At 62.1% G+C, this 54160-nt stretch carries 62 protein-coding genes and 1 tRNA gene (1 of these 63 cut by a window edge); 37 read left to right on the forward strand and 26 right to left on the reverse strand.

What is annotated here, in order from left to right; all coding sequences use genetic code 11:
- Window positions 1–277: 277 nt before the first annotated feature.
- Window positions 278–934, reverse strand: a complete 657-nt coding sequence (locus NKJ55_RS18510; RefSeq protein WP_352451125.1) for a glutathione S-transferase family protein — start codon at window positions 932–934, stop codon at window positions 278–280.
- Window positions 935–994: 60 nt separating this feature from the next.
- A complete protein-coding gene (locus tag NKJ55_RS18515) occupies window positions 995–1846 on the reverse strand; it encodes an alpha/beta fold hydrolase (RefSeq protein WP_352451126.1) in 852 nt (283 codons plus the stop codon).
- 97 nt (window positions 1847–1943) lie between these two features.
- Here NKJ55_RS18515 and NKJ55_RS18520 point away from each other — a divergent pair, with 97 nt between their 5' ends.
- The 3 genes from NKJ55_RS18520 to NKJ55_RS18530 all read left to right on the forward strand — a co-directional run bounded on the left by NKJ55_RS18520 (window position 1944) and on the right by NKJ55_RS18530 (window position 3303).
- Window positions 1944–2468, forward strand: a complete 525-nt coding sequence (locus tag NKJ55_RS18520; protein ID WP_352451127.1) for a winged helix-turn-helix transcriptional regulator — start codon at window positions 1944–1946, stop codon at window positions 2466–2468.
- 75 nt (window positions 2469–2543) lie between these two features.
- Entirely contained in the window at window positions 2544–2774 is a 231-nt protein-coding gene (locus NKJ55_RS18525; protein ID WP_023678501.1) for a hypothetical protein, read from the forward strand.
- Between the two features lie 97 nt (window positions 2775–2871).
- Window positions 2872–3303 carry a GlcG/HbpS family heme-binding protein gene (locus tag NKJ55_RS18530; protein ID WP_352451128.1) on the forward strand — a complete coding sequence of 144 codons (432 nt, stop codon included), beginning with the start codon at window positions 2872–2874 and terminating at the stop codon, window positions 3301–3303.
- Window positions 3304–3313: 10 nt separating this feature from the next.
- On the opposite strand, the gene NKJ55_RS18535 is transcribed toward NKJ55_RS18530, so the two are convergent.
- The 3 genes from NKJ55_RS18535 to NKJ55_RS18545 all read right to left on the reverse strand — a co-directional run bounded on the left by NKJ55_RS18535 (window position 3314) and on the right by NKJ55_RS18545 (window position 4995).
- A complete protein-coding gene (locus NKJ55_RS18535; RefSeq protein WP_023678503.1) occupies window positions 3314–3715 on the reverse strand; it encodes a hypothetical protein in 402 nt (133 codons plus the stop codon).
- 199 nt (window positions 3716–3914) lie between these two features.
- On the reverse strand, window positions 3915–4097 hold the full coding sequence (gene rpmF / locus NKJ55_RS18540) for a 50S ribosomal protein L32 (RefSeq protein WP_006203806.1): 183 nt from the start codon (window positions 4095–4097) through the stop codon (window positions 3915–3917).
- Window positions 4098–4236: 139 nt separating this feature from the next.
- A complete protein-coding gene (locus tag NKJ55_RS18545; RefSeq protein WP_031212144.1) occupies window positions 4237–4995 on the reverse strand; it encodes a biosynthetic peptidoglycan transglycosylase in 759 nt (252 codons plus the stop codon).
- 79 nt (window positions 4996–5074) lie between these two features.
- Between NKJ55_RS18545 and NKJ55_RS18550 the strand changes: the two genes are divergently transcribed.
- Complete coding sequence (locus NKJ55_RS18550; RefSeq protein WP_352451129.1) at window positions 5075–5992, forward strand: polyprenyl synthetase family protein; 918 nt, start codon at window positions 5075–5077, stop codon at window positions 5990–5992.
- 170 nt (window positions 5993–6162) lie between these two features.
- Here NKJ55_RS18550 and NKJ55_RS18555 read toward each other — a convergent pair whose 3' ends face one another.
- The 3 genes from NKJ55_RS18555 to tkt all read right to left on the reverse strand — a co-directional run bounded on the left by NKJ55_RS18555 (window position 6163) and on the right by tkt (window position 11430).
- On the reverse strand, window positions 6163–8052 hold the full coding sequence (locus tag NKJ55_RS18555) for a potassium/proton antiporter (RefSeq protein WP_352451130.1): 1890 nt from the start codon (window positions 8050–8052) through the stop codon (window positions 6163–6165).
- 217 nt (window positions 8053–8269) lie between these two features.
- A complete protein-coding gene (gap, locus tag NKJ55_RS18560) occupies window positions 8270–9280 on the reverse strand; it encodes a type I glyceraldehyde-3-phosphate dehydrogenase (RefSeq protein ID WP_023678507.1) in 1011 nt (336 codons plus the stop codon).
- Window positions 9281–9438: 158 nt separating this feature from the next.
- On the reverse strand, window positions 9439–11430 hold the full coding sequence (gene tkt, locus NKJ55_RS18565; RefSeq protein ID WP_352451131.1) for a transketolase: 1992 nt from the start codon (window positions 11428–11430) through the stop codon (window positions 9439–9441).
- Window positions 11431–11690: 260 nt separating this feature from the next.
- Here tkt and NKJ55_RS18570 point away from each other — a divergent pair, with 260 nt between their 5' ends.
- The 4 genes from NKJ55_RS18570 to NKJ55_RS18585 all read left to right on the forward strand — a co-directional run bounded on the left by NKJ55_RS18570 (window position 11691) and on the right by NKJ55_RS18585 (window position 14191).
- Entirely contained in the window at window positions 11691–11963 is a 273-nt protein-coding gene (locus NKJ55_RS18570) for a DUF4164 domain-containing protein (RefSeq protein ID WP_006200774.1), read from the forward strand.
- Between the two features lie 4 nt (window positions 11964–11967).
- A complete protein-coding gene (locus NKJ55_RS18575; protein WP_023678510.1) occupies window positions 11968–12333 on the forward strand; it encodes a cell division protein ZapA in 366 nt (121 codons plus the stop codon).
- Window positions 12334–12507: 174 nt separating this feature from the next.
- Window positions 12508–13167 (forward strand): peroxiredoxin, encoded by a 660-nt coding sequence (locus tag NKJ55_RS18580; RefSeq protein WP_023678511.1) that lies wholly within the window; start codon window positions 12508–12510, stop codon window positions 13165–13167.
- A 151-nt stretch (window positions 13168–13318) separates the two neighbouring features.
- A complete protein-coding gene (locus NKJ55_RS18585) occupies window positions 13319–14191 on the forward strand; it encodes an MBL fold metallo-hydrolase (RefSeq protein ID WP_352451132.1) in 873 nt (290 codons plus the stop codon).
- Between the two features lie 179 nt (window positions 14192–14370).
- Here NKJ55_RS18585 and NKJ55_RS18590 read toward each other — a convergent pair whose 3' ends face one another.
- The 3 genes from NKJ55_RS18590 to NKJ55_RS18600 form a co-directional block, all read right to left on the reverse strand.
- Window positions 14371–14880 carry a hypothetical protein gene (locus tag NKJ55_RS18590; RefSeq protein WP_031212145.1) on the reverse strand — a complete coding sequence of 170 codons (510 nt, stop codon included), beginning with the start codon at window positions 14878–14880 and terminating at the stop codon, window positions 14371–14373.
- 434 nt (window positions 14881–15314) lie between these two features.
- A complete protein-coding gene (gene rpoH / locus NKJ55_RS18595) occupies window positions 15315–16226 on the reverse strand; it encodes an RNA polymerase sigma factor RpoH (protein ID WP_023678514.1) in 912 nt (303 codons plus the stop codon).
- A gap of 187 nt (window positions 16227–16413) precedes the next feature.
- Entirely contained in the window at window positions 16414–17454 is a 1041-nt protein-coding gene (locus NKJ55_RS18600) for an RluA family pseudouridine synthase (protein ID WP_352451133.1), read from the reverse strand.
- 26 nt (window positions 17455–17480) lie between these two features.
- Between NKJ55_RS18600 and NKJ55_RS18605 the strand changes: the two genes are divergently transcribed.
- The 3 genes from NKJ55_RS18605 (at window position 17481) to NKJ55_RS18615 (ending at window position 18433) form a co-directional block, all read left to right on the forward strand.
- Complete coding sequence (locus NKJ55_RS18605; protein WP_023678516.1) at window positions 17481–17864, forward strand: hypothetical protein; 384 nt, start codon at window positions 17481–17483, stop codon at window positions 17862–17864.
- Window positions 17861–18268, forward strand: coding sequence for a VOC family protein (locus NKJ55_RS18610; protein ID WP_023678517.1), 408 nt, complete (start codon window positions 17861–17863; stop codon window positions 18266–18268). Before NKJ55_RS18605 ends, NKJ55_RS18610 begins: the two co-directional genes overlap by 4 nt.
- A 90-nt stretch (window positions 18269–18358) precedes the next feature.
- Window positions 18359–18433: transfer RNA gene (locus NKJ55_RS18615), tRNA-Glu, on the forward strand.
- 514 nt (window positions 18434–18947) lie between these two features.
- Here NKJ55_RS18615 and NKJ55_RS18620 read toward each other — a convergent pair.
- Window positions 18948–20015, reverse strand: a complete 1068-nt coding sequence (locus NKJ55_RS18620) for an adenylate/guanylate cyclase domain-containing protein (protein WP_031212146.1) — start codon at window positions 20013–20015, stop codon at window positions 18948–18950.
- Between the two features lie 116 nt (window positions 20016–20131).
- Here NKJ55_RS18620 and NKJ55_RS18625 point away from each other — a divergent pair, with 116 nt between their 5' ends.
- From NKJ55_RS18625 to tolA, 4 genes are all read left to right on the forward strand, one after another.
- A complete protein-coding gene (locus NKJ55_RS18625; RefSeq protein WP_023678521.1) occupies window positions 20132–20572 on the forward strand; it encodes an SRPBCC family protein in 441 nt (146 codons plus the stop codon).
- 418 nt (window positions 20573–20990) lie between these two features.
- Window positions 20991–21572 (forward strand): VOC family protein, encoded by a 582-nt coding sequence (locus tag NKJ55_RS18630; protein ID WP_352451134.1) that lies wholly within the window; start codon window positions 20991–20993, stop codon window positions 21570–21572.
- Between the two features lie 27 nt (window positions 21573–21599).
- Window positions 21600–22463, forward strand: a complete 864-nt coding sequence (locus NKJ55_RS18635) for a glutathione S-transferase family protein (protein ID WP_352451135.1) — start codon at window positions 21600–21602, stop codon at window positions 22461–22463.
- A gap of 398 nt (window positions 22464–22861) precedes the next feature.
- Window positions 22862–23227: a cell envelope integrity protein TolA gene (tolA, locus tag NKJ55_RS18640; RefSeq protein ID WP_352451136.1), complete on the forward strand. Its 366-nt coding sequence runs from the start codon at window positions 22862–22864 to the stop codon at window positions 23225–23227.
- A 137-nt stretch (window positions 23228–23364) separates the two neighbouring features.
- Here the strand turns inward: tolA and NKJ55_RS18645 are convergent, their stop codons facing one another.
- Entirely contained in the window at window positions 23365–23580 is a 216-nt protein-coding gene (locus NKJ55_RS18645) for a hypothetical protein (RefSeq protein WP_352451137.1), read from the reverse strand.
- Between the two features lie 333 nt (window positions 23581–23913).
- On the opposite strand from NKJ55_RS18645, the gene NKJ55_RS18650 reads away from it, so the two are divergent.
- Window positions 23914–24885, forward strand: a complete 972-nt coding sequence (locus NKJ55_RS18650) for a DUF2865 domain-containing protein (protein ID WP_352451138.1) — start codon at window positions 23914–23916, stop codon at window positions 24883–24885.
- An 83-nt stretch (window positions 24886–24968) separates the two neighbouring features.
- Here NKJ55_RS18650 and NKJ55_RS18655 read toward each other — a convergent pair whose 3' ends face one another.
- Complete coding sequence (locus NKJ55_RS18655; protein WP_352451139.1) at window positions 24969–25322, reverse strand: hypothetical protein; 354 nt, start codon at window positions 25320–25322, stop codon at window positions 24969–24971.
- A 652-nt stretch (window positions 25323–25974) separates the two neighbouring features.
- Here NKJ55_RS18655 and pstS point away from each other — a divergent pair.
- Genes pstS through phoB form a run of 6 tightly spaced genes read left to right on the forward strand, consistent with a single transcriptional unit; the run spans window position 25975 to window position 31186 of the window.
- Entirely contained in the window at window positions 25975–27036 is a 1062-nt protein-coding gene (gene pstS, locus NKJ55_RS18660) for a phosphate ABC transporter substrate-binding protein PstS (protein WP_352451140.1), read from the forward strand.
- A 59-nt stretch (window positions 27037–27095) separates the two neighbouring features.
- Window positions 27096–28085: a phosphate ABC transporter permease subunit PstC gene (gene pstC / locus NKJ55_RS18665; RefSeq protein WP_352451142.1), complete on the forward strand. Its 990-nt coding sequence runs from the start codon at window positions 27096–27098 to the stop codon at window positions 28083–28085.
- Window positions 28086–28088: 3 nt separating this feature from the next.
- Window positions 28089–28940: a phosphate ABC transporter permease PstA gene (gene pstA, locus NKJ55_RS18670; protein ID WP_352451143.1), complete on the forward strand. Its 852-nt coding sequence runs from the start codon at window positions 28089–28091 to the stop codon at window positions 28938–28940.
- Window positions 28937–29740, forward strand: a complete 804-nt coding sequence (pstB, locus tag NKJ55_RS18675) for a phosphate ABC transporter ATP-binding protein PstB (protein WP_352451144.1) — start codon at window positions 28937–28939, stop codon at window positions 29738–29740. Before pstA ends, pstB begins: the two co-directional genes overlap by 4 nt.
- Window positions 29741–29772: 32 nt before the next feature.
- Window positions 29773–30480 carry a phosphate signaling complex protein PhoU gene (gene phoU / locus NKJ55_RS18680; protein WP_352451145.1) on the forward strand — a complete coding sequence of 236 codons (708 nt, stop codon included), beginning with the start codon at window positions 29773–29775 and terminating at the stop codon, window positions 30478–30480.
- A gap of 16 nt (window positions 30481–30496) precedes the next feature.
- Window positions 30497–31186, forward strand: coding sequence for a phosphate regulon transcriptional regulator PhoB (gene phoB / locus NKJ55_RS18685; RefSeq protein WP_031212149.1), 690 nt, complete (start codon window positions 30497–30499; stop codon window positions 31184–31186).
- Window positions 31187–31195: 9 nt separating this feature from the next.
- On the opposite strand, the gene NKJ55_RS18690 is transcribed toward phoB, so the two are convergent.
- Window positions 31196–32440, reverse strand: coding sequence for an ROK family protein (locus NKJ55_RS18690; protein WP_352451146.1), 1245 nt, complete (start codon window positions 32438–32440; stop codon window positions 31196–31198).
- A gap of 286 nt (window positions 32441–32726) precedes the next feature.
- On the opposite strand from NKJ55_RS18690, the gene xylF reads away from it, so the two are divergent.
- The 4 genes from xylF (at window position 32727) to NKJ55_RS18710 (ending at window position 37898) form a co-directional block, all read left to right on the forward strand.
- Window positions 32727–33767, forward strand: a complete 1041-nt coding sequence (gene xylF / locus NKJ55_RS18695) for a D-xylose ABC transporter substrate-binding protein (protein ID WP_352451147.1) — start codon at window positions 32727–32729, stop codon at window positions 33765–33767.
- A gap of 142 nt (window positions 33768–33909) precedes the next feature.
- Entirely contained in the window at window positions 33910–35274 is a 1365-nt protein-coding gene (locus tag NKJ55_RS18700; protein WP_352451148.1) for a sugar ABC transporter permease, read from the forward strand.
- A 77-nt stretch (window positions 35275–35351) separates the two neighbouring features.
- The gene (locus NKJ55_RS18705; RefSeq protein WP_292655543.1) at window positions 35352–36146 is read left to right on the forward strand and encodes an ATP-binding cassette domain-containing protein; all 795 of its coding nucleotides are present in this window, start codon (window positions 35352–35354) and stop codon (window positions 36144–36146) included.
- A 129-nt stretch (window positions 36147–36275) separates the two neighbouring features.
- Entirely contained in the window at window positions 36276–37898 is a 1623-nt protein-coding gene (locus NKJ55_RS18710) for a CHASE domain-containing protein (RefSeq protein WP_352451149.1), read from the forward strand.
- Between the two features lie 98 nt (window positions 37899–37996).
- On the opposite strand, the gene NKJ55_RS18715 is transcribed toward NKJ55_RS18710, so the two are convergent.
- The 5 genes from NKJ55_RS18715 to NKJ55_RS18735 form a co-directional block, all read right to left on the reverse strand.
- On the reverse strand, window positions 37997–38242 hold the full coding sequence (locus NKJ55_RS18715; RefSeq protein ID WP_006328050.1) for a YMGG-like glycine zipper-containing protein: 246 nt from the start codon (window positions 38240–38242) through the stop codon (window positions 37997–37999).
- A gap of 345 nt (window positions 38243–38587) precedes the next feature.
- Window positions 38588–38758 (reverse strand): hypothetical protein, encoded by a 171-nt coding sequence (locus tag NKJ55_RS18720; RefSeq protein ID WP_023678539.1) that lies wholly within the window; start codon window positions 38756–38758, stop codon window positions 38588–38590.
- A gap of 139 nt (window positions 38759–38897) precedes the next feature.
- A complete protein-coding gene (locus NKJ55_RS18725) occupies window positions 38898–39932 on the reverse strand; it encodes a sensor histidine kinase (protein ID WP_352451150.1) in 1035 nt (344 codons plus the stop codon).
- Between the two features lie 191 nt (window positions 39933–40123).
- Window positions 40124–40288 (reverse strand): DUF1328 domain-containing protein, encoded by a 165-nt coding sequence (locus tag NKJ55_RS18730; RefSeq protein WP_023678541.1) that lies wholly within the window; start codon window positions 40286–40288, stop codon window positions 40124–40126.
- Window positions 40289–40514: 226 nt separating this feature from the next.
- Window positions 40515–41309 carry a response regulator gene (locus NKJ55_RS18735; RefSeq protein ID WP_352451151.1) on the reverse strand — a complete coding sequence of 265 codons (795 nt, stop codon included), beginning with the start codon at window positions 41307–41309 and terminating at the stop codon, window positions 40515–40517.
- Window positions 41310–41525: 216 nt separating this feature from the next.
- Between NKJ55_RS18735 and NKJ55_RS18740 the strand changes: the two genes are divergently transcribed.
- Both NKJ55_RS18740 and NKJ55_RS18745 read left to right on the forward strand, forming a co-directional pair.
- Window positions 41526–41729 (forward strand): NepR family anti-sigma factor, encoded by a 204-nt coding sequence (locus tag NKJ55_RS18740; protein ID WP_023720919.1) that lies wholly within the window; start codon window positions 41526–41528, stop codon window positions 41727–41729.
- A 3-nt stretch (window positions 41730–41732) separates the two neighbouring features.
- The gene (locus tag NKJ55_RS18745) at window positions 41733–42284 is read left to right on the forward strand and encodes a sigma-70 family RNA polymerase sigma factor (protein ID WP_023678544.1); all 552 of its coding nucleotides are present in this window, start codon (window positions 41733–41735) and stop codon (window positions 42282–42284) included.
- A gap of 30 nt (window positions 42285–42314) precedes the next feature.
- Here NKJ55_RS18745 and NKJ55_RS18750 read toward each other — a convergent pair whose 3' ends face one another.
- Window positions 42315–42695, reverse strand: a complete 381-nt coding sequence (locus NKJ55_RS18750; RefSeq protein ID WP_352451152.1) for a response regulator — start codon at window positions 42693–42695, stop codon at window positions 42315–42317.
- 227 nt (window positions 42696–42922) lie between these two features.
- Between NKJ55_RS18750 and NKJ55_RS18755 the strand changes: the two genes are divergently transcribed.
- Window positions 42923–43249 (forward strand): ElaB/YgaM/YqjD family protein, encoded by a 327-nt coding sequence (locus NKJ55_RS18755; RefSeq protein WP_023678546.1) that lies wholly within the window; start codon window positions 42923–42925, stop codon window positions 43247–43249.
- A gap of 10 nt (window positions 43250–43259) precedes the next feature.
- Entirely contained in the window at window positions 43260–43739 is a 480-nt protein-coding gene (locus NKJ55_RS18760; protein ID WP_352451153.1) for a hypothetical protein, read from the forward strand.
- 55 nt (window positions 43740–43794) lie between these two features.
- Here NKJ55_RS18760 and NKJ55_RS18765 read toward each other — a convergent pair whose 3' ends face one another.
- Entirely contained in the window at window positions 43795–45321 is a 1527-nt protein-coding gene (locus NKJ55_RS18765) for a sensor histidine kinase (protein WP_352451154.1), read from the reverse strand.
- Between the two features lie 146 nt (window positions 45322–45467).
- Between NKJ55_RS18765 and NKJ55_RS18770 the strand changes: the two genes are divergently transcribed.
- Window positions 45468–45641: a hypothetical protein gene (locus NKJ55_RS18770; RefSeq protein WP_292659198.1), complete on the forward strand. Its 174-nt coding sequence runs from the start codon at window positions 45468–45470 to the stop codon at window positions 45639–45641.
- A 58-nt stretch (window positions 45642–45699) separates the two neighbouring features.
- On the opposite strand, the gene NKJ55_RS18775 is transcribed toward NKJ55_RS18770, so the two are convergent.
- Window positions 45700–46620 (reverse strand): diacylglycerol/lipid kinase family protein, encoded by a 921-nt coding sequence (locus tag NKJ55_RS18775; RefSeq protein WP_352451155.1) that lies wholly within the window; start codon window positions 46618–46620, stop codon window positions 45700–45702.
- A 252-nt stretch (window positions 46621–46872) separates the two neighbouring features.
- Here NKJ55_RS18775 and NKJ55_RS18780 point away from each other — a divergent pair, with 252 nt between their 5' ends.
- Window positions 46873–48249, forward strand: a complete 1377-nt coding sequence (locus NKJ55_RS18780; RefSeq protein WP_352451156.1) for a PRC-barrel domain-containing protein — start codon at window positions 46873–46875, stop codon at window positions 48247–48249.
- A gap of 52 nt (window positions 48250–48301) precedes the next feature.
- On the opposite strand, the gene NKJ55_RS18785 is transcribed toward NKJ55_RS18780, so the two are convergent.
- Window positions 48302–49879, reverse strand: coding sequence for an alkaline phosphatase family protein (locus tag NKJ55_RS18785; protein ID WP_352451157.1), 1578 nt, complete (start codon window positions 49877–49879; stop codon window positions 48302–48304).
- A gap of 224 nt (window positions 49880–50103) precedes the next feature.
- On the opposite strand from NKJ55_RS18785, the gene NKJ55_RS18790 reads away from it, so the two are divergent.
- The 4 genes from NKJ55_RS18790 to NKJ55_RS18805 all read left to right on the forward strand — a co-directional run bounded on the left by NKJ55_RS18790 (window position 50104) and on the right by NKJ55_RS18805 (window position 53221).
- Window positions 50104–51036 carry a VOC family protein gene (locus NKJ55_RS18790; RefSeq protein ID WP_352451158.1) on the forward strand — a complete coding sequence of 311 codons (933 nt, stop codon included), beginning with the start codon at window positions 50104–50106 and terminating at the stop codon, window positions 51034–51036.
- A gap of 10 nt (window positions 51037–51046) precedes the next feature.
- Window positions 51047–51682 (forward strand): alpha/beta hydrolase, encoded by a 636-nt coding sequence (locus NKJ55_RS18795; protein WP_352451159.1) that lies wholly within the window; start codon window positions 51047–51049, stop codon window positions 51680–51682.
- Window positions 51675–51974: a GNAT family N-acetyltransferase gene (locus tag NKJ55_RS18800; RefSeq protein WP_352451160.1), complete on the forward strand. Its 300-nt coding sequence runs from the start codon at window positions 51675–51677 to the stop codon at window positions 51972–51974. The genes NKJ55_RS18795 and NKJ55_RS18800 overlap by 8 nt, the downstream gene beginning before the upstream one ends.
- Before the next feature lie 188 nt (window positions 51975–52162).
- Entirely contained in the window at window positions 52163–53221 is a 1059-nt protein-coding gene (locus NKJ55_RS18805) for a dipeptidase (RefSeq protein WP_352451161.1), read from the forward strand.
- A gap of 42 nt (window positions 53222–53263) precedes the next feature.
- Here NKJ55_RS18805 and NKJ55_RS18810 read toward each other — a convergent pair whose 3' ends face one another.
- Window positions 53264–53524, reverse strand: coding sequence for a hypothetical protein (locus NKJ55_RS18810; RefSeq protein ID WP_352451162.1), 261 nt, complete (start codon window positions 53522–53524; stop codon window positions 53264–53266).
- 2 nt (window positions 53525–53526) lie between these two features.
- Window positions 53527–53745 (reverse strand): hypothetical protein, encoded by a 219-nt coding sequence (locus NKJ55_RS18815; protein ID WP_352451221.1) that lies wholly within the window; start codon window positions 53743–53745, stop codon window positions 53527–53529.
- 113 nt (window positions 53746–53858) lie between these two features.
- Between NKJ55_RS18815 and betI the strand changes: the two genes are divergently transcribed.
- Window positions 53859–54160, forward strand: the 5' end (the start) of a protein-coding gene (gene betI / locus NKJ55_RS18820; RefSeq protein WP_502895733.1) for a transcriptional regulator BetI. The gene runs 415 nt beyond the window's last position; the window shows 302 of its 717 coding nt (coding positions 1–302); the start codon lies at window positions 53859–53861; its stop codon lies beyond the right edge, outside the window.

The raw sequence follows: 54160 nt of genomic DNA on the forward strand, positions 1-54160 counted from the left end.
TCGGAGCCGAACTCCGGGTATCCGTTCAGGCCTCAAGGGAAAGACGAGGGCGATCCGACTCTAGCTCGACCCGTCAAACGGTCAGCAATTCCACCGATCCGACCCTCGCCGCTGAGGGAGGGCGGCTACCCTCTCTCAGCGTTCCTTTCTGACCCATTCGGCAGCGAAAGTCATAAGACAAGCAATTCCAGGAAAAGTGTGAAACGGTTTTCCGTACGGAATTGCGCAAAAACAAAGAGATAGAGCGGTTCGGCGTTTCCGTGAACGATGAACCACTCTAGCCATTGTTGTAGGGGAAGAGCTTGAAATACGGCTGCGCTTCCTCGATCACACGGGCAACCGAGGGGCGTTGCAGCAACCGGTCGTGATAGCGCCTGACCGCAGGATATTCGTCTCCGAACGGCTCGACCTTGTTGGCGTAGAACAGCGCGGGGGCGGCAGCGCAGTCGGCCATGGTGAAGCTCGCACCCACCGCCCATGTCGTCGACTGCATGTCCTGTTCAATGATGGCGTAGGAGCTGCGCAGCTGGGCGCGGGCCTGCTCGACGCCGAACGGATCGGTCTTGCCCTCCGGCCGCAGCCGGTCACCAACGATCTTCTGCATCGGTTCCTGGACGTAGAAGTCATAGATGCGGTCGGCAAGCCGGGTCTGACGGGCGAGATCGAGATCGCCGGGGATCAGCTCGACCGGTCCGGGATAATACGCGTTGAGATATTCGACGACGATCGTCGATTCCGGCACGGTCCGGTCCAGCGCCTCATCGCGCAGCACCGGCATCTTGCCGGCCGGCCACAATTTCAGGAACGCCGCGCGCGACTGTTCATTGCCGAGATCGACGACGACCGATGTGAATGGCGTGCCGTTCTCATAGAGCGCGATCAGCGGTTTCCAGCAGAAGGAGGCCAGCGGGTGAAGATGCATCGTCAGGGACATTTTGCTCCTATCTTTGGTGCTTCGTCTCGCGGGCATCCGGTGTCAAGGTTCGGCCCGCTGCTACGTGGCCCGGCTGTGGGCGACGATCGCATCGATGATCGCGGCCCAATCGTCGGGATGCAGCTCGTGGCCGCCGCCCTCGATCCGGACCAGTCTTGCACCGGCGACCGCGTCGGCAAGAGCGGCGCCATGCTCGGCTGGAAAGATCGGATCGTCGGTGCCGTGGACAACGAGGAGCGGAATCTTCATCTCGTGCAGCCGCCCCGTCCAGTCCTCGCCGCTCCGATCTTCGCCGCCCTTGAGCATGAAGTGATTGGTCGCGCTGAGAAAGCCGCCGGACCGGTCGTAGTCCTGTTCCACGAACGCTCTCGTCCGCGCCTCATCGAACGGATGCGCGGTGCCGGCGAGCGCACGCGCGTTTTTGACCATGAAATCGACCGCTTGGCCACGGTCAGACCAGTCGACCTTCGCGCCTTCGGCCGAATGTTTCCTATAGGCCTCGGTGGTTCCGGGCAAATGCGACGTATCGATGCCCAAGGGCGAGCTGCTGATCACCGTCAGCGAAGTGACACGCGACGGGTATTTCAACGCAACGAGCTGCGCGATCATGCCGCCCATCGACATGCCGACCACGTGCGCCTTTCGGATTCCCTGGTCGTCAAGGACGCGGACGGCATCGTCCACCATGTCGTCGAATGTATAAGGCGGCTCGCCCGGCGCGTATTTGGTCGAACGGCCGGTATCGCGATTGTCATAGCGGATCACGAAGCGACCCTCGCCGGCCAGCTTCCGGCAAAACGCTTCGGGCCACCAAAGCATGGAAGCCATCGCGCCCATGATCAACAACACCGCCGGATGGGCCGGATCGCCGAACGTCTGGGATGCGATTTCGGGGTCTTCGGCGTTTTTCATGGCTTTCCTCCTTGGGCTTCCAATCCGATTGCATTTTGCAATCAGTTGCACGATATTAAAACCGGTACGATAATGCAACCGGTTTTTGGAGATTCGCATGAACATCGATCGTCGGTCCGGATGCCCCATCAACCTGTCGCTCGAAGTGTTCGGTGACCGGTGGAGCCTGATCATCCTTCGCGACATCATCTTCGGCGGCAGACGCCACTTTCGCGAACTGCTCAACGGCTCGATGGAGGGCATCGCCTCCAACATCCTCGCCGACCGGCTGAAGCGGCTGATGGAGCTCGGCATGCTGACCAAGGCAGACGATCCCTCCCACAAGCAAAAGGCGATCTACAGCCTGACCGAAATGGCGATTACGCTGGTGCCAATCCTGGCGCATCTCGGCGCCTGGGGCCGCGTCTGGCTGCCGGTCAGCGAAGAGCTCTCTATCCGTGCCGAGCTTCTGGAAAAAGGCGGCCCGCCGATGTGGGATAAGTTCATGAACGAGTTGCGCCACGAGCATCTGGGTGCGTCTCCCGCCCCATCTGGACCCACCGTCCGCGCGACTTTGCAGGCCGGATACGATGCGGTAGTCGCCCGCAAGGCTGAGCGAGTTGGCTGCGATCCGGCGCCATGACCAACTTATTTTCCCAATTGCGGGCTGGCTCTGCTATCAAGGGACTGAAGATAATTTACGGATTGGATAACGCTCTTGGTCGAGAACTCTAAGGACACTGCCCGTGCGCGGGCCGATTTGCGTTTCAAGAAACAGGAAGAGGCAGCCACGGTTCGCCAGAAGGCGATGGCGGAATATGTCGCCGAGAGCGACGCTCGCCAAGCCAAGACCAACAAGCTGCGGGCGCTGCGCCTCGCCAAGGAAGCGGAAGACCTGGCCAATGCGCCTCCGGCCCCGGTGAAGAAGCCTCGCGCCAAGAAGAAATAGGCCGGCGCTTCCAGAATGCATGCTTCCTTTCGCACGCGAAACAGTTCACTCGGAGTCTGTTCTGCCGGTTGATAACTGGCGCGTTTAGGAGACGGCCATGACCGCACTGACGCTCGACAAAGCCCTTGAAATCATCGCCGCCGCCTTTGCCAAGGGTGCCGAGCTCAAGCTCAGGCCGCTTGGCGTCTCGGTGCTCGACGCCGGCGCCCATCTGGTCGCGTTCCAGCGTCAGGACGGCGCCTCGTTCCTGCGTCCGCAAATGTCGGCCGGCAAGGCCTATGGCGCGCTCGCTATCGGAATGGGCTCGCGCCGGGTGGAAGCTTTCGCCAAGGAGCGCCCGCATCTGATCGCCGGCGTCTCCGACGTGTCGGGCGGGCGCGTCCTGCCGGTCGTCGGCGGCGTGCTGATCCGTGACAACGCCGGCACGATCATCGGCGCCATCGGTATTTCCGGCGACACGTCCGACAATGATGAAACGGCAGCCATCGCCGGTGTCGAGGCGGCTGGCTTCTCCGCTGACCCGGGCTGAGTCGGGATCCTTAACTCATATTGATGTCGCGGGTGGCCGACCGCATCGACACCGAAAAGCCGGCCAGCACGTCGATCAGCGCTATGACCATCAGTGTGAAGAAAACGGAATGGGCGGCGCCCTTCACCAGCAGGAACTCGACCAGATAGGCCACAAAGACGAAGGTCGACAAAAGATGGTCCATGATCGAGGCATTTGTCGTGCGCGTCGACTTCACCACTTCGACGAACAAGAAGATCAGTGCGATCAGCACGATGAGGTCGCCGAGGGTCATCGAGAACACGCCACCCGACATCATCCGGACCGAAAACATTTCGGTGGCCCACGGATCGTCGCCGCTGCCGAATATTCCCAGAAGCCCGAGATTGTAGAGGATGAAAGGCACGATCAGCAGCGGGATGGCACCGAACATGTGGCGGCTCCGGTTGGACTGATCTTTGTAGAGTGCGCCCGGCGTTCGCCGTCAAGAATTTTCGTGCGGCCGATAAACACGGACAAAGACGGCGTGAAACAACAATGTCAGGCCCGGCTGATACGATCAGTTGTCGCCAACGCAAAAAGACCGGCCAATGGCCGGTCGTTTCGCAACCCATAAACCGTCGAAAGCTCTCTCAGCTTTCCTTCGGCTCCAGAACCTGGCGACCGCGATACATGCCGGTCTTCAGGTCGATATGGTGCGGACGGCGCATCTCGCCGGAGTTCTTGTCCTCGACATAGGTCGGGGCCTTCAGTGCGTCGGCAGAACGGCGCATGCCGCGCTTCGACGGAGAGGTTTTTCGTTTCGGAACGGCCATGGATATGCTCCACTACATGGTCAAAACGCCCCGGCGGCCCTCGTGAAAGGGCCACATCAGGGGCCGGAATCTGAGAAAGTCGGGTGCCTATACACGCCCGACGGCGTTTTGGCCAGCGTCGCCGTGTTTTTTTTTGACACTATCGCAGGCAACCGACATAGGCGCCGGCGCGGCCGGCGCGCCGTTCGATCAACGCGGCAAGCCGCCTCAGTCCCGGCCCGGGCTTCGCCGGATTGCGCACGATCGGATTCGGCAAGGTGACGGCAAGCAGCGCTGCCTGCCGGCGCGACAGCTGTTTTGCCGAGACGCCGAAATGATGCTGGGCGGCGGCCTCGATACCGTAGATGCCCGGTCCCCATTCGGCGATGTTGAGGTAGATCTCCATGATCCGCCGTTTCGACAGCACCGCATCGAAATAGACGGCCAGCGGCAGTTCCACGACCTTACGGACCGAGCCCAACGGCCGCGACCATAGATAAAGATTCTTTACCGTCTGCATGGTGATGGTCGAGGCGCCACGTGTCATCTCGCCGGCGAGCGCATCGTCGACGACGCCGCGCAACTCGCCCAGATCGACGCCGCGATGGAAACAGAACTGCCCGTCCTCCGACATGATGACCGAATATGCCAGCACCGGCGCCACATCGTCGATGGAAACCCAGCGCCGATCGTAGCCAGAAAACGTCGCCAGGTCCTTCAGCATCAATGTCGACACCGGATGCACGAATGTCGGCAGGTACAGGAAGGTCAGCACCACCGGCACCAGCGCCAGCACGACGGCGACGGCGATGCCGCGCCGGACCCAGCGTTGAAGACCGATGCGGCTGCCGCGTCTCGGTCTCGCCATGTCCAACCCTTCGGTTTCGTGATCGACGATCGGTTCCGCCAAGCCACCCAGTCCGCGCTACTCCCTGCCCCCGGCATAATGGCGCTTGGCTTCTTGCGCAACGTCTGAGTGTCGGCTACCGCTCCCGACCATGACGAAAGACGATCAAATGGCGTTCGAAGCTGCACTTATTGCCCGGGCAGTTCCGCTCGAGGCGCTGCTGAGGCGGTTGCTCGACGGACGGACGCTTTCGGGCGAGGTCGCGCGGCCCGAACGCCTGATGGCGGCAATGCGACATGGCGTGCTGAACGGCGGCAAACGACTGCGTCCCTTCCTGGTCATGGAAAGTGCTGCACTGTTTTCAGCCGACGGCGAGGCGGCGCTGCGCGTCGCGGCGGCGCTCGAATGCGTGCACTGCTATTCGCTCATCCATGACGATCTGCCGGCCATGGACGACGACGATTTGCGCCGCGGCCAGCCGACCGTGCACAGGGCTTTCGATGAGGCGACCGCCATTCTTGCGGGCGACGCCTTGCTGACACTTGCCTTCGACATCCTTGCCGACGAGGCGACAATGCTGCCGGCCGAGCGCAGGGCAACGCTGGTGCTGGCACTGGCCCGCGCCGCCGGGGCGGGAAGCATGGTCGGCGGCCAGATGCTCGATCTCGAAGCCGAACAAAGCCGGCCGGACGAGGCCGGCATCATCCGGCTTCAGGCGATGAAAACCGGTGCGCTGATCCGCTTTGCCTGCGAAGCGGGCGCTATCCTTGCCGGCGCGCCGTCGGGCGACCGCGAAAGGCTGGCCGAGTTCGGCTCGGCGATCGGGCTTGCCTTTCAGCTTGCCGACGATCTGCTCGACCTGACCGCCGACGCGCATCAGATGGGCAAGGCGACCGGCAAGGATGCCGCGGCCGGCAAGGCGACGCTGGTCGCGCTGCACGGACCGGGCTGGGCGCGGGGCCAGCTCCATGGCCTCGTTGACCAGGCTCATGCGCTGCTCGAGCCTTTTGGCGCACAAGCCGCGCTTCTGAAACAAGCGGCGCAGTTCGTAGCGGCCCGCAACAATTAAAAGCGCTCCCTATGGCGCGCCGGAGAATTGGCGACTGATCGGCCGGACGCCCTCGCAACCGGCCGATCGGGATCATTTCCGGCGATGTCGGACCACATGGACCCGCCATACCAGTTGCCGAGCCATTCTTCAGCCTCGCGGCAGGGTTCCGCGGCTCGGGTGGACAGCGGTCAGCCTTCGCCAGTTGTCTTTTCCACCACTGGCTGCGGAACCGGTTCCATCTCGGCCGCCGCCTCGACCGCCTGCGCCTCGGCCGGCTTGCGCCGGTTGCGGATGAAGGCGGCGATGCGGTCGCGGATTTCGCCGGCGCTGAGGAACACCGGAACGCGCGCCACCGGCGCGGTCGGCTCAAAGGACAGGCCAAGGCCGGTGATCCTGCCCTTGTCGTCGACGTCGCGGACGATCAGCTCGATCGGACCGAGCAGCACGCGGTCGGCGTATTCGGCGTGGCCGCCGAGCCGGGTAGTGACCAGGTCGCCAATGCTGAGCTTGCGTTCCGCTTCGGTCAGGCCCGGCGCGTAGGCGGTCTCCAGTTCCTCGGCGGGGCGTGACGGATCGACGGCGAAGGCCCCGAAGAAATCCGCGTCCTCGGGATCGACCACGGCACGGCTGGCGAACAGCTTGTCGAGCAGGCGCGGATAGCGGTCCGGCACGAAGATGTAGACATGGTCGCCGGCCGCGAGCCGGCCCATATCCTGGAAGCGCATCGAGCGTCCGTCGCGCAGCACCAGCGACGGCCGCGCCCAGCGCGGAATGCGTTCGCCGCGCGCCACCGGGCTGCCAGGTGCCACGCGGTAGGCGAGAAGCTCATGATGGGCGGAGCCCGGCAGTTCCAATTCGACCTTGTCGAGCGGTCCCAGGCGGGCCGGCACGATAAGGCCGAGACGGCGCGCCAGCGGCCCGACGGTCCATCCCTGGATGATCAGCGAGACCAGCACGATGATGAAGGCAGTGTTGAAGATGAGGCGGCCGTTCTCAAGACCGCCGAGCAGCGGCGTGATGGCAAGCAGGATCGACACGGCACCACGCAGGCCAACCCACGAGACGAAGGCGACTTCCGGGCGTGGCAGACGGAACGGCACCAGGCAGAGCCAGACGGCGATTGGCCGTGCCACAAATACCAGGAACAGGCCGAGCAGCACTGCCGGCACCAGGATCGCCGGAAATTGCGAAGGCGTCGCGAACAGGCCGAGGATCAGGAACATGATGATCTGCGCCAGCCACGACATGCCGTCCTGGAAGCGCTTGAGGATGGTGACGGCCCGGATATCGGAATTGCCGGCAATCAGGCCTGCGAGATAGACCGCCAGGAAGCCGGAGCCGCCGACGGCACCGGCGGCAGCGAACACCATAAGCGACAGCGTCAGCACGAAGATCGGCAGCAGGCCGTGATCGAGATTGAGGCGATCGACAAGGCGCACGATGGCCATGCCGCCGAGAATGCCGATGACCGCGCCGAGCCCCATGTTGACAAGGAAGCCGACGGCAAGATCGGTGACCAGCACCTTGGCCTCGGGGTGGGTATTGGCGGCGATGACCTCGACCAGCGTGATGGTCAGGAAGATGGCGATCGGGTCATTTGTGCCGGATTCCACCTCGAGCGTGGACCGCACGCGCTCGCGCAAATTGATCTCGCCGGCGCGCAGCAGGAAGAACACCGCCGCGGCGTCGGTCGAGGCGACGGCGGCACCGAGCAGGAAGGATTCCAGCCAGGTCAGGTCGAGCAGATAATAGGCGGCGGCGCCGAAGAGCCCGGTGGTCAAAAGGACGCCGAATGTGGCCAGCGACAGCGCCGGCCCGGCCGCCTGCCGCAAGGCGTTGAGCGGCGTGCCGAAGCCGGAATCGAAAAGGATGACCGCCAGCGCCAATGAGCCGGCAAAATAAGCAACTCGGGCATTGTCGAAATGGATGCCGAGACCGTCGGTTCCGGTGGCGAGGCCGATGCAGAGAAACAGCAGCAGGAGAGGGGCGCCGAAACGGAAGGCGATCAGGCTTGAAAACGCGGCGGCAACGACAAGTGCTGCGCCAACGAGCGTCACAAGATAGATACCATGCTCCATTCGTTGGTCGCCCCTAGTCGATATGCTCCGGCATCACGGGAGAGTGGGGCGAAGACATGGCCGCTGCAAGGCAGCAGCGTGGCTTTTTGCCCCACGCTGCCGATCGTCGAAAGTTTTGGCACCCCCGAGCAGCGGAGCGTGCCTCGGCGGTTCGTGCTGCAATGAAAAACGCCCGGACTGAGCCGGGCGTCTCCAGGTCGAGAAGCTGGCTCTGCGATCAGGCGATGGTCTTGCCGAAGGCGACGGCGGTATCGCCCATGCGGTTGGAAAAGCCCCACTCATTGTCGTACCACGACAGCACCGAAACGAAGTTGCCGTCCATGACCTTGGTCTGGTCGAGCGCCACGATCGAGGAATGCGGATCATGGTTGAAGTCGATCGAAACATTGGGGTGACGGGTAACGGCGAGGATGCCCTTCAGCTTGCCGTTCGAGGCGGCGATCACCGCGTCATTGATCTCCTGGACGGTGGTCGGCCGCTTGGCGATGAACTTGAAATCGACGAGCGAGACGTTCGGGGTCGGCACGCGGATGGAGATGCCGTCGAGCTTGCCCTTGAGCTCGGGCAGTACCAGGCCGATGGCCTTGGCAGCACCGGTCGAGGTCGGAATCTGCGACAGCGCGGCGGCGCGGGCGCGGTAGAGGTCCTTGTGCATGGTGTCCAGCGTCGGCTGGTCGCCGGTGTAGGAATGGATCGTCGTCATCATGCCCTTTTCGATGCCGACCGCCTCATTCAGCACGGCCGCCAGCGGCGCCAGGCAGTTGGTGGTGCAGGAGGCGTTCGAGATGACGATGTGGTCCTTGGTCAGCTTGTCGTGATTGATGCCATAGACGACGGTGAGATCGGCGCCCTCTGCCGGAGCGGAGACGAGAACGCGCTTGGCACCGGCGGTCAGATGGGCGACGGCCTTGTCGCGGGCGGTGAAGATGCCGGTGCATTCGAGCGCGATGTCGATGCCAAGCTCCTTCCAGGGCAGTTGTGTCGGATCCTTGATCGCGGTGACCTTGAATTTTTCCTTGCCGACGATGATCTGGTCGCCGTCAACCGTCACCTCGTGCGGAAAGCGGCCATGCACGCTGTCGAAGCGCAGCAGATGCGCGTTGGTCTCGACCGGGCCGAGATCGTTGACCGCGACGACGTCGATATCCTTGCGGCCGGATTCATGGATGGCGCGCAGGATGTTGCGGCCGATGCGGCCGAATCCGTTGATGGCAACTCTGACGGTCATTGTTCTCTCCCTGGGAGTTGGAGGCCGAAGATCAAGTCCGCAGCTTCATAACGGCGGACGGGCAAAGAATCCAGCCGCCGAGGCGTGGATTTAAATCGATTAGTGCTCCACCGCCCGGCAAAACCGCTATGCCAGCCTTTGCCGGGCGGGGCTCACTTTCATTTGCCATGCAGACGGGCTTCCGCCGCCTTCACCGTTGCCTCGGCTGTGATGCCGAAATGCGGGTAGAGCTGTTCGATGGTGCCGGAGGCGCCGAAGCCGGTCATGCCGACAAAGATGCCGTCGGTGCCGATGAAGTGATCCCAGCCCTGACGGATGCCGGCTTCGATGGCAATCTTGAGCGGCGCATTGCCGATCGTCCTGCTGCGATAGTCGGCGCTCTGCTTGTCGAACAATTCGAAACACGGCACCGAGACGACGCGGGTCGCGTGGCCGTGCTTTTCCAAGGCCTCGCGGGCGGCCAGCGCGATCTCGACCTCGGAGCCCGAAGCGAAGATCGTCACCGCCGCCTCGCCACTGGCGGCGGCAAGTTCATAGGCGCCGCGGCTGGAGAGGTTTTCCGCAACGAAGTCGTTGCGTACCGTCGGCAGGTTCTGCCGGGTCAGCGCCAATGTCGAAGGCGTCTTTTCCGACTCAATGGCCAACTGCCAGCATTCCGCGGTTTCCACCGCGTCGGCCGGGCGTAAGACATTGTGGTTCGGAATGGCGCGAAGTGCTGCCAGATGCTCGACCGGCTGATGGGTCGGGCCGTCTTCGCCAAGGCCGATGGAATCATGGGTCATGACGAAGATCGAGCGGATGCCCATCAGCGAAGCAAGCCGCATCGCCGGACGGGCATAATCGGAAAAGCACATGAAAGTGCCGCCATAGGCGATAATGCCGCCATGCAATGTCAGCCCGTTGAGCGCGGCCGCCATGCCGTGCTCGCGAACGCCGTAATGAACGTAGCGCTGGCCGTAATCGTCGGCGGTGATGTTCTTGGTCTGGCTGGTCTTGGTGTTGTTGGAGCCGGTCAAATCGGCCGAGCCGCCGATGGTTTCGGGCACGGCGCCGTTGATGACCTCCAGCGCCATTTCCGATGACTTACGGGTGGCGACCTTCGGCTTGTCGGCGGCGAGCTTTTTCTTGTAATCGCCAATGACGGCGTCGAAGTTGGCTGGCAGCGTGCCACTGATGCGGCGTTCGAACTCTGCGCGCAATTGGGCATCAGCCTTGGCAAGCCGGCTTTCCCAGTCGGTGCGCGCCTTGACGCTGGTCCGCCCGGCGGTACGCCATGCGTCGACGATGTCGGCCGGGACCTCGAAGGGCGGCGAATCCCAGCCGAAGAATTTTCTGGCGCCGGCGATTTCCTCGGCGCCGAGCGGCGAGCCGTGCGCCTTGTTGGTGCCGGCCTTGGTCGGCGCGCCGAAGCCGATCGTCGTCTTGCAGGCAATCATCGTCGGCTTGTCGGAGTGGCGGGCCGCTTCGATGGCATAGGCGATCGCTTCCGGGTCCTGGCCGTCGATATGGCTGGCATTCCAGCCGGACGCCTGGAAGCGGGCGACTTGGTCGGTGTTGTCGGCCAGCGACACCGGGCCATCGATCGAGATGTTGTTGTTGTCCCAGAAGACGATCAGCTTGTTCAGCTTCAGATGTCCGGCAAGCGCAATGGCTTCCTGGGATACGCCTTCCATCAGGCAGCCGTCACCGGCCAGCACATAGGTGTAGTGGTCGACGAGATCATTGCCGAAAGCGGCATTCATGATGCGCTCGCCGAGCGCGAAGCCGACAGAATTGGCGAGGCCCTGGCCGAGTGGGCCGGTCGTCGTCTCGATGCCGGCGGCATGGCCGTATTCCGGGTGACCCGCGGTCCTCGACCCCAATTGGCGGAACTGCTTGATCTGGTCGATGGTGATGTCTTCGTAGCCGGTCAGATAGAGCAGCGAGTAAAGCAGCATCGAGCCGTGGCCGGCCGACAGGATAAAGCGATCGCGGTCCGGCCAATGCGGGTTCTTCGGATCGTATTTGAGAAAGCGGGTGAACAGCACCGTGGCGATGTCGGCGCAGCCCATGGGCAATCCGGGATGGCCGGAGTTTGCCTTCTCCACAGCGTCCATGGCGAGAAAACGGATCGCATTGGCCATCCGGTCATGTTGTTCGCGCGAAGTCATGCTTCCTCCAAAATGGGGGTTTGGGCCTTGGGAAAGCCCTTGAAAAGGGTGCGCGACACATAGCAGGCGCGGCCTTTTAGTCAACAAATCGGTGTGCTTTTGCCGGTCTTGTGATGGCCATGCGCGACTTACATTAGCGTTAGCAGGGGACAGTCGCGACAGCTTTATTGACGTGCGGTTCACACGACGCGTAATGTTTCAGGGATAACGCGTTCTGAACGTGGATGATTCGGTGATGGGCAGGGCGCAGGACGAAAGCCATGACCGGGGAAACGACCCTCAAGGAAGTCATTGCCAGGCTGGGTAAGGCCATCGAAGGGCTGGAAAACGCCGTCGCGGCCAAGCTCGAGCACGAGCGGGACTATTCGGAAGCCGAGGCCGAAGTGCAGCGGATGAACGCCGACCGCTCGCGGCTGGCGCAGGAGCTCGACAATTCCGAAGCTCGCGCCGAACGGCTGGAAGATGCCAACAAGGAAGTGTCGCGAAGGCTGGTGACAGCCATGGAAACCATCCGCGCGGTACTGGACAGGTAGGCCAATGGCACAAGTCACGGTTTCCATCGACGGCAAGCAGTATCGGATGGCCTGCGACGAGGGCCAGGAAGAGCATCTGATCGATCTTGCCGAGCGCTTCGACCGCTATGTCTCGCATCTGAAGGATTCTTTTGGCGAGATCGGCGACCAGCGGCTGACCGTGATGGCCGGCATCATGGTCATGGACGAGCTTTCGGAACTGCAGAAGCGGGTCAAGGGCATGGAAAGCGAAGTGCTGACGCTGCGCAAGACGCGCGACGATGCACTGACCAAGGCCGACAAGAACGATTCCGCGCTGACCGGGGCGCTCGGCGCGCTGGCCCAGCGCATGGAAGACCTGGCGACGACGCTGGCAGTGAACAAGGCCTGAGCCAGCGCAGCGAAAATTCCTGCGGCATTTGCCGAGAAGCAATGAAAATATTTCGCCGCCGGCCTTGATGCCGGCGCAACAGGCATTTGAAGGATGACGCCGGAGTGATAGAAAGGCAAAAGCAGCGCCGGTCAACGCCGGCTGCGATCTGCACTCACAGGGTAGGGACACGCTATGAGCCTTCGTATCAACGATATCGCACCGGACTTCACCGCTGAGACCACGCAAGGACCGATCAGCTTCCATGAATGGATCGGCGACGGCTGGGCAGTATTGTTCAGCCATCCGAAGAACTTTACGCCGGTTTGCACGACCGAACTCGGCACGATGGCCGGGCTCGAAGGCGAGTTCAGGAAGCGCAACGTCAAGATCATCGGCATCTCGGTCGATCCCGTCCAAAGCCATGAAAAGTGGCAGAATGACATCAAGACCGCGACCGGTCATTCGGTGAACTACCCGCTGATCGGCGACAAGGATCTCAAGGTCGCCAAGCTTTACGAGATGCTGCCGGCGGGTGCCGGCGAGAGCTCGGAAGGCCGCACGCCCGCCGACAATGCCACGGTGCGTTCGGTTTACGTCATCGGGCCCGACAAGAAGATCAAGCTGGTTCTCACCTATCCGATGACGACCGGCCGCAACTTCGACGAAATCCTGCGCGCCATCGATTCCATGCAGCTGACCGCCAAGCACCAGGTGGCGACGCCGGCGAACTGGAAGCAGGGCGAGGACGTCATCATCACCGCTGCCGTCTCGAATGAGGATGCCATCAAGCGCTTCGGCGCCTACGAGACGATCCTGCCATATCTCAGGAAAACCAAGCAGCCTTCCGCCTGAGCAGGCAGAGGCGGCACGGAGAATTTTCGGTTTTCCTGGTCGTGTGAGTGTGGGGTGCTTGACGGCGCCTGGTTGACGGACAACCATGCCTTTCATTTGCCGTGGCAGAGAAAGTCATTCCTGCCACGGTGAGGATCAAGGGGGGCTGGGATTGGACGCATTATCGGCCAGGTCGCAGGTCACCGGCTTCTATGACAAGCCGAGCGGGTCCGTCCAGTATGTGGTCGCCGACATGGCGACCCGCAAATGCGCCATCATCGATCCGGTGCTCGACTTCGACGAAAGGTCCGGTGCAACGGCAACGAAAAACGCCGACGCCCTGCTCGACTTCGTCAGGGAAAGCGGGCTGGAGGTCGAGTGGATCCTCGACACGCATCCGCATGCCGATCATTTCTCCGCCGCCCATTATCTGAGGGGGAGAACCGGAGCGCCGACGGCAATCGGCGAAAAGGTCATCGACGTCCAGAAATTGTGGAAGGTGATCTACAACTGGCCGGAATTCCCCGCCGACGGTTCGCAATGGGACAGGCTGTTCGCCGACGGCGCAACTTTTTCGGTCGGCGGCCTTCCGGCAAGAGTGCTGTTTTCGCCGGGCCACACACTGGCCTCGATAACTTACGTCATCGCCGACGCCGCCTTCATCCACGACACGCTGTTCATGCCGGACAGCGGCACCGCCAGGACAGACTTTCCCGGCGGCAGCGCCGAGCGGCTCTGGCGTTCGATCGAGGACATCCTGGCGCTGCCGGACGAGACACGTCTGTTCGTCGGTCACGACTACCAGCCGGGTGACCGCGAAGCGCGGTGGGAAAGCACGGTGGCGGAGCAGAAAGCCGGCAACATCCATGTTGCCGGCTGCAAGACGGAAGCCGACTTCGTCGCGCTCCGCCAAGCCCGCGACAGGACGTTGCCGATGCCGCGGCTGATCCTGCACGCGCTGCAGGTCAATATGAATGGCGGACGCCTGCCGGAACCGGAATCCAACGGGCGGCGCTATCTGAAATTTCCGCTCGATTGCCTGTGAGGAGATGGGTCGCTGCCACTACAATGCCGTTCAGACTCGGCGCTGCGCTCATCGTCCCGCGATGGTCATCCAAGTTATTGATCCTGAGTCGATTTTTGCAATGTTTGAATCCGATGATCCATACGGGGACCGCGTCGGCAGCCGGATGAGGAGCGGCGCAGACGCCAGCCAGTCCAGCGTCAGGGTTTTGTTCGGCGGGCTAAATGTTCATACGTGATTTGCCAAGGATCGCTCTCGGAAGATCTTTCCTCGCCGATCCAATGGAAGCTGGTGGCAGTGATCTCAGTGAAACGCCATCGAGTTTGCAGACCGCGCGAGTCATTGCCGAGCTGGACAATGTCCTTACCCTCGGCCCGCCCGATCTGGCGCGAGTGATCCCGGTTGAGCGGGTCGTTCCATATGATATGCCAGCCATCGATCCCAGGGTCGAAGATGCGCAAGGTCGTACCATACATCGTCGACGGCGCAGGGCGCTTGGGCCTGATCCAAACGTCCTGAATCGCGCGGCCTTCGAGCACCCAGCCAAAATGGCATTCGCCATCCCATTTCTGGATTGTGCCGTCGTCGAGGTAGTGGACCGAGTCCATTTCCCAGCTTCCAATTAGCCATCCATACAGGGCCATGTCTTTCGCTCGGTCGGCTGGCGGACCTTCGGATCCGAGAGCGGCCAGAAACGGAGAAATGGTCATCGTCACACTGCCTTTCGTTTTCAATAAACGAGCTCAACTGCCCGGCGCAGCCCCGGCGGCTCGTTGTCGCGCCGCCTGCCGCGAGCGCCGGGTTGTGGAATGCCGCGGTCGGCGCCGCAACATTGCCGCCACAGCTTGCAGTCTTGCGGTTTTCAGGGCTTGGGGAAAATTGCGGTAATGCCGCTATCGATGCGATCGTCTGGGGGCTACTGAGCAGTTATAGCGGCGGATCGGACATCCGCGAAGGCGCCGCGGAACCGGCAACCCGCTAATGCATGTCGCGCAAAAGTGTGCAGCGGTTTTGCGATAACGACATGCACAAAAACAAGACTCTAAAGCGCGTCGCACAAGGCCGGCCGAACGCGACGCGCTTTAGAAAAAAACGGCGGCGCCAGTTACCTGACGCCGCCGTTATTTGTTTCTACCGGAAGGCCTTACGCCGCCGGCTGCGCCTCGATGGTGCGCAGCGCCTGCGTCTGGCGCTTGGCTGCGGCCTTGACCGCGTCCTGCACCTTCTCGAAGGCGCGCACCTCGATCTGGCGCACGCGCTCGCGGCTGATATCGAACTCGGCCGACAGCTCTTCAAGCGTCAACGGCTCATCGGCGAGGCGGCGCGCCTCGAAGATGCGGCGTTCGCGGTCGTTGAGCACGGCAAGAGCGCCCGACAGCATGCCGCGCCGGTTTTCCAACTCGTCCTGCTCGATCAGCATCTCTTCCTGGCTTTCGTGGTCGTCGACCAGCCAGTCCTGCCATTCGCCGGACTCGCCTTCACTGGCCCGGATGGGCGCATTGAGCGAGGCGTCGCCCGACAGACGACGGTTCATCGACACGACTTCCGCTTCCGAGACGTTCAGCCGGGTGGCAATCTCGGTGATCTGATCGGGCTTCAAATCGCCTTCGTCGAGCGCCTGGATCTTGCCCTTCACCTTGCGCAGGTTGAAGAACAGGCGCTTCTGGTTGGCGGTGGTGCCCATCTTGACCAGGCTCCACGAGCGCAGGATGTATTCCTGGATCGAGGCCTTGATCCACCACATCGCATAGGTGGCGAGACGGAAACCGCGCTCCGGTTCGAATTTCTTGACGGCCTGCATCAGGCCGACATTGCCTTCCGAGATCACCTCACCGATCGGCAGGCCATAGCCGCGATAGCCCATGGCGATCTTGGCGACGAGCCGAAGGTGGCTGGTGACGAGCTTGTGCGCAGCCGTGGTGTCCTCATGCTCGGCATAGCGCTTGGCGAGCATGTACTCTTCCTGCGGCTGAAGCATCGGAAAGCGGCGGATTTCTTCCAGGTAGCGGCTGAGACCGCCTTCGCCGGAAACGATACTGGGTAATGACTGGGCCATGATAGCGCCCCCTCTCTATTGGAGTGATGCCCCCGAAACGCGGCGGGCATGTGGCGCGAATGCCAAAGGCACATTCGCACCAACCGACATATATAGGAACAAAACCAGAAAGACAGGCATTTGTTCAACACGAAACAGTGTGTCACGTTGAAGTGAACAGCGCCGGTCAGGTTTTCAGGTGGTTGGTTCAGAGCTTGCGGAAGCCGTCGACGAGTTCCTCCATGTCCCACGGTATCGGTGCTTCGAACCTCATCGTTAGATGGGTATCCGGATGCCGAAATGCAAGGAGGCGGGCGTGCAAAGCTTGTCGCGGAAACGTTTTTACCTTGCTTCTTAGCGGCTCGGGCAACCGATTGGCCTTGGTGCGGAAAGCCTGGCCGTATTCGGGGTCGCCAATCACCGGATGGCCGATATGGGCCATGTGGACGCGTATCTGGTGAGTGCGACCGGTTTCCAGCCGGCATTCGACCAGGCTCGCCGTGGCGAATTCCTGCTGCTGCTCGCCAAAGCGCTCAACGACGGTGAAATGCGTGACGGCGTGGCGCGCATCGTCGCGGCCTTGCGGCACCACGGCGCGGCGTACCCGGTCGGCGGCGCGGCCGAGCGGCGCGTCGACCGTCCCGGTCGGCCTTGCCGGTATGCCCCAGACCAACGCCAGATACGCGCGCTCGAGATCGCCGGTCAGGCCGTGGTCGGCAAAGGCCTCCGACAACGCCTTGTGGGCGCGATCGGTCTTGGCGACGACCATGACGCCACTGGTCTCCTTGTCGAGGCGGTGGACGATGCCCGGCCGTCTCACCCCGCCGATGCCCGACAGGCTGTCGCCGCAATGATGGATCAGCGCGTTGACCAGCGTGCCGGTCCAGTTGCCGGCGCCGGGATGCACGACCAGCCCGGCCGGCTTGTTGATGACGATCAACTCGCTGTCCTCGTAGAGGACGTCCAGCGCAATATCTTCGCCTTGCGGCGCCGCCGGTTCCGGCTCCGGCACGTCGACCGACACGCTGTCACCTTGTGCCATCTTGCGCTTCGTTTCGTCGACCTGCCTGCCGCCGATCCTGACCGCGCCCTGCTTTATCAGCATCTGTACCCGGCTGCGCGACATGTCGGGGCCGAGCCTAGCCGCCAGCCATTGGTCGAGCCGCTGGCCGGCCGCATCGGCGCCCGCCTCCAGCACGATCGGTCCGGCCCCTATTAATTGTCTGACCTCTTCGTTATGAGCGCTCATCGAAAACAGTTCCGGAATCTGCTGCCATGGCCCGGCCGCTTGCCGACGAAGACGAGGAAAAGCCGCTCGACCCCGAGGTCGAAAAGGTGCGGAGGAAGCTCGTCCGCTTCGTCGCCATCAATCTCGGCCTGCTGTTCCTCGCCCTTATGGTGGTGATAGCAGCACTTGTCTACAAAGCGCGCAACGCGCCGCCTGCCGCCCCTCCGCTAAGCAGCGACATCCAGGTGCCGATCGGCGAAACGGTCAACGGCGACATCGTGCTGCCGGTCGGCGCCAGGGTGATCAGCCAATCGCTGTCCGGCAATCACCTGTCGATCGACGCCGAGCTGCCCGACGGCAGCCGCGCCATCTTCGTTTATGACATCACCGAGCGCCGCATCGTCGGGCGTTTTTCGATCAGGAACAAATGACCGGTTTTGCCGAACACCGCAGCATTGCCACGGTCGCGCTTGTCGTCGCAAATTATGACGAGGCGATCTCGTGGTATGTCGACCGGCTGGGTTTTGTCCTCACCGAAGATGTCGATCTCGGCGGCGGCAAACGCTGGGTCACGATCACGCCGGGCAACGGGCAGGGCGCGCGGCTGCTTCTCGCCGAGGCATCCGGCGATGCGCAAAAGCACGCCGTCGGCAACCAGACCGGCGGGCGGGTCTTTTTGTTCCTCGAAACCGACGATTTTGCCCGTGACCATGCGTTGATGCTCGAAAAGGGCGTCGAATTCCGCGAGGCGCCCCGGCACGAGACCTATGGCACTGTGGCGGTTTTCGCCGATCTCTATGGAAATCTCTGGGACCTGATCGAGCCAAAACGCTAGGCTTGCAGCGGATATTTCACCGGCGCGATCGGCAGCCGTAAGCCTAGTTGCTTTTTCCCAGCCGTCAGCCTATATCGCCGGTTCTTGAACGCGCCCATCGTCTAGCGGTCAGGACACCGCCCTCTCACGGCGGGAACAGGGGTTCGATTCCCCTTGGGCGTACCAAGTCTCTCCAAGCTCTCGGCAAACCATCAATCCGATCCATCGCCTTGAGTCGCGGCGGGTTTGGCTCATTGCCGCTTCTGGCGCAGCGGAGCCGATTGCATTAGCATTGCATCGTGGGTCTTGAGGCACAGCGTTAGCGGCGCGCAGAACGTCGCGCTGAACAGGGCAGTCGATGCCACGCGGGGAGGAGCCAGATACAGAAACTACAATCGCAAGGCGTCCATCACGCTGGTCGGCACTGCCTGGAGCCGACCTGAGCTACAGCTGCCGGCGGCGGATCGTTTTGGCGAGCTCGGCGAAGGCGCCTCTCCCTCGAAGGGTGGATGCCGGGAAGGCCCTCTTAGCACCGGCCAGCGAAGCTGCGCGCGACGCGCATGGCTGGGCTCTAAACGCGCCATACTTTAGTTGCAGTATCGTAGCTTCTTTGCCGTTCGAATTTCTCTCGGTCATGGCTTCGCACGATACCAAGATATGCTGCGAACGACACATCCACGGCGGGGCTCAACCATTCGATCTATTCCGGCAAGCCGAAAAGTGTTTGCGCGCCTGCTATTCCTCCGAGCGGATGACTGCCCATGGCGATCATCCGCTCGGTAGTTTCTGCCTCGAACACTGTCGACGCGAGCACCGTCCGTCCCAACGGCTTGCACAGCCCTTCGATGCGGCTGACAAGATTTACAGCCTTGCCGATCGCGGTGAAGTCCAACCTGCCGGCAGTGCCGATATTCCCCCAGAGTATCTCGCCGACATGCAGGCCAATGCCATATCCGAGCTCAGGGCCGCCATTGCGGCGCCGAGTTTGGTTGAGATGATCTATCCCGGCGCGCGTGGCCTTCACGGCGCGTACCGCAGCGTCACATGCGGCATTTGCATCGCGCTCGCCAATCGGGAAAATCGCGAGGACGCCATCACCTATAAACTTGAGAACCTCACCACCAAATGCGTGCACCGCGCCGGCGACGCAATCGAACCAGGCATCAAGTACCAATACGATCTCGTCTGCATCATGAACCTCGGATAGATCGGTGAAACCTCGAAGGTCCGCGCACAGAAGCGCAGCCCGTATCGTCTCTCCCTTTAATCGACGAGAATGACCGTTGAGCACATGTGCTGCACTGCGCTTTCCCAAATATGCTTCGAGCAATGCGCGTTTCGCGGACCGTTCTGCGAGTGCGGTCATCGGAGCCGCAGCAAACCGGGAGATTTGCCGCAGCAGCTCTGACTGCGCCTCATCCGGAGTATGATCGAACGCCCACACCAAAGTCGGTGCGACACCGCCCGCTCGCTCGTCGAACACGATCGCCCGCGTTGTGCCAAGCCACTCCCGCAGCACGAGCCGGGGATCGGCATTCTGGCGGTCGGCGCCTATCCCCAAACCCTCGACCACTTCACCCCCAGAAGCTCGCCAGAGCCAGATACGGCGTGAAATGATTGGGTCGGGAGCATCCTGCGCCAGCGCGCCGGCGATGATCGGCAAGCCGTCTTCCAGCAAATGCGTTGAGAGCTGCAATAGAAGTCGCCCACCGTCGCCAATATGCGCGGCGTCGTCCAGAAGGAATGAAAGCGACTTTGCGAGAAGCATCGGTAGAAGGTCACTCGGCTCCGGCTTATGCTTACGCCTCGAACATCTTCTTGCAACTCCCCATATTCGCTTCAATCATGCACGGCATTCGATGCGGATGTGACCTGGAGTGAGCGATGGCGGAATCGGTTTACACAGAAATTGAGGTCGCCGCGCCACAAGCGACCGTGTTCGCGCTTTTGACGGATCCGGACCAGATCGTGCGATGGATCGGGACCGAAGCGAATTTGGATGCATCGCCGGGCGGTCTGTTCCTCGTCAATGTCGGTGGTCGCCATATGGCGCGCGGTGAGTTCACCGAGGTGATCCCGGTCCACCGTCTTGCCTACAGTTTTGGCTGGGAAGACAACGAGACAGTGCCGCCCGGCTCCAGCCATGTCGAGATCGACCTGATCGCGAGGGATGCGGGGACACTGATCCGCTTCACGCACAGCGGACTGCCGAACGCAAAGGAGCGTGACAGCCACCGAAGGGGATGGGAGCACTACCTCTCAAGGCTGAAGATCACTGCCGATGGGGGACATGTCGATCCCGATGTGCCGATGAAGAATATGTGATTTTCATCTAAGGGCCACGGATGCCCGTAATCCGAACCAGGCGCGGCATGCGTCAACGAGGCCCCTTTGACCTGCCGTCGCCAAACCGGCCGCTCGGGAAACCCAGCGACCTGCGGGCCGCCGCACCATTACAGCTGCCGGCGACGGATCGTTTCAGCGAGCTCGGCGAAGGCGTCCGCGATCCCGGTGCCGCTCTTGGCGCCTGCGTGGAGTTCTTGAAACTCAGCGCTTCTGGCGCAACGTCTCGGATTGAATTAGCATCCGTTCATCAAAGCTCCGGCCGCACTCCTGCAGGATGCGGAATGCGGAGCGCAGGCGAGCGAGGCCGGGCGCGGTCACATGCCGGGCGCCGATCCAAGCGCGACTGGGCATCCGAACTTCCGTTCGGCGGCAAGACGGCGTGGCCGGGAGGAGTCAGATGCAAAAACTACAATCGCAAGGCGTCCATCACATCACGCTGGTCGGCGCCGGACGTCAGACCTCGATCGATTTCTGGGAGGGCGTGCTCGGCATGCCTTTCATCTTCGAGCAGCCCAACCTCGACAAGCCAAGCGAAAGCCATCTCTATTTCGATCCGGGCGACGGCCGGCTGATCACCGTCTTCACCGACGAGAGCCGCACGCCGGTCAAGCGGCGCACGCCGACCGATACGGGCTGCGTCCATCACATCGCTTTCGCGGTGTCGCGCGTCACCTTCTTGCAGGCGGTCGCCCGGCTCAACAAGCGTGAAATCAAGCACAGCGGCGTCAAGGATCGCGGTTTCATGGATTCGATCTACTTCGAGGATCCGCTCGGCCTGCTAATCGAGCTCGCCTCCTACCGTTTCGAGCCGCCGGCGGGCTTCACCCATGCCGACGTGCTGATGCAGGCGCACAAGATCCGCGTCGCGCGCGGCGATTACAACATCGCCGAAGTGCACCTTGCCGATGCGATCCAGGCGCTTGTCGAGCACTTGCGCGCAACCTTGTCGGAGGATCGCGCACCGAAAAATCCATACTGACGACACGCCAAACAAAGGGAGGACATAATGGCAAAGACAGCAACGAAGAGTGCGAAAAAGCCCGCCGCCAAGGCAGCCAAACCAGGAGCGAAGCCGGCGGCCAAAGCCGCCGCCAAGTCAGCGGCGAAAGTGGCAAAGCCGGCGACGAAGGTCTCCGGCAAAAAGCCCGCGAAGGCCAAGGCGAAGCCTGCGAAAAAGCCGGCGCTCACGCTCAGCATGCTGAAGCCCAGCGTCAACAATATGAGCGTTCGGGTGTTTGCACGCGCCGCCGGGCTCGATCATTCCGAAACCGACGTTTGGGGCCTCACGCGCTCGCCCGAATATATGGCGCGAAACCCGGCCCATCTTACGCCGATGATCGAGGACAAGGGCCTGCCGAGAGGTGTCTTGTGGGAAAGCTGCGCCATCATGCAGTATCTCGCCAACAAGCACGGGCTGGAGAAATTATATCCCAAGGCGCCGGCCAAGCGGGCAATGATCGACAGCGCCATGTTCTACCTGATCGGCACGCTCTACCCCTATGTGGCGCGCGCCACATATCCTGTACTGAATTTTCCGCAATATGCCGGCGAGGTCGGCCACAGCGACGCTCATCCCGACAAGAAGTCGGAAGCCCAGAAGGCCGCTATAGAAGCGATAGCCGAGCCGCTGGAGGTGTTTCACAGCTTCTTCAGGAACGGCAAGCCGTTCATCGGCGGCAAGAACCCGTCGATCGCCGACATCCGTTTGGCGGCGACGCTCGAGTTCCTCGCCGTCATCGACTACGCGCTGCCCCAATGGGCAAAAGACTATATGGCGGCGATCGAGAAGAAGCTCGGCAAGGCCTATGCCGACCCGGCCGCCGACGTGCGCGGCTATATCGCCTATGTGCGGTCGCAGGCCAACGCCTGAGGCACAAGCCAATAGCGGTCGTCCGCACGTCTGCAGGAGCCGGTAATGAACTGGGGATTTTCTTAATCTCCCCTGTTTGCACGATGTGGGGAGCTTAAGGTTTCGTTAACCTAAACCCTTTCTACTGAATCCACCTCCAGCCCGCGACCACGGATGTACTGGCGCGGATGGAAAGCAAAGGTCGGCTGCGCGCCGGCCTTTTGCTTATTTCAGCCCCTGTCGAAGTTGCGCCAGACGGCGTTTCACGACGCCTGCATGGCTGATGAAACGCGTCGCCGCCATCTTGTCATCGCCGCTGTCGGCCCTACCATCGAAGTTCGTCCCGTCCTCGAGGGCGGTTCAAGGACAGAGGCCCTGCCATGAAAAGCATTGCTGGAATGATGGTGATTGCAGGCGCCATGCTGGTGGGCGCAACCGGTCAATCGAATGCAGCGACGCTCAACACCATGCCCGAGGTCGGGGCTGCCATCCAGGCGTGCTGGACCCCTCCGGCGAATGCCGGGAATTCCACCGTCACCCTGAGCTTCAGCTTCAGGCGCGATGGCACGCTGATCGGCCGGCCCAAGCCGACCGCCATCCGCGTCTCCGGCGAGGAGAAGACGCGCCAAGCTTTTGTCGACGCGGCGGTCGCGGCCGTGGACCATTGCCTGCCGTTGAGCTTTTCACCGGCGCTGGCTCAAGGCATCCCGGGCAAGGTGTTCACTCTGCAATTCAACTCGCCCAAACAAGAACAGGTTGCACCGCGAGTGAAGGCTTCGCCTTGATCTTTTCCGACAACCGGATTCCACTTTTCGGGACCTAATGCATGTCGCGCAAAAGTGTGCAGCGGTTTTGCGACAACGACATGCATTAGACAAGAACCTAAGCGCGTCGCATGAGGCCCGGTCGACCGCGATGCGCTTTAGTGGCGCCTTCGTCTCGCCTCGACATGTCGCGCCAGTTCCGGCATCTCGAAGACATAGTCGCTCCAGGCCGATTCCGGTATCTGGCCGGCAAGATAGCACTCCAGCAAAAGCCCCTGCTCGTGGTCGAGTGGCCTCGGTGCGCGTTCATGGTCCAACCCAAGTGAATGGAACAGATTCCTGGTCAGGTCCGCGACAGTGAAGTGGATCGACATTTGCGGTCTCCTCCTTTGGCCGCTCAACGCCGATCCCAGGGCTAAGGTTTCAGCAACGGCCGGCCGGTAACGCCGGATTGATCGCGATGCCGAACCCGCCGCGCGTATCAAACTTCGCCGTGGCGGGCGTCCGCCGGCGTTGCTGCCGGTTCGTCTCAATCTTGAAATAAAAATGTAATATTGAATTTACACGAGTGGATCTAATACACTAGAGCTAAAGTCTCTGGTGGCGGTTTGATCTACTTCAATTAGGAAAAACTGATTTAGCTAGTACTTATCCATAGTCGACAAAGAAATCCTGTTCTCGGTGCAACAAGGATAATGGTCGTTCCAGTGACACGCTTCTGGCCCCTCACGATTCTGATGCTGGTGTCGGCAATAGCCGTTGCGCTCGGCACATCCTTCTCCTACGCGGATAGCTGCGGTGCCATCAGGAGCCAATTGCTTTCGGCGGGGCGCAGCGGCGGGACCAGCCCCGAGCTTGCCCAACTGCGCCGGCAACTCGCCGCGATTCAAAAGCTTGAGAGACAACGCAGATGCACGGCGAAAACGGCCGGCTTCTTCTTCAATCCCTGCGCCGACCTGGTCAGCAGCAAGGCGGAGGTGCAACGGCAGATCGCCAGACTGTCGAATTCGAGCAGGGACACGTCCGGTTTGAAGGCCAGGTTTGTCGCGCTGGGCTGCGCCGCCCCCGCTGCCAAGAAACAGCCGGCGCAGCAACGCACGGCACCCAAGGCCCAGTCCGCAGGCACAACAATTGGCGGCAATCGGATGCTGTTTTGCGTTCGCTTGTCGGACGGATATTTCTTCCCCGCGCCAAAATCGCAGTTCGCCAAGGGCGACGATCTGAAGGAAACGGTCGATCAGTGTCGCTACATCTGCGACGATGCCGGCGTCGACCTCTATACGCTGAGCGACGCCACTCGCGAGACCGAGGAGATGGTCGCGCTCGAGTCGGGAAAACCCTATGTGGAGCTACCTGCCGCGTTCCGGTACCGCGACGACGCGAACTTCAAGGCCTGCGACGTCAAGCGCTATTACCGGCGCGTCGCCGAGCTCAGGGCACGAACCGTGACACCGGCCAACATGAGCAACGCCATCATTCCGTTGCCGACGGCAAAGCCGGATCTTGGCGTCGTCGCGGAAATTCCTGAATCCGGGATCGAAACTGCCGGTGCCGCTCTCGCAGGGGCAAAAACGCCGGTTTTCGAGGTGCCAGGGATTGCCCAGCATCAGTCGATCGAGAAAGCGATCGGCGCGCGGCCGGTGAGAGTGGTCGGGCCGGCCTTTTTCCCGGCGGACTGACCAGGGCGGGCGATGTTCCGAGACGGCTGGCCGGATAGCCGCTTCAAGGCCTGGAGCCGTACGCATCGACGGACGTCGGCTGGTTATTCGCAGACCATGCGGGCCCGTTTGCCGGGCTCGCTGACATTCTTGCAAGTTAGAGGCTTCGTCGGCTCCGGCGACAGCATGGGCGGGTTGTTGGTGACCCTCCTCCGAGGCGTTGCAACGGAAGCCGCGCTCCTGCGCACCGCCGGCCTTTTCGGCGTTTGCGGCGCCACTGGAAAGACGTCGGTCTCCAGTTGCGACTGTTCGGCTTGCGCCTGCGGCGAAGGCCTGTCCCAGAAACGGCGAACATCGAGCGGCTTGGGAATGATGACGGTGCCGTCATAGCTGCGCGCGCAGCCGCTTCCCAGAGGCAGCGCCAGGCACAGGAAGACAGGCAGAATCCGTCGAGACATCAGCAATACCCCTGCAAGCTTATAACGCTGCTTCGGCCTAACCGACAACCGGCGGAATAGGGCGAAGGGAGTAGATACCGTGAAGTAGAGTCGTCGCACTTCCAGTCGAAGGCGTTGCTCGAAGATCGAGCGCCGGGTCGGGCGCGGATGGAGGTCCAGCGCGAGTTAGAACCTTGCGATTCGTCAACGCTTCCAGCGTAAGGCCATGGTGCGATCGCACCATACCAAAGCTGCGCTCAGTGGCGACAATGGGATATTCGAAGTTCCGCTCCTCCAGTTACGGGCGGGAGCAGCGACCGCCGGCAAGAAACAGGGTCAGATTTACCCCAACGGACCTGTTTCGGCGATGGCGCGGCCATGACACGTTCTGGCTGCATGCAACGCGCTCCCGTCCGGCTTTTTTCTTTTAAAGCCGGTGGCTACGATCGCCGAGCAGACGATGCCGGCCGGAATTCACGCAAGCTGCTGATTCCAGCGGCAAACCGCGGCCCATGCCGACAAAGCCCGCGGCCGCTCCTTCTTAACCCGGCTGGGCGCCGTTACCGGAGCGACATGAAACTGTCATGCGACTGTAATAATCGGGGGCTATTGGCCTCAGCGGGCGCCGGAGGAATGGCGCCGAGAGACCATATTCCGAACAGGAGCAGGCCACATGAGACATTTCATCCGCTCGGCGGCCGTTGCGATTGCAATGGCTGCGGCGACGACCACCCTCACCCTGTCCGCCGCGCTCGCCGCGGACATCTCCGGCGCCGGCGCCACCTTCCCCTACCCGATCTATGCGAAGTGGGCCGACACCTACAAGAAAGACACCGGCGTTGGCCTTAACTACCAGTCGATCGGTTCCGGCGGCGGCATCAAGCAGATCAAAGCCAAGACCGTTACCTTCGGCGCTTCGGATGCGCCGCTCAAGGGCGACGAGCTTGAAGCGACCGGACTGGCTCAGTTCCCGATGGTGATGGGCGGCATCGTTCCCGTCGTCAATCTCGAAGGCATCAAGCCCGGCGAGTTGGTTCTCGACGGCCCGACGCTGGCCGACATCTTCCTCGGCAAGATCACGAGCTGGGATGACGAAGCGATCAAGAAGCTTAATCCGGACGTCAAGCTGCCTTCGCAGGCGATCGCGGTCGTTCACCGTTCCGATGGTTCGGGCACGACGTTCAACTTCACCTATTACCTCGGCGACGTCAGCGCGGACTGGAAAGAAAAGGTCGGCGTCGACAAGGCCGTGGAATGGCCGGTCGGCATCGGCGCCAAGGGCAACGAGGGCGTTGCCAACAACGTCTCCCAGACCGGCGGCGCGATCGGTTATGTCGAATATGCCTACGCCAAGCAGAACAAGCTCACCCACACCGATATGATCAACAAGGACGGCAAGAAGGTCGAGCCCGCCGCGGCGGCGTTCTCGGCGGCAGCGGCCAATGCCGACTGGAGCTCGCAGCCGGGCTATGGCGTCATCCTCGCCAACGAGCCGGGCGCCGAGTCCTGGCCGATGACGGCGGCAACGTGGATCCTGCTCTACAAGAAGCCGGATGATGCCGCGACCACCGGCGAAGCGCTCAAATTCTTCGCCTGGGCATACGACAAGGGCGACGAGATGGCCGGCGAGCTGGACTACGTTCCGATGCCCGACAAGGTGGTTGAGAGCGTCAAGGCCATGTGGGCCAAGGAAGTCGTCGGCGACGACGGCAAGCCGCTCTACTCGGCTATGTAATCTCCTCCAGGGAGGGCGTCGATGGCGCCCTCCCTGTTGCCTTCAATCGCGAGGACCCAATGACCATCGCTTCCGATGCCATGCCATCATCTGCAGCAGCCCGGGCCAGGGAAGCTACGGTGCGGCGCTTCGCGCTCACAGATGCCATATTCCGCGGACTCACCCGCGCTTCCGCAATTCTTGTGCTGGTCATCCTCGGCGGTGTCGCGATCTCGCTGTTTGCCGGCTCGTGGCAGGCGCTGTCGTCCTTCGGTTTCTCCTTCCTGACGACTGAAAGCTGGAATCCGGTCACGGAAAAATTTGGCGCACTGGCGCCGATCTACGGCACCCTGGTCACGGCGGCCATCGCCATCCTGATCGCGGTTCCGATCGGCATCGGCATTGCAGTCTTTCTCACCGAGCTCTGCCCGCGCCCGCTCAGGCGCCCGATCGGCATAGCGGTCGAGCTGTTGGCCGGCATTCCTTCGATCATCTACGGCATCTGGGGCCTGTTCGTGTTCGCGCCATTCCTGCAGACGACGATACAGCCCTTCATCATCAACATCTTCCATGGCGTGCCGGGACTATCCAGCCTTTTCGCCGGCCCTCCTTACGGCATCGGCCTTCTGACCTCGGCGCTGATCCTCGCCATCATGGTGTTGCCCTTCATCACCTCGATCACCAAGGATGTCTTCGATACGGTGCCGGCGGTGCTGAAGGAATCGGCCTATGGCATCGGTTGCACGACCTGGGAAGTGACCCGGCGCGTGGTCATTCCCTATACCCGCATCGGCATCATGGGCGGCGTCATGCTTGGCCTCGGCCGGGCGCTCGGCGAGACCATGGCGGTGACCTTCGTCATCGGCAACGCCCACCGCATCAGTGCCTCCCTGTTCGCGCCGGGCACGACGATCTCGGCGACCATCGCCAATGAATTCACCGAGGCCGACGGCGACCTCTACACCTCCTCGCTGGTTTCGCTCGGCCTGATCCTCTTCGTCATCACCTTCCTGATCCTTGCCGCCGCCCGCTATATGCTGATGCGGATCGACGCCCGTACGGGAGCCTGACCGATGTCGCCATCCTCATCGCTCCACAGCCGCCGCAAAGCCAGGAATTCGGTGATGATGGCGCTTTGCGTCGTCGCCGCCGGCATCGGGCTTGCCTGGCTGGCGCTCATCCTCGGCGCACTGGTCTATAAGGGCACAGCCGGGCTTTCGTTCGCGGTCTTCACCGAGATGACGCCACCACCGGGCGAGGCCGGCGGCCTGCTCAATGCCATCGCGGGCAGCCTGCTGATGACGATCATCGCCGTTGTCGTCGGCACGCCGATCGGCGTGCTGGCGGGGACCTACATGGCCGAGTATGGACGCTTTTCGCGCATCACCACCGTCGTCCGCTTCATCAACGACATCCTGTTGTCGGCGCCGTCGATCATCATCGGCTTGTTTGTCTATGAGCTGATGGTGCGGCCAATGGGACATTTCTCGGCCATTGCCGGCGCCGTTGCGCTTGCCATCCTGGTCATTCCGGTGGTCGTGCGCACCACTGAAGACATGCTCAACCTGGTGCCGAACGCGTTGCGTGAAGCCGGTGCCGCGATCGGCGCGCCACGCTGGGTGGTGATCCGTTCGGTCGCCTACCGCGCCGCATTGTCCGGCATCGTCACCGGCATATTGCTGGCGATAGCACGCATTTCCGGCGAGACGGCGCCGCTGCTCTTCACCGCGCTCAACAACCAGTTCTGGAGCAGCAATATCAACGCGCCGATGGCCAGCCTGCCGGTGACCATCTTCCAGTTCGCTCTCAGCCCTTACGAGGAATGGCAGCAACTGGCGTGGACCGGCGCACTCATAATCACCCTGACGGTTCTGGGCTTGAGCATCCTCGCCCGCAGCCTTACCGGACGCAGAGAGGACAGATGACACAGATGTTGTCCCCAGACATGACGATGGCCGAAACGGTCGCCGAGAAGACGAAGATCGAGGTCAAGAATCTCAACTTCTACTACGGCCAGAGCAAGGCGCTGAAGGACATCAGCCTGTCGCTGCCTGAGCGCAGTGTCACGGCCTTCATCGGCCCTTCCGGCTGCGGGAAATCGACGCTGCTGCGTGTGTTCAACCGCATCTATGAGCTCTACCCAAAACAGACGGCCGAGGGCCAGGTGCTGCTCGACGGCAAGAACATTCTCGACCGGTCGCAGGATCTCAACCTCCTCAGGACCAAGATCGGCATGGTGTTCCAGAAGCCGACGCCGTTCCCGATGTCGATCTACGAGAACATCGCCTTCGGCGTCAGGCTCTACGAGAACCTCGGCAAGTCCGAGATGGACGGCCGCGTCGAACAGGCGTTGAAGCGCGCCGCGCTGTGGAGCGAGGTCAAGGACAAGCTCAACGCCAGCGGCTTGAGCCTGTCCGGCGGCCAGCAGCAGCGGCTCTGTATCGCCCGCACGGTGGCCGTGAAGCCGGAAGTCATTCTGCTCGACGAACCGGCTTCGGCCCTCGACCCGTTGTCGACCGCCAAGATCGAGGAACTGATCGACGAGTTGCAAGCCGACTACACGATCGTCATCGTAACCCACAACATGCAGCAAGCGGCGCGCGTGTCGCGCCAGACCGCCTTCATGTATCTGGGTGAGCTGGTCGAGTTCGACCGGACCGAGAAGATCTTCACGTCACCCCGCGAGAAGCGCACGCAGGACTACATCACTGGCCGCTTCGGCTGAGCCGTTCCGATCATGCATATGAGGACAGGACCATGGGCGAACACACAGTCGCTTCTTTCGACGAGGATCTCGAGCAGATCAGCAAGCTGATCCGCGACATGGCCGACCTCGCCGGTTCGATGGTCGGCGGGGCGACCAAGGCCCTGTTGAATTCCGACAACGTGCTGGCGCAACGCGTCGTTTCCGACGACGCCATCATGGATGCGCGTCAACGCGAACTGGACGACCGCGCCATCACCCTGATCGCCAAACGCCAGCCGATGGCCCACGATCTTCGCCATGTGGTCGGAGCGATCCGCATGGCGGGCGACCTCGAACGCATCGGCGACCTTGCCAAGAATATCGCCAAGCGCGTGAGTGCGGTCAGCCTCAGCGCCACGCCGCGGGACCTGTCGCATTCCATCGACGCGATGGCGCAGCTGGTTCTCATCCAGGTGCAGGGTGTCATCGAGGAATATGCTGCAGGCGATGCGGCCGCGTTGGCCAAGCTGCGTGCCGCCGACGAGCGCATCGACGTCAAATACACGTCCGTGTTCCGCGAGCTGTTGACCTACATGATGGAAGATCCGCGCAACATCACCGCTTGCACGCACCTGCTGTTCTGCGCCAAGAATCTGGAGCGGATCGGCGACCATGTCACCAACATCGCCGAAAATGCGTATTATGTGCTGACCGGCGAGCAATTGCCGGTCAATCGTCCGAAGCAGGACGAAACGACAATGTCCGCACCGGTGACATGATGGGGGTGCCCAGCCGATGATCGCACCACGCATAATGGTGGTGGAGGACGAGGAGCCGTTGGGTGTGCTGCTCCGCTACAATCTCGAATCCGAAGGCTACCAGGTCGAGGTGGTGACACGCGGGGACGAAGCCGAGATCCGTTTGCAGGAGAATGTGCCCGACCTTTTGGTGCTCGACTGGATGATACCAGCGGTTTCCGGCATCGAGCTCTGTCGTCGGTTGCGGGTGCGCCCCGAAACCGAGCGGCTGCCGATCATCATGCTGACCGCGCGCGGCGAGGAGAGCGACCGGGTGCGCGGTCTTTCGACCGGCGCCGACGACTATCTGGTCAAACCGTTTTCGACACCGGAATTCATGGCCAGGGTCAAGGCGCTGCTGCGGCGCGCCAAGCCGGAAGTGCTGTCCAGCGTGCTGAAGGTCGGCGACATCGTGCTCGATCGCGAATCGCACAGGGTCTATCGCAAGAAGAGCGAAATCAGGCTCGGGCCGACCGAATTCCGGCTGCTCGAGTTCATGATGCGGCATCCGGGCCGTGTCTTCTCGCGCAGCCAGTTACTCGATAATGTCTGGGGCGAGACAATCTACATCGACGAACGCACCGTCGACGTGCATGTCGGGCGGCTGCGCAAAGCCGTCAACAACGGCCGGATGCCGGATGTCATCCGCACCATCCGCGGTGCCGGCTATGCGATCAGGGAAGATTGACCCGCCTGGTCATGCTACGTTCTTTCTGACGCTGGGCCTCATTTGCGCGCCCGGCGCGAAAATCTCCTGGTCGACGAAGCTTAACGCCCGCATCGCGCAGCCTTCGCGGATCAGCGGCAATTCGTTCGGCTCTGTATCGAAGGAGATCGAGCCTGAATGCTGGCCGCCGGCGGTCTGGGCGATTGCCTTCCGCAAGGCCGGCTCGATCAGATCGAAGGCGGCGGCACTGGCGCCGACCATCGCGACCGGTGCCGGATCGATCAGCGCGAACAGCGAGCCGAGACCGAAACCCAGCGCTTCGCCGGCCTTGCGGTAGGCCTCGCGTTCCGGCCCATCTTTCTCGCGCGCCCGGGCCGCCAGTGCTCGCATGTCGGCGTCGCTGACGTCGGCGACCGGTTCGCTGTCTTCGCTCATCTGCCTGGCGTTGCGCCAGATGGCGTAGTTGCCGGCATACGCCTCGATGCAGCCGCGCCGCCCGCAACGGCAGAGCGCGCCGCCCGGACGATGGATCATGTGGCCAAATTCGCCGCCCGAGGAATGCGTCCCGGTGAACAGTTCGCCCTTCAGCACCAGCCCCATGCCGATGCCATGCGAAAGCAGGATGGCGATGAAGTCGTCGCGATAGCGATCCGGATTGCGCCAGCGCAAAGCCACCGCCATCATGTTGCAGTCGTTCTCCACCGTTGCCGGGATGCCGAATTCGCCCTCCAGCATGTCGGCAAAGGCGATGTCGGTCTGCGGCGTGATCGGCGACCACAGCATGGCGCGTGCAGGGGAGTCGGTAATGCCCTGAATCGCCAGGGCGATGCGGGCGACACTGCGGACGTCAAGGTCTGGATCCTGCAGCCGGCGCCGGACGATGGCCATGCATTCACGGATCAGCTCGTCGCGCGGCATGGTCAGCGTGTCCAGCCGGCGCTGTTCCTCGGCGACCACCTGTCCCGTATAGTCGATAATGGCGGCCGACAGGAAATTCAGCGACAACACCACGGTCAGCACCGCCGCCGCTTCCGGATTGAGGGCGAGGCCGACCTGCGGACGACCGCGTTTCAACGAAACGGGCTCACTTGCCTTGCTCTCGGCGAGGATGCCTTCCCGTATCAGGTCGGAAGAGATCGCCGATATGGTCGAATGACTGAGGCCGGTGGTAGCTGCGATCTCAGTACGCGATGGCTGGCCGGCCCGGCGCACCGCCGAGATCACCATCGCCCGGTTGCGCCGGCGCAAATCGTCATGGCGGATTCCGACCGACATTGTTTTGCTTTCCTCCCGGTTGCCGCGGCCGCTCATGAACCGGAAGCCGTCGGTAATGTCCGACAAATAGTGTCGGATGCAGGCAAATAGTGTCAGATGCAGGTGGCGCTGTCATCGTTTATTCCGACGCTCGAAAAAACTCGCAGAGTCATCAAAATCCATCAGAATCGATGTTGACAGCAGCCGGAGATCGGGCCAGTATTTTTTCGAGGCTCGAAAAAATTAGAGCTTCTAAGCTGGTCTTTGAGCCAATTGGTCACGCCGTACGCGGCGCAGGGAGGATATGATGAAGAAATTCACGACCGCCATTCTGGCGGGTGTCGCCATGACGCTGGCGCTGGCGTCGGTGGCGCAGGCTAAAGACAAGGTCATCGGCGTTTCCTGGTCGAACTTCCAGGAAGAGCGCTGGAAGACCGACGAGGCCGCAATGAAGGCGGCCATCGAGGCCGCAGGCGACAAGTATATTTCCGCCGACGCACAGTCCAACCCCGGCAAGCAGCTCACCGACGTCGAGAGCCTGATCTCGCAGGGCGCCAACGCACTGATCATCCTAGCGCAGGACGCCTCGGCCATCGGGCCGGCCGTGCAGAAGGCACTGGACGAAGGCATCCCGGTCGTCGGCTATGACCGGCTGATCGAGAACAAGGACGTGTTCTATCTGACCTTCGACAACAAGGAAGTCGGCCGCATGCAGGCCCGCGAAGTCTTCAAGGTGAAGCCGGAAGGCAACTACGTCTTCATCAAGGGTTCGGGTTCCGATCCGAATGCCGATTTCCTGTTTGCCGGTTCGATGGAGGTGCTGAAGGAGGCCATCGACGGCGGCAAGATCAAGAATGTCGGCGAGGCCTATACGGACGGCTGGCTGCCGGCCAACGCTCAGAAGAACATGGAACAGTTCCTGACCGCCAACGACAACAAGGTCGATGCCGTGGTCGCCGCTAATGACGGCACTGCCGGCGGCGTCGTCGCCGCGCTGACGGCGCAAGGGCTGGCCGGATCGGTTCCGGTTTCGGGCCAGGACGGCGACCACGCCGCGCTGAACCGCATCGCGCTCGGCACACAGACCGTGTCGGTGTGGAAGGATGCGCGCGAGCTCGGCAAGAATGCCGCCGAGATCGCCTCGCAACTGGCCGACGGCAAGCAGATGACCGACATTGCCGGCGTGAAGGATTTCACCACGCCCGGCGGCAATACCGTCAAGTCGCTGTTCCTGACCCCGGTCGCCATCACCAAGGACAACCTCAACGTCGTCATCGACGCCGGCTGGATCAAGAAAGAAGAGGTCTGCGCCGGCGTGACGGCTGGCACTGTTCCAGTCTGCAACTGAGCCGACGATTCCGAGAAGTCCGAACGCCGCGGCCGCTCGCCGCGGCGTTTTTTCAACAAGAGTTGTTTTTCCGCTTCCGGCGGATAACTTCTAGGCTGCTTCCGGCATCCGCGGCAGACGGCAACCCGGCGGGAGAAACATCATGACCGACACGACGTCCAACACGCCGGTCGACAACACGGCAGACCGGGCACGGGAATCCGAGCTCGGCATCGTTGCCCGATTTCTCAAGGCAACCGAACTCGACACGCGCATGCTCGGCATGGTCGGCGCGCTGCTGGTCATCTGGGTCGGCCTGCATGTCATTTCTAGCGTACGGCTCGGCGTCAATCCGTTCGACTTCGACAGCCGGACCTTCCTGACGCCACGCAATCTCTGGAACCTGTCGGTGCAGACTTCGGCCGTGGCCATAATGGCCGCCGGAATGGTGCTGGTTATCGTCATGCGCAATATCGACCTGTCGGTCGGCTCCGCCGAAGGCCTGATCGGCGTGGTCATGGGTTTTGCGCAGGTGCATTTCCTGGTGCGAATGGTCGGTCTGCAATTAGGCAACCCCTGGATCTGGATCCTGGCACTGGCCATCGGCCTGGCGCTTGGCCTTCTGATCGGAGCGTTCCAGGGATACATCATCGCTTATCTCGAGGTGCCGGCCTTCATCGTGACGCTGGGCGGCCTTCTGGTCTGGCGGGGTGCCGCATGGTGGGTCGTCAGTGGGCAGACGATTGCGCCGCTGGATGCCACTTTCCAGCTGATGGGCGGCGGACCGACGGGTTCGATCGGCGCGCGATGGAGCTGGATCGTCGGAATTGTCGCGTGCCTGGCGGTTGTGTTCATGCTGCTCAACGGGCGGGTGCAGCGCAAGCGGTTCCGCTTCCCGTTACGCCCGATCTGGGCCGAGACGTTCCTCGGGGCCGTCACTTGCCTTGTCATCATGGGCGCCATATGGCTTGCCAATTCCTATCCTTGGCCGGTCGGCATCGTGAACAGATATGCGGCGGCCAACGATATAACCGTTCCCGAAGGCGGGCTGTTCATCGCCCATGGCATCGCCATACCCGTGCTGATGGCTGTAGCCGTAGGGCTGATCATGACCTTCATCGCCAAGCGTACCCGTTTCGGCCGCTATGTCTTCGCCATCGGCGGCAATCCGGAAGCAGCCAACCTTGCCGGTATCAACACGCGCTGGGTGACCATGAAGGTGTTCATGATCATGGGCGTGCTGGCGACGATCGCCGCAGCGATCTCGTCAGCCAGGCAGAACTCGTCGACCAATGCGCTGGGCACGCTGGACGAGCTCCTGGTCATCGCGGCGGCGGTGATCGGCGGCACGTCGCTCGCCGGCGGCTCCGGCACAGTGCTCGGCGCCATGCTCGGCGCGCTTTTGATGCAGTCGCTGCAGTCCGGCATGGTGCTGCTCGGCATCGATTCGCCGCTGCAGAGCATCGTTGTCGGAGCCGTGCTGGTGGTCGCGGTGTGGCTCGATACCGTCTATCGCAAACGGGTCTGAGCATGATCCCGCAAGGTGGAAACCGGTTTTCGTACAACTTGGTGCTCAAGCAGGACCTCTAGGGAGGAAGGACGAGCATGGCAGACAAAACCGCTCCCACGCCGCTGATCGACATGCGCAACATCTCCATCGCTTTCGGCGGCATTCGCGCCGTCGACGATGCCTCTGTCGACCTTTTCCCGGGCGAGGTGATGGCTTTGCTCGGTCACAACGGTGCCGGCAAATCGACGTTGATAAAAATCCTGTCCGGCGCCTACAAGCGCGATGCGGGCCAGATTTTCGTCAACGGCGAGGAGGCTTCGATCTCCAATCCCCGCGACGCCAAGAAGTACGGCATCGAGACGATCTACCAGACGCTGGCGCTGGCCGACAATGTCGATGCGGCCGCCAACCTGTTTCTCGGCCGCGAGCTGATGACCGGCTGGGGTACGCTCGACGACGTCGCCATGGAGGCCGAGGCGCGCAAGGTGATGGGCAGGCTCAATCCGCGTTTCCAACGCTTCAAGGAGCCGGTGGTAAAGCTTTCGGGCGGCCAGCGGCAGTCGGTGGCGATCGCCCGCGCCATCCTGTTCAATGCTCGCATCCTGATCATGGACGAGCCGACGGCGGCACTCGGGCCGCAAGAGACGGCGCAGGTCGGCGAACTGGTCAGGCAGCTCAAGGCCGACGGCATCGGCATCTTCCTGATCAGCCATGATATTCACGACGTGTTCGAGCTTGCCGACCGTGTCTGCGTCATGAAGAACGGTCGGGTTGTCGGAACGGCGCGCACAACCGACGTCACCCAGGACGAGGTGCTCGGCATGATCATCCTCGGCAAGTGTCCACCCGGCGCCATTCCGGGGCCGGGCGCGCTGAAGATCGCCGCATGAACGAGAATTAGCCGGCTAATCACAAGCCGCCAAAATGTGCCAGCCGTCACCATGCTTTGGCCTCGCCATTGTGTTGGCGTCGGGACTTGCCCATAAAGATGCCGAACCGTCCACGGGACGTATCAGCAATTGAAGAAGCTTTTTCCGACCGTCGCTTTTATCGCCGTCGCGCTGATCAGCCTGACGATGGCGGGTTTTGCCTATTTTGCCACCCAGGAGGCGGCCCGCATTAAATTCGAGGCGACGGCAGACGACGCGCTTAACCGGATCGAAAGCCGCATCGACCTGGACCTGTCGCTGTTGCGTTCGACCCGGGCGCTGTTCGACGCACGCAATGGCGGTATCTCGCAGGGCGAGTTCAAGGCTTTCTTCAACGCGATCGACATCGACAATAATTTCGCCGGCCTGCGCGGCATCGGTTTCCTCCGCCTGGCGAAAACTGGCAACGAGGCGGCGGTCGAGCGCGACATCCTGCACGATCACGGCGCAAGCCATCCGATCTATCCCGACACGAACTTACCGTGGCGTACGCCCATCGTGCTGTTCGAACCACTGGATCCGTCCAACAAATCCAGCATCGGCTACGACATGTTCACCGGGCCGGCGCGGCGCGAGGCGATCGAAAAGGCGATGGCCGACGACCAGCAGCACGCCAGCGGGCTCGTGCAGTTCGGCAAGGATACGGGTGCCGCGCAGACCTTTACCGGGTTCCTCGTCTTCGTCCGGCTCAATGTCGAAACCGCGCCGGACGCCGTGAACGCGACGAGATCCTCGACTGCCGGCTTCCTTTATGCGGCCTTCCGCGCCCGTGATCTGTTCCAGGCTGCGCTCAGCCGGGCACCATTGCTGCCGGTCAACACCGAGATCTATGACGGCACGGTGGACAGCGACAACCTGCTGTTCCAATCGGAAACGCCGCCTGTTTCGAGCCTCGGCGACAGGCTGCTGGTCACCCGCAAGATCACCGTCGCCGGCCGGCCGTGGGTCGTCCTGTTCAGGCCGACAAGTGCTTTCTCGCAACCTTCCTCGCGCGCCATCCCGGTGATGCTCGGATTGTTCGGACTGCTGCTTGCGGGCGCCATCGCGCTGGTGGCCCGCTATCAGGAGCGGGCCTATGAGGCGGTCTCGCTGCTTCACGAAACGACCGAAAAGAGCCTGCTGGAAAAAGACCTGATGCTGCAGGAGATGAAGCATCGCATCAAGAACTCGATCACGCGGGTGCTGGCAATCGCGCGCCAGACAGCATCGCACACCACCGACGTCCAGGAATTCTCGGCTTCTTTCTCGGCCCGGCTGCAGGCGATGGCGGCTTCCCAGGACATGCTGACGCGCTCACGCTGGCAGAAAGCCGATCTCGGCGACCTGCTGCGCATCGAGCTAGGCCAGGTGTTCGGCAGCGAGCTTCCTGAAGGGCTACTGTCGGGACCGCAGGTCCTTCTCGATGAAAAGACGACGCAGGCACTCGGCCTCGTCTTTCACGAACTGGCGACGAATGCGCTGAAGCATGGCGAAGCCGGCAATTCAGTCGGTGCGCTGAAGGTCGACTGGTCGCTCGAAGCCCGTAGCGGCACCCGGACATTGGCTCTCAACTGGCGCGAGGCCGGTCAGAAGAAGCTCGAGACACCGGCAAAGAGCGGTTTTGGCACCAGATTGATCGATCTCAACGTCACGCGCGAATTGCGTGGCACAATCAGGCGCGATTTTCGCGAAGATGGCTTGAACGTGGAAATCAGGGTTCCGCTGCCGGCCTGAAACGCCGTCTCGTGGGCCGCATCGCAACAGCGCTTTAAAGAGCAAACGCGGAGACAGGTGGCCTGCCTCCGCGTTTGCTGTTCGCCTGGAGCTCGAAACTAGTTGCAGCGAGCTGTGTAAATCCGGCCGTGACGATCTCTGTATTGGCAGTAGCCATTTTGCAGACGGCGAACGAGCAGACCGCCAATCGCACCGGCGCCGGCGCCGATCAAAGCGCCCTTGCCGCCGCCGACAGCGCCACCAATGAGCGCGCCGCCCACAGTGCCGATACCCACGTTCTCTTCCGTGGTGGTGCAGCCGCTGACCGCAACCACGGCAACCATGGCAATAATCATCTTCCGCATGGAGTCATCCTCACTTTTGTCCTCACTTTAATAAGCTCCAGCCGCCATTTAGCATGAAAGTGCGGCCTTTGCCCGCACGATTTCATTGTTGATTAAGATAGTCTTTTTCGGGGCGTGCGCCGTTCGATGCTACCACGAACCCGGAAATCTCCAAGGACGCATCGAGCGTGCCGCTGGGACGCACTTCCAGACGATCCCGTCATGGTCGTCCTCGAGCGCCGGATCGACGGCAAGGCATCTGGCGACGACATGTTGGGCCTGGCCTTGCAGGTCGGTGACCGCGAACGGGCACGGCCGAGCACTCGGGCAGTGGTTTCAAAGCGATCAAGCAGAGGCGAGTTCGATTCAGATCAGTTGGGACGCGGCGGTCAGGACGATCGCGGCCATAAGCGCGACGGCGGCGAAGCGGAGGGGCGAAGCACGAGGCGCGGGCGCTGCGGACGCGTCGGGATCCTGAAAACCGCCCATCGAGACGCGAGCGGCCTGTTCCAGTCTGTTCAAGTCGGCAGCCGTCAAGGCCCATTCCTTTCATTTTGTGCCAAACTCAATCGATGTCCGGTGGATCGGCACGTTCGCACAGGATCGGACTTTATGGTGAACAGTCGGTTAAAGTCGGCGGTGCGCTACAAGCCTTCTCGCGCCGACCGCCGTTCGTTCAATCGGTCTCGAAATTGCCGTGAGGAACGACAAGGCGGTATTCGAGGCGGTTCCCGGTGATTTCGAGTGTCGCCGTTCCATTCAATGAAGTGGGCACGACGCGTTCAAGCGCGACGCTGCCAAAACGTTTCTCGCTGCGCTGATTGTCGTTGGCTCCGATCACTTCGGCCCATGTCAGCGACAGCGCAGGCTCGCCAGCCGAAGCTGCCGTCAGATCGGCCGTCACCTCGACGAAACCGTCGCTGCGCGACAGTGCGCCATAGCTGACCGAATTGACGGCAAGCTCATGCATGGCCAAGCCGATGTGCAAGGCGGCATTGGGGTTGAGATATGGATTTGCGCCGCGGAAACGCAGGCTGTGCAAGGGATCCGCGCCGTACCTGCCGACCTGACCGGAAACCAGCTCGCGCAGCGCCGCTCCCCGCCAGTTGGATGATGTAACCAGGTCCTGCGAGGAGGCCAGCGACTGCAATCGGCCCCGGAAGCGCGTCAGGAAATCGTCAATGCTGCCGGAATAACGGCCCGTCTGGGTGGCGATGCTCTGGATAATGGCCAAAAGGTTCTTGGAGCGATGACTGACTTCGCGCAGCAGCGCCTTCAACGTCTGCTCCCGGCGTTTCTGCTCGGTTGTTTCGACCATGGTGGTCACGACGCCCTGCACCGCGCCGGTCTCGCTGCGGTCGGCGTCTATCCACACTTGAAACCAGCGGGCGCCGTCATCGGCCGGCACGCTGAGTTCAAGATGTTGAGGATTGCCGGAGACGATGACGTCGTGCTTGGCGGCGCCGATACGCTCCGCCTGCGCCGGCGGCAAGATGCCGTTGTTGTCGGAGGCATCGGAAGTCCAGGGGGCGCGCATGTTGCGCGCCCACACCGTCTTCATCTCGCGATCCTGGTACAGGACGGAAATCCCGGCATTGTGCAGTGCATGGAGAAGGGCCCGGCCAAGCTGCATCCCGCTTTCGGCGGGATGCAAAGCGATGATCTCATCACTCTGGCCGCGGTCTTTCATTTTTCCGACTCTGGAACGCATCGGTCAATTTGCTCAACCCATGTCGGGCTGAACGGTTCGCGGAAAAATGGGTTCCAAAAGGAGGAGGTTCGTATCAAGCCTTAAAAAGCGGTCCGCCGAGCGGCATCCCGTTGGAGGACACTGCCCGGCGGTGGCTGGAAACCGTTTGAGGGGTGCGGCTTCCAGTGTTCGCTTGAATGGCCGCTTGGCATTCACGCTCGTCTGATCAGGCCGGCAATAAGCGATATGATCAGGAAGGCGAGAAAGATGAAGAACAATATCTGCGCTATGCCGGCCGAGGTGCCAGCGATGCCGCCGAAACCAAGCGCACCGGCGATTATCGCCACGACAAGAAATACGAGCGCCCAGTAAAGCATGATCGATCTCCTTCCAATGCTGCGGTGAAAACGTGATTCGCCTCCGTTTGTTCCACCATTTTCCGAAAAAGACGATGCTGAAAATCTTCAGGGCCCGAATTGCCGCGGTGTGTGGAAAGGTCCAGTTGGTTGCCCCAGTTGGTTGCCAGTGAATTGAGCCGGCGTCACGCCCATCTGATCCGAGGGAGCGGCTGTCTCGGCGGACGCAGTTCGGCCGCCCGCTGTTTCATGCCGCGGCTTTCGCGTGCCGGTCAAAGAACAGGGCCTGGCTGATAAGAGCCTTGACCATGTCCGGATTGAACGGCTTGGTAACCAGGAAAGCTGGTTCCGGCCGCTCGCCGGTGAGCAGGCGCTCGGGAAAGGCGGTGATGAAGATCACCGGCACCGAGGTGGACGACAGGATCTCATTGACGGCCGCAATGCCCGAACTGCCGTCGGCAAGCTGGATATCGGCAAGCACCATCTTTGGCCGCGCCTTGCCGAACATCGCCACCGCCTCGGCGTGGGTGCGCGCCGTTCCGACGACGCGGTGGCCGAGGCTTTCGACCATTTCCTCGATGTCCATGGCGATCAGCGGCTCATCCTCGATGATCAGCACGTCGGTTGCCACCTGACGGGAGATCTCGTTGCTCGCCTGCGCGAGAAGCTCGGAGAATTGCTGTTCGTCGACGTCGAGAATCTCCGCCGCCTCGTCTTCGCTGAAGCCTTCGACCGCAACCAGCAGAAAGGCTTGGCGGGGACGAGGCGCAATTGCATTCAGATTGGCCGCGGCGCGCTGTTCCCATGCCGACTGGGCATGCTCCTGCGGAACGCGAATGGCCACCGAGGTGAAGAGCTTGGCAAAGACCTTGTAGAGCGCGATGCGGTCGTTCGATGCGTCCGGAAAGATGTCGACATCGGCAATGATGGCCTCGAGCATTGCGGCGACCAGCGCGTCGCCGCTCTCTTGCGATCCGGATACGGCGCGCGAGAAGCGGCGCAGGAACGGCAGGTGCGGAGCGATGGTTGCTGATAGGCTCATAGTGGACGTCTCCCTCATATGACGTGATTGCATGTTACAGCTAAAAACGGTTTGCAAGCCCAGCAATTGAAACGCTGGCTCCTTGAAAAAGGTTCCAATCGTGCGGAACTAATATGTGAGGCTGGCGTTTAAAGGCGGGTTGGGCAACCAGACGAGGCTGCCGCTTGCCTTGCGTTATGTGTTGAAGGGCGGCTTAAGGCTGGGACGAAGGGCGAAATGAAGAACATGACGAAAGCTACCACGGCTGGCGTTGGCAACGGGCGCCGGGCCGCTTCCCGCGACCCGCTTGGGCCGAACTCGGAAATCGGCCGCAAACTCAAACAATACTATGACGAGCTGGTCTCCGACAATGTGCCGGATCGCTTCGCCCAACTGCTCAGCCAGTTGGAAAAGGCCGAACCTGTACAAAAGAAGGACTGAAGCATGGCGGCCGTCTCTCAGGGCTTCAAGACCGACTTGCTCGGCTCGATCCCGAGCCTGCGGGCTTTTGCCGTGTCGCTGACGCAAAACGCCGACAAGGCCGACGACCTGGTGCAGGAAACATTGGTCAAGGCCTGGGACAAGCATGAAAGCTTCCAGCCCGGCACCAATCTGAAGGCGTGGCTGTTCACGATCTTGCGCAACGAATTCTATTCGCAGATGCGCAAGCGCGGCCGCGAGGTGCAGGACAGCGATGGCGTCATGACGGCCAGGCTTGCCGTTCACCCGGCCCAGCACGGCCAGCTTGACCTCGAAGACTTTCGCGGCGCGCTCGAATTGCTGCCAGAAGACCAGCGCGAAGCCATTATCCTCATCGGCGCGTCGGGCTTCTCCTACGAGGAAGCGGCCGAGATCTGCGGCTGCGCCGTCGGAACGATCAAGAGCCGCGTCAGCCGCGCCCGCACACGGCTGCAGGAAATCCTGAAGATCTCCGGTGAAGACGAGTATGGCCCGGACGCAATTTCGGCTCAGGTAACCGGGTCGACGGCTGCGTGAAGCGCCGGCGTGTTCGAACCGCTCCGCGCCTCAGCGAAGAGGCGTGCGCCTGCAGGCCGTTACCACTGCCTCGACGAGATCGTCTCCCGAATAGGGCTTGGTGACCAGCCTGACGCCGGGAAAGGATTTCTTGATCTCGTCGGTATCCGAATAGCCCGAGGCGAAGACGAACGGGATGTCCGCTTCACGCAGCCGCGAAGCAAATTGGAGCGTCGAAACGCCGCTCAGCATGAGGTCGACGATGGCCACATCGAATTGCGCGGCAACGTCTTGCTGTTCGATCTCAGTCAGATCACGGGCGATGACCACATCGAGCGCGCCGTAGTCGCGGCAAAGCTGCTCGATATCCATGGCAATCAGGAACTCATCTTCCAGGATAAGAATCCGCAAACCGTCAAGCGATGGGCGCACGCAGCAATATCTCCTTAAATTCGTCTCTATCGTGAAACGGGGGAAGTCATGATCGTTATTTGGCATGCTGTCATTTAAAAAAGACGTGCCGGCGCGGATGCGTCGGCCTCAGCCCATGCAAGGCATTTGCAACGCGCGCTGCCGGAGATAGGGTTAGAAGAGGTTCGTGCCGGAACCTTGGGGTCTGTCGGGCGTTTCGACCGAGCAAAAGCATGGAGAGTGAAGCAATGGCGACTGCCGCAGGAAAGGCCGCGAACGAAGCCCGCACGAATTCCGATATTGAGGCCGACATCGCACAATTGAAGGCCGACATCGACCAACTTACCAAGCTGTTGGCCAAAACTGGCGAACATGGCTACGGGGCAGCACGGCGAGCCGCGGCCGAAAGCGTCGAGCAGTTGCGAACCCAGGGCGAGGCAGCCTTCGACAGCCTGCGCAGCAACGCCAGGGACATCGAGGCGCAGATGATAGCGCATATGCGCGAAAAGCCGGTGACTTCGCTGGCGATCGCCGCAGGCGTCGGATTCCTCTTCGCGCTTCTCGCGCGCCGTTAGTTCTGCACGTATGGGAATGCTTGCATCGCTGATCTCGGGCCTCGCCTCGGGCGAAACCATTGCGGCGGTGCAACGCGCACGCGTCGCTGCGATTGTCTATTCGATCGCAGCGCTCGCGGCGCTGTGCGGCCTCGGCTTCCTCGTCGCGGCGGCCTATATCTGGACGGCGGCCCGCTATGGGCCGATGGCAGCTTCCCTGAGCTTCGGGATCGGCTTTCTGGCAATCGCCGGTCTCATCCTGCTCGTCTACCGGATGTCGGCCGGCTCGCGCGCCAGGCGCCGGGCGAAGCGACGCAACGCCGACATGAAGGCTATCGGCATCACTGCGGTACTCGCCGTGCTGCCGGCGCTGCTCAAGGGCAAAGGTGGCGCGGGGAAGGCCGGACTGGGCGCGATTCTCGGCCCGGCGATAGCACTCGCCGCCTACGCTATCTACCGCGAGAACGTGAAGCGCGGCTCCGATGATCCGGATACCGGCAAACGGGAATAGTTCGGAGGGATAGTTCGGGGCAAACGATTCTGGCGCCGGTCGCAAAATGCTGGCGTCACAAATCTTCGAGCGGAATCGATATTTCGGCGACCACGCCTTCCGGCCGGAATTCATGGGTCACCTCGCTGGAAATGACCTTGGCCAGGCTGCGGCGGATCAGGATCGAGCCGAAGCCATGGCGTTCGGGCGGCGCAACCCGCGGGCCGCCGCTTTCACGCCAGGCCAGCAACAGACGCCGTGCGCCCTTCCTGCCTTGTACCCTCCAATCGAGATCGACCTTTCCGGAGGAAACCGAGAGCGACCCGTATTGCAGTGCGTTGCTTGCCAGTTCATGCAGGATTAGCCCGAGCCCGACTGCCTGGTCGGGTGAGAGCAGGACATCGGCGCCGGAGATCGCCATGCGCGATTGTCCGGCGGCTTGGAACGGCTTTAGCTCGATCTCCACCAGCTCGCGGATGCCGATACCGCGCCACTCGCGGTCCGACAGCAGGCTGTGCGCAACGCCCAGTGCCTGCAGCCTGGCGCTGAAGGCTTCGAGGAATTCGCTTGGCTGGCGGGCATGGCGAACGGTCTGCGTAGCCAGCGCCTGTACGGTTGCCAAAGTGTTCTTGACGCGGTGATTGAGCTCGCGCAGCAACAGTCGTTGACGTTCGTCGCCAAGTTTGCGTTCGGTAATGTCGTAGTTGACGCCGAAGATCAGCGTTGGCTTGCCCTCGCCGTCGCGCTCTATGACGCGGCCGCGCGTTGCGATCCATCGCGGCGGATCGAGGCCTTTGACACGGTATTCGCCAAAATAATCGTCGCTGCCAGTCAGCGCGTCGCGAAAGCGTGTTTCGGTCTGGTGAACGTCGCGCGGGTCGATGGCGGTCAGGATGTCGCGCGCCCTCAGCCTGTTCGACTTCGGCAGGTTGAACAATTCGGGCAGCAGGACATCGCAGTCGATCATATCGCTGCGGATATCCCATGCCCAGCTGGCAAGCGAGGCCGCGTCGAGCGCGATAGCGCGCCGCTTTTCCTCTCGAACCAGTGCTGCCTTGGCAATCGCCGCACTGCGGGTTGCATCCTTCAGCGTGAACAGGCTGGCGGCAAGGCCGGCCAGCGCCGACAGCTGGTCGAGCTGGACAGAGGAGGGACGTGCGTGCGGCTTCCGGTCGAGCACGCACAGCGTGCCGATCAGCGCGCCGTCGATTACGATGGGCACGCCTGCGTAAAAGCGGATATGATGCTCGCCGGTGACCAGCGGATTGGCTTTGAACCGCGGATCCGCCGCCGCGTCGGCCACCACCATCGGCACGTTGCCGGCTGCGATGGTATAGGCGCAGAACGATGTCTCGGTTGCGGTTTCGGTCTCGCCGAGGCCGATACAGGACTTGAACCACTGCCGCTCGGCATCGACCAGCGTGATCAGTGCGACAGGCGTTTGCATCGCCGAAGCGGCAAGACCGCCGATACGATCGAAATCAGGGTCGGCAGCCCCGTCCAGCGTGTCGAGGCCGTGCAGCACGGCAAGACGGTCCGCGGCGCCCACCACACGGCGAATATCGGCCGGCAGGCCCGGCGTGTTCTGGCTATTGTCGTCCACTATGCCCCCGGTGGCCGGCTCCGCTGATTGGTCAGGCCAACCGGCCCGTCTGCCGCCTTGCAGAGCCGGAACTTTCGCGGCGGGGGACCGTTACCAGCCAACGCCCCGCCAGTTACGCCTGCCGGCGCCAAATATGGAGCCAGACAATGCCAAAAACCATTCCTGAAAACAAAGCCCGTCAAGGGCGGCGGGGTCGGCATGTCCTTCGTATCCTGATCGCCGCGCTGTTGCTGGCTTTTATCGCCTGGGGCGTCGCCGAAATCTACGGCTGGATGATCGAGACGCCGAAGACCGAACAGGGCAACACGCCCAGCGGCTAGGTTCTCTCCATCGCTCGCGCCAGTTTGCATCACGCAACCCCACATCACGCATCCCACGTCAGGCAACCTTTGCCTCGGCGGCGCGCGCCGGGACGAGAACATTCAACGCGCGCGGATGGATTTCGACGGTCATCTCGCGATCGAGCTTTACCAGTTCGCCGTCCATGACGGCCTGAACTTTCCTGTTCGTCGAATGGATTTTCAAAACGGCGCGGTTTGCCTGATGGATTTCGACATGCTCGTTGCCGCGCCATTTCCCACGGGCGACGTCAAAGAGGAACCTGATCAATTCGCCGCGCCGCCGCGCCACGGTGACATAGATGCCCAGCACGCCGCCTGCCGGATTATCGGCATAGGGCAGGTGGCCCTCGCCAAACAGATTGTTGGTGATGCCGATACCGGTGATCCGCGTTCTGATCTCGGCCTCGCCGATCGTCAGCGTTACGTTCATCGCCGGTGGATTGTTGATCGTCGCCCAAGCGGCTCGCACCGAGGCGCGCATCTTCCCGAACCGCGAGCCGAATTCCATCTTCTGGCGCAGTTGCACCATCCTGGCGTGCATGCCGATCGAGAATTGATGCACGAAAGGCCGGCCGTTGGCTGTTGCAATGTCAATCGCCATCACCTCGCCGTCGGCAAACGATTTCAGTGCCGCATCGAGGGTCTGCGGAATACCGAGGCCGCGCGCAAAAAGGTTCATTGTGCCAGCCGGCAGAATTGCCAGCGCCTTCTCCCCATTCATCAAACGGGCTGCCGCGGCCGAAATGGTTCCGTCGCCGCCGCCAGCCAGCACGACGTCGATGCCGCGCCTGGAAGCTACGCCGTCCAGCGTGGCAACGATATCCTTGCCGGCGACGATTTCGATATCGATCGAGTGGCCGGCAGCCTCAAGCGTGCTGCGCATCCGACTGGCGAAGGCCTCAAGATCGATGGTGCGCAGGGTGCCCCCGTCCTTGTTCAGCACCGCTGCAAACTGCATGGCCGTTCCATTTTCCAGCACCTATCGGGCCGGGACGGAGCCCCAGCCGGGAGTGGAACGGGGCGGCCGAGAAAATGTTCCTTTCGACCAGCGTGGCGAATCCGAGAACCTTCGACATGGCACCGGGTGCGCCACGGCTTTTTTCGGAACAACAGTGTGGTCACAACGTTGTGAACATGCAGAAGACGCTGCGCCCGCAGCGACGCTATGCGGGCACGGCGTGCACGAAATCCCCGACGAGGAGACACTAAGATGATCCGCACCCTTTTAACCACGACAGCAGTCGCAACATTGATTGCGACGGGTGCATTTGCGCAATCGGCGACGACCCCGGCGCCGGCGCAAGCACCCGCCGTAGAGAATTCCGCTCCAGCCGCTCCGGTGCAACGCGCCGAGGGCAGTCTTGTCACCAATATCATCGGCGAGTCGGTTTATAACGGCACCGGCGACAATGCAGAGAATATCGGCAAGGTCACCGATGTCGTCTTCGACGAACGCGGCCAGGTAAAATCCATCGTCATCGGCGTCGGCGGGTTCCTCGGCATTGGGACCAAGAACGTCGCCTTCGACTTCAGCAAGATGCAATGGGCCGAAAGAAATGGCGATCGCTGGCTGATAGCGCAAACGACGAAGGATGAGCTGACGGCTCATCCGGATTTCGACCGCAAGCCCTATGATCCGGCGCCTGCGGCGACAGACACCACGGCTACGGCTCCTGCCGCTCCGTCGACCTCCACCGATACGGCGCAGAACGCCCCGGCGGCGCCGGCCGGTAACAACCCCGCTCCGGTCGTGAAGCGCGCGGAAGGCAATCTTGCCACCAATATCATCGGCGAGACCGTCTACAACGGTACCGGCGACGACGCCCAGAACATCGGCGACGTAAACGACATCGTCATCAACAAGGAAGCCAAGGCGCAATCGCTGGTCATCGGTGTCGGCGGCTTCCTCGGCATAGGTGAAAAGAACGTCGCCTATGATTTCGACAAGGCGCAGTGGGCCGAGAGGAACGGCGATCGCTGGCTGGTCGCCCAAACCACCAAGGAAGAGCTGACGGCGCAGCCGGATTTCGACCGCAAGCCCTATGATCCGGCCCCGGCGACCACAGCGTCGAACGATGCCGCGGCTAATGCGCCAGCCGTCGTCACGCCTACTGTGACGGCCAGCAACACTGCCACGACCGATAACACTGCGACGACCAACAACACTGACCAGGCCAGTAAGACGGCTCAAAATGCCCCAGCGCCCGCAACGACGGCAGACCAGACCAAGACCGGGTCGATCGACAAGTCGACACTGACTGAAATGCCGATAGGCGAAATCCGGGCCGAGGATCTGGTCGGAACAACCGTCTACGGCGCCAACGATGTCAATGTCGGCGAGATCGGCGATATCGTGCTGGGCGGCGACAAGAAGGTCGACGCAGTCATCATCGACGTCGGCGGCTTCCTTGGCATCGGCGAGAAGGAGGTGGCGGTCGGCATGGACAACCTGAAATTCATGACCGACAAGAACGGCAAGCGCTATCTCTACACGAACTTCACCAAGGAGCAGCTTGAGGCGCAGGCCCCCTATGACAAGGCCAGCTATGCGCAAAATCGCGAGAAACAGCGCATGATCATGCGCTAAGCTGCGCACAGGCCGACAGAGAAGCCCGCGCCGGCAACGGCGCGGGCTTTGCTTATCTCGAGGGGAAGCCGGCGACATGGCCGGCAACGCCATTGTCCGTCAATTCGGCGAGCGCCAAAGACTGGTCGAGATGCTCGGCCCGCCAGGCGAGCAACTTCTCGGCAAATTCCAGCCGTGCCAGCAGATAGGCTGGGTCGTCAGCGACATTGGTCAACTCGCGCGCATCCTTCTCCAGGTCGAAGAGCAAGGGCGGCAGGCCTCCGCCGAAATGCACATATTTGAATTTTTGCGTGCGAACGACGGCGAGATTGCACTGACGCGGACCGACGCCGAAATACCGTTCGGCATCACCATCCGCGATCGAGCGGAAATCGAACTCCCAATGCGCCGCATCGCGCCAATTGTCCGGCTCCGTTGCGTCCAGGAAAGGCGCCAGCGAGCGGCCGTCGAGATGCGGCAGCACTTCGCCGCCAGTGAGCTCGAGCCCAGTGAGCTCAAGCAAGGTCGGCGCCAAATCCACCGCCTCGGTGAAGCGGTCGACGCTGCTGCCGGCAGCCTTGCGGCGGCGCGGATCGCGAATGATCAGCGGAATATGGAAGCTGCAGTCGAAGAAGCCGCCCTTGCCCAGCATGAAATGGTCGCCCATCATCTCGGCGTGGTCGGAGGTCAGCACGATGACGGTGTCGTCCCATGCATCGGCCGCCTTGACCGCTTGCCAGACGCGACCAAGCTGCGCGTCGACCTCCGAGATCATGCCGTAATAGAGCGCCCGGATGCGGCGAAAATTATCGTCGCCCCAGTCGCGCACCTTGCCCTCCGAGCCGGGACGGAATTTCGACCGTTCCTGCCGGTCAAGTTCATAGGCGAGATAAGGGTGGCTTGCTGCTTCGGCCTGCCAGCTTTCCGCGCGGTCAAAAGCTGGACCGATGGCCGGATCGTACATGGCATTATAAGGCGCCGGCACGATGAAGGGCGGGTGGGGGCTGATGAAGGAAAGATGCGCGAACCACGGGGCATCGCGCTCCTGCTCGCCGAGCCAGCGGATGAATTCGCCGGCCAGGAAGGCCGACGGCGTCTCGTCCTTCGAATAGATTGGCGGACCGTTGCTGATCGCGCCGTCGTTTTCCAGGATTTCGCCCGCCGGGCGGTGAATGGCGGGGGAGCCGGCACCGGCATCGACGCCGCGCGCCTTGAGCCATGACAGCCAGGGCTTCTGGTGCTCAGGCAGAAGCTGGCGCACGGTGAAGCCGGACAGCACGCCTTCATAGCTTTTCAGCTGCGGGTCGCCAGGCGCCAGCGTGCGCGGGTCGCGCGCCGTGTCGGTATAGCCGAACAGCGTCGGATCATAGCCGAGGGCGCGCGCCCAGAGCGCTATATTGCCGTGCCGGGCGTCGAGCGGTGTGCCGTTGCGGCAGACACGATTGTTCATCTGGTAAAGGCCGGTGTAGAGGCAGGCGCGTGCCGGTGAGCAAGGTGCGGCGCCGCCATAGTGCTTCTGGAACAAAACGCCCTCGGCAGCCAGCGCGTCGGCATTCGGCGTCCTTACCACCTTGTGCCCAGCAGCTGACAGGCAGTCGCCCCGCCATTGGTCGCAGGTGATCAGGAGAATGTTGGGGCGTTTTCCACTCAACCGCTGTATCCTCACGCTGGCTACATGCGTCGCTCATGGAGCGCAATTTCGGCGAGTATGCAAGCCGGTCCAGTTTGCCGAATGGTGAACAAAACCTGCTTCGTCGTTCACTTTAACAGCACAGTCCATTCTGTGTTTGCCGCCTTTGCGGCCAGGAGGCGGATGCTCATATTTGCGTGGACAGCGGCAAGGGCCGCACCAGCACAAGGGAAGGAGCAACAGACATGCTCGACCAGGTCAAGGGCCTGCATCACGTCACCTCGATGGCCAGCGATGCGCGCCAGAACAATGAATTCTTCACCGGGACGCTCGGCCTGCGGCGGGTCAAGAAAACCGTCAATTTCGACGCACCCGACGTCTACCACCTCTATTACGGCGACGAGGTCGGCACACCCGGCTCGGTGATGACCTACTTCCCGTTCCCGAACATCGGCAAGGGCCGCCATGGAGTCGGCGAAGTCGGCAACACCGCTTACTCGGTGCCCGAGGGCACGCTCGGCTATTGGGAGAAACGGTTTGCCGAGCAAGGTGTCACCGGGCTGTCCCATGAGGAGACGTTCGGCGAGAAGCGTCTTGCGTTCGCCGGTCCCGACGGCGACGGGTTTGCGCTGGTCGAAGACAGAGCGGACAACCGTGCGCCATGGGCCAAGGGTGGCATTCCCACCGACGTGGCGATCCGCGGCTTTCACTCGGTGTCGCTCAGGCTGAAAGATGGCGGCGCCACCGAAGAGCTGCTGAAATTCATGGGTTATGAGGAGGTCGACAAGTCCGGCAACATCAGGCGGCTGGCGGTGAAGAACGGCAACGGCGCCGACGTCGTCGATATCGAATCGCTGCCAGGGGCCGGCTTCGCCAATCTCGGCGCCGGCTCGGTCCACCATGTTGCTTTCGCCGTCGAGAACCGCGCCAAGCAGCTCGAAGTGCGCAAGGCACTCCTCGATACAGGTTATCAGGTGACGCCGGTGATCGACCGCGATTATTTCTGGGCGATCTACTTCCGCACACCGGGGGGCGTGCTGTTCGAAGTCGCCACCAACGAGCCGGGCTTCGACCGCGACGAGGATACCGCCCATCTCGGCGAGGCGCTGAAACTGCCGTCGCAACACCAGCATTTGCGGCCCTATCTCGAGCAGCATCTGCAGAAACTGGAAGACTGAGGGCAGGGTTATGAGCAAGGATTCGTATATTCACAAGGTGCTGCCCGGTTCGCTGGGCGGACCGTTGCTCTTCGTCTTCCATGGCACTGGCGGCGACGAGGATCAGCTTCTGTCGCTTGGGCGCGATCTTGCGCCGCAAGCGACGATCGTCGGCCCGCGCGGCGATGTCTCGGAACAAGGCGCCGCACGCTTCTTTCGCCGTACCGGCGAGGGCGTTTACGACATGGGCGATCTCACGCGAGCGACGGACAAGATGGCCGGCTTCGTCAAGGCACATGTCGAGGCGGCAAAGCCATCTTTGGTGCTAGGCCTCGGTTATTCCAACGGCGCCAACATCCTGGCCTCGGTGCTGTTTGCCGAACCCTCGCTGTTCGACGCAACGGTGCTGATGCATCCGCTGATCCCGTTCGAGCCGGAGGTCAAGGGCAGCCTTGACGGCAGCCGCATCCTGGTCACCGCCGGCAGGCGAGACCCGATCTGTCCGCCTGATTTGACGGCGCGGCTCGAAGCCTATTTGCGCGCCGATGGTGCCGATGTCACAGTCGAGTGGCATGACGGCGGCCATGAGGTGCGGCCGAGCGAGATCGAGGCGGCGCGGCAGTTGTTCGCCGTAGCGCCGGATGAAAGGACCGCAAGCCATGTCTGACCTATTGCCGGAGATCGAGCTGGAGGACCGCGGCTCGAAGGGCCGCTACTTCCTGCGTGGGCCGAGCGGCGCCGAGGCGGAGATGACCTTCACCAAGGTCGGCGAGCACCAGATCATCATCGACCATACCGAAGTGCCGGATGCATTTCGCGGCCAGGGCGCGGGACTTCGCCTCGTCACCCGTGCCGTCGAGGATGCACGTGCGGCGGGCAAGACGATCATCCCGCTTTGCCCGTTCGCCAATGCTCAGTTCCGCCGCCATCCGGAATGGGCGGACGTGCTGAAGCGGTAATAGAGACAGCCCCTCGATGAATGACAGGAGAAAGGGTGCGCGGCTTTACCGCGTGCCCCTTCGACCATTGGCGGCGTACAAACCTAAGGCAAACATGCGGGATTTGCGCAGAGCGCCCGTCTTGCCTAAGTATTGGCAACAACCGGCTCGCCGTCCGCGGCCCGACCACTTCAACCGAATGGCCCTCCATGACCGAATCCGATCTCGTTCCCGTCTTCGACGGCCACAACGACACGCTGCTCAGGCTCTACCAGTCGAAGGATGCGGACGTCGAAAAGCTGTTCGTCGAGGGGACGCCGAGTGGCCATATCGACCTGCCGCGCGCGAAGAAAGGCGGATTTGCCGGCGGCATGTTCGCGATCTTCCCGCCGCCTGTCGAGAAATCCAAGCGCGGCGCGGTGCCGCTGGCGCCGAGCGACAGCGAGCCCTTGCCGCCCGAGGTTCCGCGCGCCGATGCGCTCAACTCCACCATAGCGATGGCCTCGATCCTGTTCAGGCTGGAGCGGGCTTCGGCGCTCACTGTCTGCCGCAGCGCCGGCGATGTGAGGAAGGCGATGGCGCAAGGCTCGATCGCGGCGGTCTTCCACATCGAAGGGGTCGAGGCGATCGACCCTGAGCTCACCCTGCTCGATGTCCTCCACGCAGCCGGCCTGCGCTCGCTCGGTATCGTCTGGAGCCGTCCCAATGCCTTCGGCCACGGCGTGCCGTTCCGTTTCCCGTCGTCGCCCGATACAGGGCCGGGGCTGACCGATGCCGGCAAGGCGCTGGTGAAAGCCTGCAACCAGCTGAAGATCATGATCGATCTTTCGCATCTCAACGAAAAAGGTTTCCGCGACGTCGTCGAGATCAGCGACGCACCGCTGGTCGCGACCCATTCCAACGTGCACGCGATCTGCGGCCATTCGCGCAACCTCACCGAATGGCAGCTCGGCGCGATCCGCGACTCCGGCGGCATGGTCGGGCTGAATTTCGCCACCGGGTTCCTGCGTGAGGACGGCAGGATGAACGCCGACACCAGTCTCGACATCATGGTGCGCCATGTCGATTCGCTGCTGCAGGCGCTGGGCGAAGACGGCGTCGGCCTGGGCTCGGATTTCGACGGCGCCATGATCCCGGCCGTGATAGGCGACGTTGCCGGCCTGCCAAGATTGCTCGACGCTTTCGCGGCTCGCGGCTTCGGGCGCGCGCTGATCGAGAAGATCGCCTATCGCAACTGGCTCGGCATGCTGGAAAAGACCATCGGCTAAGCGGGTGATGCCGGCTTGACCGGAATGCGATTTGGAGGCCGACTATTCGAAACCCATGCGTTTAAGCCAGTCCGGGCCAATGCCGCGGTCGCGGATGATCGGCAGCGGATCGGTCGAATCCAGCCTGGCACAAATACGGTAGGCCTCCAGCGTTTCAGCGCTCATCTCACCGCGTTTGTAGAAGAACATGGCCGCAGCATAGCGGGTGCGGCCCGACCATTTTTCGCCGAGCGGTGTGTTGATCAGCTGCCACTGTTCGGCGGCTTCGGCGTCGAGTTTGGGACTGTCGGTGTCGTCGGCCATATTTAGAAATCCGCAGGCGGATTGGCAGTGCGGCGGCCGAGCCTGACGACCAGCCGCGGCACCAGTTTGGCACGCTTCAGCAGCTTTTGATATTGCAGCTCGCGCCTGGCGTGGATCTCGAGCCAAGGTCCGCTGCAGGCGGGCTCGGCGGCGCTGATCTGGTTTGCATCGCCGGGACTGCTGCCCTTCGCCGACGGTGCCTTCGACGACGTTTTCTCCAAGGATGCAATCTCGACGAGAACATTCGAATATGGGCAGCCATGCAGAAGGTGCTTGACAGTGGCAAACACCGTCCCACTGATCTTCGCGGCCGATGCCGGTCGGCTAGCCGGCGATGCTGGAGACCATCACCCCGATGAAGACAACAGAGGCGCGCGAAGCCCTCCTCGAACCGGCGCGAAAAAGCGATTCCGAAAAGCGCGGCCGCAAAGCGTCGAAAGAGACAAGGCAGGTTCAACTGATCGAAGCGACTATCGATTCATTGGCCAAGCGCGGCTATTCGGAAACGACTATGGCCGACGTCGCCGACGGCGCCGGCCTGTCGCGCGGCATCGTCAATTTCCATTTCGAGAGCAAGGAGAAGCTGCTCGTCGCCACTTTGCAATACATGCATGACGAGTATTCGGCGCATTGGCG

Origin of the sequence: Mesorhizobium sp. M0106, assembly GCF_040322715.1 — a bacterium.
Lineage (GTDB): Bacteria > Pseudomonadota > Alphaproteobacteria > Rhizobiales > Rhizobiaceae > Mesorhizobium.

What these genes read in the sequence shown, in the direction of transcription:
- pstS (WP_352451140.1), top strand. Translation starts at nt 25,975, where the DNA reads ATGAGACATTTCATCCGCTCGGCGGCCGTTGCGATTGCAATGGCTGCG.
- rpmF (WP_006203806.1), bottom strand. Translation starts at nt 4,097, where the DNA reads ATGGCCGTTCCGAAACGAAAAACCTCTCCGTCGAAGCGCGGCATGCGC.
- NKJ55_RS18605 (WP_023678516.1), top strand. Translation starts at nt 17,481, where the DNA reads ATGGCCCGGCCGCTTGCCGACGAAGACGAGGAAAAGCCGCTCGACCCC.
- gap (WP_023678507.1), bottom strand. Translation starts at nt 9,280, where the DNA reads ATGACCGTCAGAGTTGCCATCAACGGATTCGGCCGCATCGGCCGCAAC.
- NKJ55_RS18810 (WP_352451162.1), bottom strand. Translation starts at nt 53,524, where the DNA reads ATGGCCGACGACACCGACAGTCCCAAACTCGACGCCGAAGCCGCCGAA.
- NKJ55_RS18590 (WP_031212145.1), bottom strand. Translation starts at nt 14,880, where the DNA reads ATGACCATTTCTCCGTTTCTGGCCGCTCTCGGATCCGAAGGTCCGCCA.
- NKJ55_RS18535 (WP_023678503.1), bottom strand. Translation starts at nt 3,715, where the DNA reads ATGTTCGGTGCCATCCCGCTGCTGATCGTGCCTTTCATCCTCTACAAT.
- NKJ55_RS18730 (WP_023678541.1), bottom strand. Translation starts at nt 40,288, where the DNA reads ATGCTTTACTGGGCGCTCGTATTTCTTGTCGTGGCGATAATCGCCGGT.
- rpoH (WP_023678514.1), bottom strand. Translation starts at nt 16,226, where the DNA reads ATGGCCCAGTCATTACCCAGTATCGTTTCCGGCGAAGGCGGTCTCAGC.
- NKJ55_RS18715 (WP_006328050.1), bottom strand. Translation starts at nt 38,242, where the DNA reads ATGCGGAAGATGATTATTGCCATGGTTGCCGTGGTTGCGGTCAGCGGC.
- NKJ55_RS18550 (WP_352451129.1), top strand. Translation starts at nt 5,075, where the DNA reads ATGACGAAAGACGATCAAATGGCGTTCGAAGCTGCACTTATTGCCCGG.
- NKJ55_RS18510 (WP_352451125.1), bottom strand. Translation starts at nt 934, where the DNA reads ATGTCCCTGACGATGCATCTTCACCCGCTGGCCTCCTTCTGCTGGAAA.
- NKJ55_RS18805 (WP_352451161.1), top strand. Translation starts at nt 52,163, where the DNA reads ATGACCGAATCCGATCTCGTTCCCGTCTTCGACGGCCACAACGACACG.
- NKJ55_RS18790 (WP_352451158.1), top strand. Translation starts at nt 50,104, where the DNA reads ATGCTCGACCAGGTCAAGGGCCTGCATCACGTCACCTCGATGGCCAGC.
- tolA (WP_352451136.1), top strand. Translation starts at nt 22,862, where the DNA reads ATGCTGGTGGGCGCAACCGGTCAATCGAATGCAGCGACGCTCAACACC.
- NKJ55_RS18740 (WP_023720919.1), top strand. Translation starts at nt 41,526, where the DNA reads ATGAAGAACATGACGAAAGCTACCACGGCTGGCGTTGGCAACGGGCGC.
- NKJ55_RS18690 (WP_352451146.1), bottom strand. Translation starts at nt 32,440, where the DNA reads ATGTCGGTCGGAATCCGCCATGACGATTTGCGCCGGCGCAACCGGGCG.
- NKJ55_RS18780 (WP_352451156.1), top strand. Translation starts at nt 46,873, where the DNA reads ATGATCCGCACCCTTTTAACCACGACAGCAGTCGCAACATTGATTGCG.
- NKJ55_RS18800 (WP_352451160.1), top strand. Translation starts at nt 51,675, where the DNA reads ATGTCTGACCTATTGCCGGAGATCGAGCTGGAGGACCGCGGCTCGAAG.
- pstC (WP_352451142.1), top strand. Translation starts at nt 27,096, where the DNA reads ATGACCATCGCTTCCGATGCCATGCCATCATCTGCAGCAGCCCGGGCC.
- phoU (WP_352451145.1), top strand. Translation starts at nt 29,773, where the DNA reads ATGGGCGAACACACAGTCGCTTCTTTCGACGAGGATCTCGAGCAGATC.
- NKJ55_RS18760 (WP_352451153.1), top strand. Translation starts at nt 43,260, where the DNA reads ATGGGAATGCTTGCATCGCTGATCTCGGGCCTCGCCTCGGGCGAAACC.
- NKJ55_RS18770 (WP_292659198.1), top strand. Translation starts at nt 45,468, where the DNA reads ATGCCAAAAACCATTCCTGAAAACAAAGCCCGTCAAGGGCGGCGGGGT.
- NKJ55_RS18655 (WP_352451139.1), bottom strand. Translation starts at nt 25,322, where the DNA reads ATGTCTCGACGGATTCTGCCTGTCTTCCTGTGCCTGGCGCTGCCTCTG.
- pstB (WP_352451144.1), top strand. Translation starts at nt 28,937, where the DNA reads ATGACACAGATGTTGTCCCCAGACATGACGATGGCCGAAACGGTCGCC.
- NKJ55_RS18745 (WP_023678544.1), top strand. Translation starts at nt 41,733, where the DNA reads ATGGCGGCCGTCTCTCAGGGCTTCAAGACCGACTTGCTCGGCTCGATC.
- NKJ55_RS18515 (WP_352451126.1), bottom strand. Translation starts at nt 1,846, where the DNA reads ATGAAAAACGCCGAAGACCCCGAAATCGCATCCCAGACGTTCGGCGAT.
- pstA (WP_352451143.1), top strand. Translation starts at nt 28,089, where the DNA reads ATGTCGCCATCCTCATCGCTCCACAGCCGCCGCAAAGCCAGGAATTCG.
- NKJ55_RS18705 (WP_292655543.1), top strand. Translation starts at nt 35,352, where the DNA reads ATGGCAGACAAAACCGCTCCCACGCCGCTGATCGACATGCGCAACATC.
- NKJ55_RS18555 (WP_352451130.1), bottom strand. Translation starts at nt 8,052, where the DNA reads ATGGAGCATGGTATCTATCTTGTGACGCTCGTTGGCGCAGCACTTGTC.
- xylF (WP_352451147.1), top strand. Translation starts at nt 32,727, where the DNA reads ATGAAGAAATTCACGACCGCCATTCTGGCGGGTGTCGCCATGACGCTG.
- NKJ55_RS18795 (WP_352451159.1), top strand. Translation starts at nt 51,047, where the DNA reads ATGAGCAAGGATTCGTATATTCACAAGGTGCTGCCCGGTTCGCTGGGC.
- tkt (WP_352451131.1), bottom strand. Translation starts at nt 11,430, where the DNA reads ATGACTTCGCGCGAACAACATGACCGGATGGCCAATGCGATCCGTTTT.
- NKJ55_RS18625 (WP_023678521.1), top strand. Translation starts at nt 20,132, where the DNA reads ATGGCGGAATCGGTTTACACAGAAATTGAGGTCGCCGCGCCACAAGCG.
- NKJ55_RS18530 (WP_352451128.1), top strand. Translation starts at nt 2,872, where the DNA reads ATGACCGCACTGACGCTCGACAAAGCCCTTGAAATCATCGCCGCCGCC.
- NKJ55_RS18735 (WP_352451151.1), bottom strand. Translation starts at nt 41,309, where the DNA reads ATGAGCCTATCAGCAACCATCGCTCCGCACCTGCCGTTCCTGCGCCGC.
- NKJ55_RS18620 (WP_031212146.1), bottom strand. Translation starts at nt 20,015, where the DNA reads ATGCTTCTCGCAAAGTCGCTTTCATTCCTTCTGGACGACGCCGCGCAT.
- NKJ55_RS18600 (WP_352451133.1), bottom strand. Translation starts at nt 17,454, where the DNA reads ATGAGCGCTCATAACGAAGAGGTCAGACAATTAATAGGGGCCGGACCG.
- NKJ55_RS18725 (WP_352451150.1), bottom strand. Translation starts at nt 39,932, where the DNA reads ATGCGTTCCAGAGTCGGAAAAATGAAAGACCGCGGCCAGAGTGATGAG.
- NKJ55_RS18610 (WP_023678517.1), top strand. Translation starts at nt 17,861, where the DNA reads ATGACCGGTTTTGCCGAACACCGCAGCATTGCCACGGTCGCGCTTGTC.
- NKJ55_RS18520 (WP_352451127.1), top strand. Translation starts at nt 1,944, where the DNA reads ATGAACATCGATCGTCGGTCCGGATGCCCCATCAACCTGTCGCTCGAA.
- NKJ55_RS18630 (WP_352451134.1), top strand. Translation starts at nt 20,991, where the DNA reads ATGCAAAAACTACAATCGCAAGGCGTCCATCACATCACGCTGGTCGGC.
- NKJ55_RS18645 (WP_352451137.1), bottom strand. Translation starts at nt 23,580, where the DNA reads ATGTCGATCCACTTCACTGTCGCGGACCTGACCAGGAATCTGTTCCAT.
- NKJ55_RS18635 (WP_352451135.1), top strand. Translation starts at nt 21,600, where the DNA reads ATGGCAAAGACAGCAACGAAGAGTGCGAAAAAGCCCGCCGCCAAGGCA.
- phoB (WP_031212149.1), top strand. Translation starts at nt 30,497, where the DNA reads ATGATCGCACCACGCATAATGGTGGTGGAGGACGAGGAGCCGTTGGGT.
- NKJ55_RS18575 (WP_023678510.1), top strand. Translation starts at nt 11,968, where the DNA reads ATGGCACAAGTCACGGTTTCCATCGACGGCAAGCAGTATCGGATGGCC.
- NKJ55_RS18775 (WP_352451155.1), bottom strand. Translation starts at nt 46,620, where the DNA reads ATGCAGTTTGCAGCGGTGCTGAACAAGGACGGGGGCACCCTGCGCACC.
- NKJ55_RS18580 (WP_023678511.1), top strand. Translation starts at nt 12,508, where the DNA reads ATGAGCCTTCGTATCAACGATATCGCACCGGACTTCACCGCTGAGACC.
- NKJ55_RS18755 (WP_023678546.1), top strand. Translation starts at nt 42,923, where the DNA reads ATGGCGACTGCCGCAGGAAAGGCCGCGAACGAAGCCCGCACGAATTCC.
- NKJ55_RS18700 (WP_352451148.1), top strand. Translation starts at nt 33,910, where the DNA reads ATGACCGACACGACGTCCAACACGCCGGTCGACAACACGGCAGACCGG.
- NKJ55_RS18570 (WP_006200774.1), top strand. Translation starts at nt 11,691, where the DNA reads ATGACCGGGGAAACGACCCTCAAGGAAGTCATTGCCAGGCTGGGTAAG.